This is a genomic window from Phycicoccus avicenniae (genome assembly GCF_050496545.1).
Classification (GTDB): Bacteria; Actinomycetota; Actinomycetes; order Actinomycetales; family Dermatophilaceae; genus Phycicoccus; species Phycicoccus avicenniae_A.
Window position 1 is genome coordinate 1 of the sequence record NZ_JBNVZV010000031.1, and the last position, 47,804, is coordinate 47,804.

Consider the following 47,804-nt stretch of genomic DNA (forward strand, 5'->3'; position numbering starts at 1 on the left):
ACTGCCGAGCGGCGACCGTCCTCGAGGGCCCCGTGCGCCGGGCGGTCTCGGCCCACAAGGACGGCGGGCGCACCGACCTGCGCGCCGAGCTCGCCGGACTCCTGGCGACCGTGCTCGTCGGTGTGCTGGCCGAGGACGCGGTGGTCCGCGCGGCCCTGGGAGCCGGTGCGCCCGTGCTGGCCGTCCCCGTCCCGCAGGCCGGTCGAGCCGGTGGACGCCGCGGCGAGGACCCGGTGGCCGCCCTGTCCGCGGCCGCCCTCGTCCTCCTCGACGACCCCCGGGTCCGGCTCCACCGCCCGCTGCGGCACGCCCGGCGGGTCACCGACCAGTCGCGGCTGGGCCGCAGCGCCCGCGCCGCCAACCTGCGCGGTGCGCTCACCGTCGCCCCGGGCGCCGGGACGCTGCTCGAGGGGGCCGTCTGCGTCGTCCTCGACGACGTGGTGACGACCGGGGCGACCCTGGCCGAGGCCGAGCGCGCCCTGCGGGCGGCGGGGGCGCGGCACGTCGTCGCCGCGGTCGTCGCGGCCACACCGTGACCCGGCTCCACGGACCTGACCTCCGGCTTCGTCCATCGGTGTTGTGGGGCCCCCCGGGGACGGCTAGCGTCTGTGCATGGACCCCATTCCTCGGGAGGTGGTGCCGCCCACGTCGATCCAGCGTTGAGCCCCCACACCACCGAGCACGAGGAGGACCACGTGGACATCGTCGTCACCGGACGGCACCTGACCGTCTCCGACCGATTCCGGGACCACATCGAGGAGAAGCTGGCCAAGATCACCCAGCTCGCCCCACGGACCCGGCGCGTCGAGGTCACGGTCAGTCACGAACCCAACCGCCGCCAGGCCAAGGCCTGCGACCGAGTGGAGGTCACCATCTACGCCAAGGGCCCGGTCGTCCGGGCCGAGGCGTGCGCGGATGACAAGTACGCCGCCCTCGACGTCGTCCTCGACAAGCTCATGGAACGGCTCAGGCGCCAGGGGGACCGGCGCCAGGTCCACCGGGGGAGACGCACCCCCGAGTCGGTCGCGATGGCGACCGCCCGCATCGAGGCGCCCGCCGACGGCGCTACCGACGAGGTCGACGTCGACGGCCGGCCCTTCGGCGACTCCCCGATCGAGGTGCGCGAGAAGGTGCACCGCTCCGAACCGATGACCCTCGCCGACGCGCTGCGCGAGATGGAGGCGGTCGGGCACGACTTCTACCTCTTCCACGACGTCGAGACCGACCGCGCGAGCGTCGTCTACCGACGCCGCGGATGGTCCTACGGCGTCCTCCACCTCGACCTCGACGGGTCGCTGTCCGAGGGCGGCGACGACGCCGTCTCCGTGGCGGCGTCCTGACCCGTCCAACCCTGCGTGTGCGGCGGGCACTCGAGGCCCGGACCTGACACGATGACCCCGTGGAGGACACGGTGAGCGACGACGCGGATGACGCCCCCCCGGGTGTCATCCGCGTCGTCATCGCCGACGACCACGCGCTCTACCGCCAGGGGATGGCCGTCGTCGTCGAGCTCGACGGCGCCGCCAAGGTCGTCGGGCAGGCGAGCAACGGTGCCGAGGCCGTCGAGCTCTGCGCCCGGATCCGTCCGGACGTGGTCCTCATGGACGTGCGGATGCCGGTGATCGGCGGGATCGAGGCCGCCGGCCTGCTGCACGCCGCCGACCCCGGCGCGCGCATCCTCATGCTGACGATGAGCGACGACGAGAGCGACCTCTTCGAGGCGATCAAGGCCGGCGCCAGCGGGTACCTCCTCAAGGACCTGCCGGGCGAGGAGGTCGCCGACGCGATCCGCCGGGTGCACGACGGCCAGGCCATCATCCCGCCGGGCATGGCCGCGACGCTGCTCCAGGAGTTCACCCGGCTCAGCCAGGACAGCGGCCCCGGCGACCCCGCCGCCAGCCACCTCACCGACCGCGAGGTCGAGGTGCTGCGGCTCGTGGCGCGCGGCCTGGTCAACCGCGAGATCGCCGAGGCGCTCGGCATCGCCGAGAACACCGTGAAGAACCACGTCCGGAGCATCCTCGAGAAGCTGCACCTGCACTCCCGGGTCGAGGCGGCCGTCTACGCCCACCGGCAGCGCCTCGTGCCGCCGGATGGCTGAGCCGGCCCCACTGCGGCTGACCCGGCCCGCGGCCCGGCGCATCGCCCTGGCCGCCCAGGGCTTCGCCCGCCCCCGCCCCCCGGTGCCCGGCACCCGCGACCTCCAGCGCGTCCTCGACGCCGTCGGCATCGTCCAGATCGACAGCGTCAACGTCGTCGTGCGCAGCCAGTACCTGCCGTTCTTCTCCCGGCTCGGGCCCTACGACCGCGCCCTGCTCGACCGGGCTCGCGACCGCGCGCCCCGCCGGGTCGTCGAGTACTGGGCGCACGAGGCCTCGCTCGTGCCGCCCTCGACCTGGCCGCTGCTCGACTTCCGGATGCGCCGCGCGCGCTCGGACGCCTGGGGCGGGATGCAGCGCGTGGCGCGCGAGCACCCCGGGCTCGTCGCGATGGTGCTCGCCGAGGTGGCCGCCGGTGGCCCGATGACCAGCCGCGAGGTCGAGGCGGCGCTGGCCCACGACCTGCCGCGCGAGCGCGAGCACTGGGGCTGGAACTGGTCCCTGGTCAAGAACGCGCTCGAGCACCTCTTCTGGAGCGGCGAGCTCTCCAGCGCCGGCCGGACGCAGCAGTTCGAGCGCCGGTACGCGCACCCCGCCCGGGTGCTGCCGCCGGCCCTGCGGGAGGCGGCCCTCGACCCCGCCGCCCGGCCAAGGGACGAGGAGGCGTTCCGCCGGCTCGTCGAGATCTCCGCACGGGCGCACGGCGTGGGCAGCGAGCAGTGCCTGCGCGACTACTTCCGCCTCAAGCCCGAGCAGGCCCGCCCGGCCATCGCCTCCCTCGTCGCCGACGGCACGCTGCTGTCGGCGACCATCGACGGCTGGCGCCGGCCGGTCTACCTGCACCGCGACGCCCGGCGGCCGCGGCGCGTCCACGCCCGGGCGCTGCTCTCGCCGTTCGACTCGCTCGTCTGGCAGCGCGACCGCACCCGCGCGCTCTTCGGCTTCGACTACCGCCTCGAGATCTACGTCCCCGAGGAGCTGCGGGTGCACGGCTACTACGTGCTGCCGTTCCTCCTCGGCGACGAGCTCGTGGCCCGGGTCGACCTCAAGAGCGACCGGGGGACGGGGGTGCTGCGGGTCCGCCGGTGCACGTGGGAGGCAGGGCGTGGCGGCCCCGAGGACGCGCGGGAGCTCGACGAGGAGCTGGGGCTGATGGCCACGTGGCTCGACCTGCCCGGCGGGGTCAGCGCCTGAGCAGCTCCCAGTGCAGCGAGGCGACGGGGCGGCCGCCGGGCAGCACGTCGGCCTCGGTCTCGCGGCCCCAGATGTCGAACCCGAGCGCGTCGAGGACCTTGTTGCTGCCGGCGTTGTCCTCGGCGGTCTGCGCGACGAGGCGGCGCAGCCCGAGGCCGCCGTCCTCGCGGGGTGCGAGCGCGTGCCGGGCGACCAGCCGGGCCGCGGCCGTCGCGACGCCCCGCCGTCGGGCGCTCGGCAGCACCTGGTAGCCGAGCTCGGCGGTGTCGTCGTCGAGGGTCCCCTCGGTGACGAAGACGAGGGCCTCGGCGAGGGCGCGGCCGGTGGTGGCGTCGGCCACGCACCAGCTGAGCGTGGTGCCGAGGGCCATCTTCTCGCGGCGGGTCAGCAGCCACTCTGGGAAGGTGTCGGGCTCGAGGACGCCGCGGGCCGGCATGTGGTGGGCCGGCTGGTCGCGCGGCTCGAGGGCGTCGACGTCCTCGTCGAGCCAGGGGCGCAGGACGATGCCGCCGGCCTCCTCCGAGCGCAGGACGAGCGGCTCGGGCCAGGGCGTGCGGGCCTCCGGCACGTCGTCGGCGCCGAGGCTGGCCTGCCACGCGTCGACCGGATCCTCGCCCTCGCTCGGGGCGAGCGACTGGGGCAGGGTGCCGTGGTGGGTGAACCCGCAGGCCCAGGCGACCCGCCAGGACGCGAAGTTGCCGCGCTCGGCGCGCCAGTGCACGCGGGTCCCGCCGGTGCCGAAGAACCACTGCGCCGCGAGCCGCAGCGCGCCGGCCATGAACCCCCGCCCACGGGCGTCGGGGTGCAGGCCGTACCCGACCTCGGCGACCCGCCCGCCGAGCGTCGGGCGCAGGTCGATCGTCCCGAGGTAGCGGCCGCGGTCGTCGGCGGCGTCCTCGAGGGCCCAGAGCCGGTTCCCCCCGAGGTCGTTCCAGCCGGCCTCGATGAGCGCGAGCCACTCGCGACCCTCGGCCTCGCCGTAGGGCCGGGGCACGGTGGTCCAGCGCAGGGACTCGGGGTCGCGGCTCTGCTCGACGATCCGCTCGAGGTCGTCGGGCCGGTGGGCGCGCAGGCGGACGTGCCCGTCGGAGAGCACGGGGACGGCCTCGGGCCAGGCGGCGTCGGTCATGGGCGACAGCCAACCACCGACGCCGGTCACGGGGAACTCGACGCCCCGCACGGCCCGTTGTCCCCTCGTGCGCCCCGCCAGGGCGAGCGCGCCGGCAGGCCTCGACTACCCTAGGCGGGTCCGGCGGTCCGTACCGCCGCCGTCGTCTGCCCCAAGGGAGTCCTGCTCGTGAAGATCGTCGAGAAGCTGCTGCGTGCCGGTGAGGGGCGCATCCTCAAGAAGCTCGACAGCATCGCGGCGCAGGTGGGGGCCATCGAGGAGGACTTCGAGAAGCTCACCGACGCCGAGCTGCGCGAGGAGACCGAGAAGTTCCGCGCCCGGCTCGCCGACGGCGAGACCCTCGACGACATCCTTCCCGAGGCCTTCGCCGCCGTCCGCGAGGCAAGCAAGCGCACCATCGGCAAGCGGCACTTCGACGTGCAGATCATGGGTGGGGCCGCGCTCCACCTCGGCAACGTCGCCGAGATGCGCACCGGTGAGGGCAAGACCCTCGTCGCGACCCTGCCCAGCTACCTCAACGCGCTGTCCGGCAAGGGCGTGCACGTCATCACCGTCAACGACTACCTCGCCGAGTACCAGTCCGAGCTGATGGGCCGCGTCCACCGCTTCCTCGGTCTCGAGACCGGCTGCATCCTCGCCTCGATGACGCCCGAGCAGCGGCGCGCCGAGTACGCCAAGGACATCACCTACGGCACGAACAACGAGTTCGGCTTCGACTACCTGCGCGACAACATGGCGTGGTCCACCGACGAGCTCGTCCAGCGCGGCCACAACTTCTGCATCGTCGACGAGGTCGACTCCATCCTCATCGACGAGGCCCGCACGCCGCTCATCATCTCCGGCCCGGCCGACGCGCCGACGAAGTGGTACACCGAGTTCGCCAAGATCGTCCAGCGCCTCGAGCGCGGCGAGCTCGAGTCCGGCCGCGGCGACTACGAGGTCGACGAGAAGAAGAAGACCGTCGGCGTCCTCGAGCGCGGCATCGACAAGGTCGAGGACCACCTCGGCATCGACAACCTCTACGAGTCGGCCAACACCCCGCTCATCGGCTACCTCAACAACGCGATCAAGGCCAAGGAGCTCTTCCAGCGCGACAAGGACTACGTCGTGATGAACGGCGAGGTCCTCATCGTCGACGAGCACACCGGGCGCATGCTCGCGGGCCGCCGCTACAACGAGGGCATGCACCAGGCCATCGAGGCCAAGGAGGGGGTGGAGATCAAGAACGAGAACCAGACCCTCGCGACCATCACCCTCCAGAACTACTTCCGCATGTACGACAAGCTCTCGGGCATGACCGGTACGGCGATGACCGAGGCCGCCGAGCTCAACTCGATCTACAAGCTCGGCGTCGTCCCGATCCCGACGAACCGCCCGATGGTGCGTGCCGACCAGGCCGACCTCGTCTACCGGACCGAGGAGAGCAAGTACAAGGCCGTCGTCGACGACATCGCCGAGAAGCACGAGGCCGGCCAGCCGGTCCTCGTCGGCACCGTGTCGGTCGAGAAGTCCGAGTACCTCTCCGAGCAGCTGCGCCGGCGGGGCATCCGCCACGAGGTGCTCAACGCCAAGCACCACGAGCGCGAGGCGAGCATCGTCGCCGACGCCGGCCGCAAGGCTGCCGTGACGGTCGCGACGAACATGGCCGGTCGAGGCACCGACATCATGCTCGGCGGAAACCCCGAGTTCCGCGCCGTCGCCGCCCTCAAGGACCGCGGGCTGGACCCCCACGAGACGCCGGAGGAGTACGAGGCGGCCTGGGACGCGGCGCTCGAGGCGGCCGAGGCCGAGGTCGCGACCGAGCACCAGGAGGTCACCGAGCTGGGCGGCCTGTACGTCCTCGGCACCGAGCGGCACGAGTCGCGGCGCATCGACAACCAGCTGCGCGGCCGCTCCGGCCGTCAGGGCGACCCGGGCGAGTCGCGGTTCTACCTCTCGCTCGAGGACCACCTGATGCGGCTGTTCAACGCCGGCCTCGTCGACCGCGTGATGACCACCGCCAAGCTCGAGGACGACCAGCCGATCGAGTCCAAGCTCGTGTCGCGCTCGATCCAGTCGGCGCAGGCCCAGGTCGAGGCGCAGAACTTCGAGATCCGCAAGAACGTCCTCAAGTACGACGACGTCCTGAACCGCCAGCGCACCGTCATCTACGACGAGCGCCGCCGCGTGCTCGAGGGCGAGGACCTCCACGAGCAGCTGCGCTTCTTCGTCAACGACGTCGTCGAGGGCTACATCGACGCCGAGACCGGCGAGGGCTTCGCCGAGGACTGGAACCTCGAGCGGCTCTGGGGCGCCCTGCGCGCGCTGTACCCGATCTCCATCACGCCCGAGCAGCTCGAGGAGGCCGCCGGGGGTCGCAACGCGCTGACCAACGAGCTGCTCAAGGAGGAGATCCTCTCCGACGCGCACCGCGCCTACGACGAGCGCGAGGAGGCCCTCGGCGAGGAGGTCATGCGCGAGGTCGAGCGTCGCGTGATGCTCTCGGTCCTGGACCGCAAGTGGCGCGAGCACCTCTACGAGATGGACTACCTCCAGGAGGGCATCGGCCTGCGGGCGATGGCCCAGCGCGACCCGCTCGTCGAGTACCAGCGCGAGGGCTTCCAGCTCTGGCAGGCGATGAACGAGTCGGTCAAGGAGGAGTCGGTCGGGCTGCTCTTCCACGTCGACGTCTCGGTCGACGAGCCGCAGGAGGCCCCGGCGGTGCAGCCGATGCACGTCTCGCAGATGCTCGGGTCGCTGAGCGGCGCGGCCGAGGGCTCGGGCGAGGAGGCGGCCGGCGACGTCGTCGTCGAGACCGCTCCGGAGGCCACGGCGGAGGAGTCCGCGGACGGTCACAAGCACGTCGAGGTGTCCGGGGTCGGCGTCGGCCGTCCGCGCACCGGTGCCCTGCACTACGCGGGCCCGACCGAGACCGGCGAGGTCGAGGTCCGCGACGAGCAGGGCAGCGCCACGACGGTGCTCACCGACGAGCAGCTCGCGAGCACCCCGAAGAACGCGCCCTGCCCGTGCGGGTCCGGCAAGAAGTTCAAGATGTGCCACGGCCGCCGCTGAGCGCTGCGGCGACCCCACCCGAGCCTCCTTCCGGAGGACGAGCCCCCTGCGGGCGGCTCGCGCACCGGAAGGAGGCTCGCGTGGTCTCCGGGACCCCCGGCCCGGTCAGCCGACCTGGAGCGCGCTGACCCGCCACTTGCCGTCCTGGCCGACGAGGCGCAGGGCGACGGCGCGCACGCGGGCCCCGTCCTGGACGACGACCGCGGCCTCGGCCACGCCGTCGACCGGCTCGCAGACCCGGACCCGTCGCACGAGGAGCGGGGCGCGCCGCGGCGCCCGCCCCTCGGCGGCCCGGCGCGCCACGAGCGTGCCGCGGCGGGCGATGACGGCGTAGACCTCCGGCGTCGTCCAGCGCACCACCTGGGGCGCGGGCCACGTCCCGGTCATCACCTCGAGCAGGGCCAGCGCCATCCGCCCTGCCCACTCCGACGGCTCCGGGAGGTCGGCCCGCGGGGTGCGCTGCGGGCCGAAGACCTGCTCGTCCGAGGCGCAGGAGAAGTCGACCGCGAGGGCGTCCTGCACGTACCCCGGCACCCGCGGCGCGTGCGGGTCGGCCGCCCGCGCCCGGCGGACCGCCTCGTGCAGCGGCAGGGCAGGTGGCAGGACGGCCGGTGGGGGAGCCACCTGCAGGCGCGGTCGGCTCACGACCCCACCACCACGGGGGCGTGGAGCACCTGGCCGGGCAGGAGGTGGTCGGGGTCGGGGCCGACCACGCCCCGGTTGGCCGCGTACCAGCGGGGCCACTCCGCGGCCACCTCGGCGTCGGTGGCACCGGGCCCGAGGTGCCGTGCGGCGATCGACCACAGCGAGTCGCCACGGTGCACCACCACCTCGTGGACGGCCGCCGGGGCCCGGCCGCGCCCGCTGACGACCGTGACGTCCGGCTGGGCCCGCACGGTGGGGGCGGTGGGTGTCCAGCCGGGGTCCGGTGCGGGACGCCAGGCGGGGTCGGGCAGCGGGTCCGCCGAGGTCGTCGGCGCCGGCGCGACCGCGCGCACCTGCGCGCTCGCCGTCCCGGCCACCAGGCCCGAGGCGCCGACCCCCAGCCCGAGGACGAGCGCCGCCACCCGACGGACCACCATCGGGGACAGCGCCTCCGCCACCCGGGAGGCGCCGCGGCCCACGGCGCCGGGCACCAGGCAGAGGGCCTCGAGGAGGACCGCGAGGAGCAGCCAGACCAGGACGAGCAGGCCGAGGGCGGCCAGGCACGCGAGCAGGGCATCGGCGGGCGGGACGGGAGCTCCCCGCCGGGCCCCGTCGGCCACGCCGGCGAGCACCGTCCCGAGCAGCACGGCCGCCCCGACCCCCGACGCGAGGACGACCGCGGCCATAGAGCATCGTTTGATGCTGTTTGCTGTCGTTTGCACGTTGTGGACGATAGACGGTGTTCCCGGGAGGGGCAAGAGGTGGTGCGTACCCTGTGGACCCATGAGGTGGGAGGGGCTGTTCGCGGACCTCGAGGGGCAGCTCGCGGCCGAGGAGCGCCGCGAGCTCGACAGCGAGGTGGCCGAGCGCACCCGTCGCGAGCGGGCGCTGGTCGACCTCACCGGGCGCCTCGCCGCCGCCGTCGGCACGTCCGTCACCCTCCGGCTGGAGGGCGGGCGGGTCGTCGCCGGCACCCTGACCGATGTCGGCGACGGCTGGTCCCTCGTCGCGGCACCGCCGCGCGAGGTGCTCGTCCCGCACGCCGCGCTCGTCGTCCTCGAGGGCCTGCCGGCCCGGGCCGACCCGGCCCGCACGGCCCGGCGCTTCGGTCTCGGTCACGCGCTGCGGGCGCTGGCCCGGGACCGGGCGACGGTCGCCGTCGACCTCGCGGGTGCGGCACCGGTCGTCGGCACCGTCGACGTCGTCGGCGCCGACCACCTCGTCCTCGCCGAGCACCCGGACGGCGAGCCGCGCCGCCGCGAGAACGTGCGCCGGCTGCTCACGGTCCCGTTCGGGGCGCTGCGAGCCGTCGAGTCCCGTCGCTGAGCGGGAAACCCGCTGTCCCCGAGGTCCTCCCGTCTGGCAGGGTGCAGCATGCTCACCCTCGAGGACGTCTTCCCGCCGTTCGCGCTGCGGATCGCGTGCGGCGACGTCGAGCTGCGGGTCCTGCGCGACGACGACCTCCCGGAGCTCGTGGAGCTGGCCCACGCGGGCATCCAGTCACCGGACCTTCCGATGCCGTTCCTGCGGGCGTGGCACGAGGAGCCCTGGGGGCCCGGAGAGCCGGACGGCTTCCCGACGACCTCCCTGCGCTGGTGGTGGACGCAGCGCGCGACCTTCGCGCCGGAGGAGTGGCGGCTCGCGCTGACCGTCCGCCGCGACGGGGTGCTCGCCGGCATGCAGGACCTCCACGCGCTGGACTTCGCGCGGTCGCGGACCGTGGACACCGGCTCCTGGCTCGGCCGGGCGCACCAGGGGAGGGGGACCGGCACCCTCGTCCGGCAGCTCGTCGTCGGCTTCGCCCTCGACGAGCTCGGCGCGCAGCGGTGCGAGTCGGGCTACGTCGTCGGCAACCACGCCTCGGCGGCAGTGAGCCGCAAGACCGGCTACACCGAGGAGGGCCGGCGGCGCATCGTCCAGCACCTGCGTGACGGGGAGCGCGAGGTGGACGAGCAGCGGGTGGCCGTGACGCCGGCGACGTTCGTCCGCCCGGCGGGGCCGGTGCGCGTCGAGGGAGCGGCGGCCCTGCGTCGCTTCCTCGCCATCGGGCACGCGACGCCGAGCGGCTGACCGGGCTCGGGAACGGCCGTCAGCCGAGGGGCGTGTCGCCCTCGTCGGGGTCGGTGCGGGTCGAGACGAGCTGGCGGGTCTCGGCGTACATCCGCTCGATGTAGCCCTCGAGCTCGCTGGTCTCGACGCGCCACTGCCCGCGCCCACCGACCTTGATGGCGGGCAGGTCACCGCTGCGGACCAGCGCGTAGGCCTGCGCGGCGGAGATGTCGAGGATCTCGGAGACCTCGGTCAGCGGGATGAAGCGTCGCGGCACCTCGCCAGTCTGCCACCCCGGGTGCGGGCCCCCGACCGCGTTGTCCACAGGCTGCCGTGTTCGTCCTGCGGGGGGTGCGCGTGTCGGGCAGGATCGCCGTCATGACCGATCTGCCGACCCCGACCGCCTCCCGGCTCCGGGCGCCGTCGTGGCGGGACTCGCGTCTCCTCGTGGGGGTCCTGCTCGTCCTCGTCTCGACCGTGCTCGGGGGGTTCGTGCTCGCCCGAGCCGACCGCCGGGTTCCGGTGTACGCCGCGTCCGGGACGCTCGCACCGGGGGAGCGGCTCACCGCCGACGACGTCACCGTCGTGCGCGTCCAGCTCGGCGACGAGACCGCGCGGTACCTCGCCGCCGACGGTCCGCTGCCCGCGGACGTCTACGCCCTGCGCGAGCTGCGCCCGGGCGAGCTCGTCCCCCGCTCGGGAGTCGGCTCGGCAGCGGACGTCGGCGTCCAGCAGGTCGCGCTCCAGGTCGACGCGACCTCCGCCGCCTCGCTGGTGCGTGGGTCCGTCGTCGACGTCTACGTGAACCGGCCGGCCGACGGCGGCTCGGTGGGCGTCGTCCGGTACCAGGGCCCCGAGCGCGTCCTCGAGGCGATCTCGGTCGTCGCGGTGGCCGAGGAGGACTCGGTGCTCGCCGGGGCCGAGCAGACCCGCGCCGTGCGGGTCATGGTCCCTCGTGACGCCGTGCGCGACCTCGTCGCGGACGTCGACGTCGGCGCGCGCATCACCCTCGTCCCCGTCCCCGGCGGCACTCCGTGACGACCGTCCTCACGGCGCTGACGCACCGCCACGAGGCCGCCTTCGTCGAGGTGCTCGGCGAGGCGCCGGGCATCACCCTCGTGCGGCGCTGCGCCGACCTCGCCGAGCTGCTGTCCACCGGGGCGGCGGGCGTGGCCCGGGTCGCGGTGGTCTCGCCCGACCTGCGCGGCCTCGACCGCGACGCGCTGCGGCACCTGGCCGGCCACGGCGTCCGCGTCGCGGGGCTGGTGACGCCCGAGGACGAGGAGGGCGAACGGCGGCTGCGCCAGCTCGGGGTGGCCACGGTCCTGCACCCCGGCGACGACGCCGGTGTCGTCGCCGCCGCCCTCGGCGCGCTCGCCGACGCCACCACCTCGCGCCCGGGCGGCCCCGCCGAGGAGGCCCCCGATGACCTCCCGGCCCCCGACCCACGCGTCCCGACCCGGGTCACCGTCGTCTGGGGACCGACCGGCGCCCCGGGCCGCAGCACCGTCGCGGTCACCCTGGCCGCCCGGCTCGCCGCCGCGGGCATCCGCACGCTGCTCGTCGACCTCGACACCTGGGGCGCCTCCGTCGCCCAGCTGCTGGGCCTGGTCGACGAGGCGCCCGGGGTCGCGGCCGCCGCGCGCGCCTCGGAGCAGGGGACCCTCGACGTGCCGGGGCTGGCCCGGCTCGCGCCCGAGGTGCTGCCCCGCCTGCGCGTCCTCACCGGCCTCCCGCGCGCCGACCGCTGGCGGAGCTGCGCGCCGGCGCCGTCGAGGACGTCCTGCGCCTGGCTCGTGGCGTCGTCGACCACGTCGTCGTCGACACCGGCTTCGCCCTCGAGGACGACGAGGAGCTGAGCTACGACACCGCCGCCCCGCGCCGCAACGCGGCCACGCTCACCGCCCTCGAGGTCGCCGACCACCTCGTCGTCGTCGGAGCCGCCGACCCCGTGGGCCTGCAGCGGCTCGTCCGGGGCGTCCAGGAGGTCGCCGTGCTGCCGGCGCCGCGACCGCTGGTGGTCGTCAACAAGGTCCGGGCCTCGGCGGCCGGCCCGCGGCCCGAGCGCACCATCCGCGACGTCCTCGGCCGCTTCGCCGGCCTCGAGGAGGTGCGGATGCTGCCCTGGGCCCCCGACGACTGCGACGAGGCCGTGCTCACCGGGCGCGCGCTCCCCGAGGTCCGTCCCCGGTCGCCGCTCGTCGCCGCGGTCGCCGGGGTGGCGGCCGTCCTCGACGAACGCTGCCCCGACACCTCCGGCACCGACCGGAGGAGCCGCCGGGCGCGCGTGCGGGTCTGACACGATGGTCCCGTGACAGACCGGTTGAGCGCCCTCGACACGTCCTTCCTCCGCCTCGAGGACGCGACGACGCCGATGCACGTCGGCTCGGTCATGGTCTTCGACGTCCCCGCCGGCGGCTTCGACTACTCCCGGCTGGTCGACCTCATCAGCGAGCGGATCGCGCACGTCCCGCGGTACCGGCAGCGCATCAAGACCGTCCCCGGTGGCCTGGGCAACCCGGTCTGGGTCGACGACGCCGCGTTCGACATCGGCTACCACGTGCGGCGCAGCGCCCTCCCGCGCCCCGGATCCGACGAGCAGCTCGAGGAGCTCGTGGCGCGCATCCAGCCCCGGCCCCTCGACCGCTCCCGGCCGCTCTGGGAGATCTACCTCGTGGAGGGGCTGGCCGAGGACCGCTTCGCGATCATCACCAAGAGCCACCACAGCCTCGTCGACGGCGTGAACGGCGTCGACATCGGCGGTGTCCTCGTCGACGGCAACGCCTCCGGCGCCGACGGCGTCCTGGCCACCTGGCGGCCCCGCCCGGAGCCGAGCTCGGCCGAGCTGCTCGTCGGGGCCCTCGCCGATGTCGTGCGCACCCCGAGCCAGCTCGTCGACACCGTCCGCAGCGGCGTCGACGACGTCGCCCGCACCGCCTCGAAGGTCGCCTCGGTCGCCGGCGACGTGCTCTCCACGCTGGCGCGCGTCTCGGCCCGCCCGGCGCCCGAGTCCCCGCTCAACGCGCCCGTCGGTCGGGCGCGGCGCTACGTGATGGTCGGCACCGACCTCGACGACTACCGCGCCGTCCGGACCCGCCTCGGCCGCGGGTCGTTCGCCGACGAGGTGACGATCAACGACGTCGTGCTCGCCACCATCGCCGGCGCGTTCCGGTCCTGGCTGCTCACCCGCGGCGAGCCGGTCTACCCCGGCACCACGGTGCGGGCGCTCGTCCCGGTGTCGGTGCGCTCGGCCGACGTCGGCGAGGACGCCCCACCCTCGGCCGAGGTCACCGCGTGCTTCGTCGATCTGCCTGTCGGAGAACCTAAGCCGTCGATGCGCCTGCACCAGATCGCCTTCTCGATGCGCCAGCAGACCGAGGGTGGCGGCCGCCGGGCGGTCTCCGCCGAGGCGCTCACGAGCGTCGGCGGCTTCGCCCCACCGACCCTGCACGCTCTCGGCGCCCGGCTCGGCGGGATGGTCTCTCGCCGGCTGCACAACGTCGTCGTCACGAACGTGCCCGGGCCCCAGACACCGCTGTTCGCCGACGGCGCGCAGATGGTGTCCACCTACCCCGTGACGCCGCTCGGGGCGGGGCAGGCGCTCGCCATCGGGCTCACGTCCTACGACGGCGGGGTCTACTTCGGCCTGTACGCCGACCGCGACGCCATCCCGGACGCCGACGTCCTCGGGCGCGGGCTGGTCGACGCGCTCCAGGAGCTCCTCGACGCCCCCCGGCCGCGCGGCCGCCGCCCGTGAGAACCGACCGAAGGACGCCCCGATGCCGCTGACCCGCGTCTACCTCCCGCTGACCCCCGACGACCTCGACGCGCTGGCCGCCGGCCGCGACCTCGGCCCGGCGCCGCTGGCCGCGCACGGCGTGACGCCCGCGCTCGGCCGGCCGGGGCTGACCACGGACGAGGAGGAGCTCGAGCACGAGGCGTGGGTCGCGGCCACCGAGGAGGCCTCGGCCCGGGCCGCGGGCGCCCGTCGGGTCGTCGCCTCCGCCGACGTCGACGCCGCCGTCGTCTCGGTGCCGGAGCGGCCCGACGTCCCCACCCGCGTCGAGCTCGGCGCCGGGGTGCCCCGCACACGGGTCGTCTCGTTCCACGTCGACGAGGAGGCCGGCGGCACCGGCACCGCGGACCTGCTCTGGTACGACGTCACCGAGCTCGACGACGTGCGCGCGCTCCTCGCGCCCTGAGCCCGGCACCGCGCTGACCGGCGCGAGTTGCGTCGGGGGAGCGCCGGAGGCGAGAGTGGGCGGGATTCCGTCGTCGTGACCCGAGCGAGGTGCCCTACCCCATGGACGCTGTGACCCACGTCCCCGCCCCCATCAACGAGACCGTCCTCGACTACGCCCCCGGGAGCCCCGAGCGCGCGTCCCTCGAGGTCGCGCTCGCCGAGCTCGGCTCGGTGCGCCACGAGCTGCCGCACACCATCGGTGGCAAGCGCGTCATGGGCGGGGGCAAGCGGTTCGAGGTGCGCCAGCCGCACGCGCACCGCAAGGTCCTCGGCGTCTCCAAGGGCGCGACCAAGGCCGATGCGACCGCCGCCGTCGAGGCCGCGCGCGCCGCCGCCCCCGGCTGGCGCGAGCTGTCCTTCGACGACCGCGCCGGCATCCTCCTCAAGGCCGCCGACCTCCTCGCCGGCCCGTGGCGCGCGAAGCTCAACGCCGCGACGATGCTCGGCCAGAGCAAGACCGCCTACCAGGCCGAGATCGACGCCGCCTGCGAGCTCATCGACTTCTGGCGCTTCAACGTCCACTTCGCCCGCCAGATCATGGAGGAGCAGCCGCCGGCCAACTCCCGCGGCGTCTGGAACCGCAGCGACCACCGCTCGCTCGAGGGCTTCGTCTACGCCGTCACGCCGTTCAACTTCACGGCCATCGCGGGCAACCTCCCGACCGCGCCGGCGCTCATGGGCAACACCGTCGTCTGGAAGCCCTCGCCGACCCAGCAGCTCGCTGCGCAGCTGACGATGGAGCTGCTCGAGGAGGCCGGCATGCCGCCCGGCGTCATCAACCTGGTGACCGGCGACGGCGTCGCGGTCTCCGACGTCGCGCTGTCCCACCCCGACTTCGCGGGCCTGCACTTCACCGGGTCCACCGCCACCTTCCAGCACCTGTGGCGGACCATCGGCGAGAACCTCACGGGCTACCGGCACTACCCGCGCATCGTCGGCGAGACCGGCGGCAAGGACTTCGTGCTCGCCCACCCCAGCGCCGACCCCGACGTCCTGCGCACCGCCCTGATCCGGGGCGCGTTCGAGTTCCAGGGCCAGAAGTGCTCGGCCGCGTCGCGCGCGTACGTGCCGCGCTCGGTCTGGAAGGTCATCAAGAAGGACCTCGTCGAGCTGACGAACGGCCTCTCGCAGGGTGACGTCACCGACCTGTCGAACTTCATGGGCGCCGTCATCGACGACCGCGCCTTCGCCAAGCACAAGGCCGCCATCGACCGGGCGCACGCCACGAGCCACCTCGACGTCGTGGCCGGCGGCACCTACGACGACTCGCAGGGCTGGTTCGTCCGGCCGACGATCGTCGAGTCGTCCGACCCGACCGACGAGATGTTCTCGACCGAGTACTTCGGCCCGGTCCTCGCCGTCCACGTCTTCCCGGACCGCCAGTACGACAAGGTCCTCGACCAGATGGAGTCGGTCGCGCCGTACGCGCTCACGGGCGCGGTCATCGCCCAGGACCGGGTGGCCGTCGCCGACGCGATGCAGCGGCTGCGCTTCGCCGCGGGCAACTTCTACGTCAACGACAAGCCGACCGGCGCGGTCGTCGGCCAGCAGCCGTTCGGCGGTGGCCGGGCCTCGGGCACCAACGACAAGGCGGGCTCGGCGGCCAACCTCATGCGGTGGACCTCGACGCGCTCCATCAAGGAGACGTTCGTGCCCCCGACCGACCACCGCTACCCGCACATGGGCTGACGGCGGCCGTCCCGAGCCAGGGCCGGCCCCCGGGGCACCCCCGTGGCGGGCGCCCCCGGTCAGCCGCCGAGGCGTCCGCGGAGCAGCTCGACCTCGACGCCGATCGCGGCGTTGATGGGCTCGGCCGCGGCCTTCTCGATCTTCCCGCCGACGAACGGCACGTTGGCCTTGAGCTCGGCGTCGAGCACCTCGGCCGAGCCGGCACCGTCCGGGACGATGCGCAGCGTGCCCTTGAGGGTCAGCGGCGCGCCCTTGACGTGGAGGTCGACGCTCGCCTCGCGGCTGCCGTCGGCGGCCGGTGCGCCCCACACGTAGTCCTCGACGACGGTCAGGGTCGCGCCCACGAAGGAGCGGGCGACGTCGGGGAGGCCGTCCGCGGGGAGCTCGCGGGAGGTGTGCACGCGGTCGCCGACGGCCCCCGGCGTGACCTCGGCCGTGTACGCCCCGCCCTCGGTCGTGGCGGCGCACTTCGCCTCCTGGAAGGCGGGGTCGGTGAGCACGGCGTAGACCTCTTCGGGGGTGGCCGGCAGCTGCTCTCGCCTCGTCAGTCGCACGCGGGTGCCTCTCTCGGGTCGGCGGTGGGTCCGGGCGATCCTCTCACCCGCGGCGCAGGTCGTGGGAGAGCGCGGCGAGGCGGTCGGAGGACTCGCGAAGCGCCCCGAGGACGAAGTCGCGGCGCCGGCGGTGCTGGGCGAGGACGAGGTCGAGCTCGGCCTGCAGGCCCGTGACCGCGGCGCCCTGACGGCGTTCGGTGACGGCGTCGGCCTCGCCGCGGACACCGTAGGCGGAGGCGACGTGCCCGTCGCGGATCTCGAGCCCGGCCGCCGCCGCCCGCTCCTCGAGGACCCGGGCGCGCGCGCCGAGGTCGGCGAGGTCGGTGGCCTGGTCCTGGAGCAGCGCGGCCACCTGCTCGAGCTCGTGCGACACGAGGGCGCCGGCGTCGGCGAGCGCGGCGCCCCGGCGCCGCATCGAGGCCGAGACACGCCCGGGCCACCCCTCGCCGAGGGCGGCCACCTCGGGGCCGAGCGCGCCCGCCTCCGCAGCGAGCCGGCGTCCGGCGGCACCGGTGGTGACGGCACAGGCCGAGAGCGACCCCGGGTCGCCGGGCACGAGCGTCATCGTCCGGCCCCCCGCGCGAGGGGGTCGTCGACGTCGGCGCGATGGGTGTGGGCGGCGGGCTCGTCCCGGACGAAGGGGGCGAGGACGGCGCGGAGCTCGTCGGCGGTCTCCCCGAGCGCCCGGAGGCCGTCGGCGACGTGGTCGAGCCAGTCGTCGAGCACCCGCTGGGCGGCCGGTTCGCCGGTGACGACGAGGCTGGCCAGGACGTCGTCCTCGGCGTCGGCGCTCAGCGCCCGCAGCGCCTCGAGCCGGCGGGCGGCGGCGCGGGCACGGAGCGGGTCGGGGCCGGGGGGCACCCCGCCACCGTAGCCGGGTCCGGGTCGCTCGCCGTGGGGTTGCCCACAGGCCCGCCGGCAAGGGTGACGAGCGGCTACCGGTCGTCGACGAGCCCCACGGCGCCCGACGCCGGTGGTCGAGGATCCGGTGAGGACCGGTAGTCGGTGACCCACAGTCCCGTGAGCACCTCGCGGTCACCGAGTCGGTGGAAGCCGAGGCGTTCGTAGAGCCGACGGGCAGGTGTGTTGTCCCTCCCGGTGGACACGTGGACCGGGGTCTCGCCCGTGCGCCGGAGGAGCTCCTCGACCAGGGCGCGGCCGACGCCCCGGCGGGCCCGGGCCGGATCGACGACGAGCCGGTCGATCGTCGCGGTGGTGTCGGTCCGCTCGTACCCGAGGGCCCCGGAGACGGTCGGCTCGTCGGCGAGCAGCCAGCGCAGCGGGCGGGCCTGCAGGGAGGTCAGGTCCTCGTGCAGTGCGGGGATCCGGTCGTCACCGACCAGCGCGGCCTCCACGGCGTACGCGGCGCGCTGGACGGCCAGCACGCGTCCGGCGTACCGCGAGGGCAACGCCTCGTGGTGGGAGACCATGCGCCGACCCTAGGTCCCGCTAGCGTCGGCGTCGTGACCTCCGACGCCCCCGACCTCGCCGACGAGGCCGTGCGCCTGGCCGCCGTGCTCGTCGGCACCGACTCGGTCAACCCCGGGCTCGTCCCGGGCGCTGCTGGGGAGGCGGAGGTCGTCGCCCTGCTGCGGGCCCGGCTCCACGCCTCGGGGTTCACCACGCACGTCCTCCTGCCGCCCGGCCGTCCCGACCGGCCGAGCCTGGTCGCCGTCGGCCCGGACGGCGGGCCGGGGCCGACCGTCGTCCTCACCGGGCACCTCGACACCGTCGGCGTCGAGGGCATGTCCGACCCCTTCTCGGCCCGGGTCGAGGGCGACCGGATGACCGGCCGCGGCGCGTGCGACATGAAGGGCGGCGTCGCGGGGATGGTCGTCGCCGCCGAAGAGCTCGTGCGCCGCGGGACGCCCGCGCGCGTGGTGCTCGCGCTCGTCGCGGACGAAGAGGACCTCAGCCTCGGCACCGAGACGGTCGTCGACGCCCTGCCCGGACTGGGGCTGAGTCCCGACGTCGCGCTGGTCGGCGAGCCGACCGGCCTGGCCCGCACCGCCTCGCTGCGCGGGTACGCGCTCGTCGAGGTGGGGCTGCGCGGCCGGGCGGCACACTCGTCCCAGCCGGCGGAGGGCGTCAACGCGGTGGCCCACCTCGGCCGCCTGCTGGCCGCGGTCGAGCAGCGAGGCCGGGAGCTGGCTGCCGGCGGTGGCTCCTTGATGGTCACCGTCGCCTCCGGGGGCGAGTCGCCGTTCGTCCTGGCGCAGCGAGCCCGGGCCGTCGTGGAGCGGCGGACCGTGCCGGGGGAGGACGCGGCCGGTGCGGTCGCCGAGGTGGAGGCGCTGCTCGAGGAGATGTGCGCCGCCGACCCCACAGTGGAGGCCATCGCCCGTCTCCTCGTGGCGCGGGAGGCGTGGCGCCTCGACGCCGCTGGCCCGGCGGCCGACCTCGCCGACGCCCTGGACGAAGCCCTCGGCGCCGCCGCACCCGCGGAGCCGCTCGAGGCCCCGTACTGGATGGAGGCCCCGCTGTGGCAGGCCGCCGGGGTGCCCGCGCTCGTCTGCGGGCCCGGGGGAGGTGGCCTGCACGCCGCCGAGGAGTGGCTCGACCTCACCCAGCTCCGGGCGTTCACGGCCGCGCTCGTCGCCGCCGTGGAGACCTGGGCGGCCGCGCATGCCGACTGACCCGCGCGGGCTGCGTTCGGACGCACCACTGCTCGATGCCTGGCTCCGGTTCCACGAGGAGGGGCCGACCCCCTTCACCATCCCCGGCCACAAGCACCGGCTCGACCTCGTCGGCGACGTCGTCGCCGGGGACGTCCCGCTCTACGCCGGGCTCGACACGATGCACCTCACGCGCGGCGTGCTCCTCGACGCCGAGGCGCGGGCCGCCCGCGCGTGGGGGGTCGACCTGTGCCGCTTCTCGGTCGGCGGCTCGACGCACGGCAACCAGGCGCTCGCGCTCGCCGTCGGCAGGCCGGGGCAGCGGGTCGTCGTCTCCCGCACCCTGCACCGCTCGATGCTCCTCGGCCTCGTGCTGGCCGGGCTCGAGCCGGTGTGGGTGCGCCCGCGCGTCGACCCGGCGCACGGCCTGCCCATCGGCGTCGCACCGCAGGACGTGGAGGACGCCCTGCGGCGTGCGCCCGACGCCGTGGCCGTCCTCGTCGGCGACCCGTCCTACGTCGGCACGCTCGGCGACGTCGCCGGGCTGGCCGCGGTCGCCCACGCCCACGACGTCCCGCTCGTCGTCGACGCCGCGTGGGGCGCCCACCTCGGCTTCCACCCGGCGCTCCCGCCGCACGCCCTGGCCGCCGGGGCCGACGCCGTCGTCACGAGCGCCCACAAGACGCTGCCCGCGGTCTCGCAGGCCGCGCTCGTCCTCGCCCGCTCGGAGCGCATCGACCCCGCGCGCCTCGACGCCGCCGTCGAGGCCACCGCCACGACCAGCCCGGCCGGCGCGATCCTCGCCAGCACCGACGCCGCCCGCGCCCTGCTGGAGCGGGACGGCGAGGCGCTGCTCGGCGGGGTCGTGGCCGCGGTGGCCGGGACCCGGGCGCGGCTGGCCCGCATCCCGGGGCTGCTGGTGCTCGACGGAGCAGGCGTCGACCCCACCCGGCTGGTCCTCGTCCTGCCCGGCACCGGTGCGGACGGCGGTGCGGTGGAGGCGGACCTGCTCGCGGCCGGGATGCCGGTCGAGATGGCCGACCGCGACACCGTGGTCGCGATGGGCACGCTCGCCGACACCGCCGAGGGGTTCGCCGCCCTCGCCGACGTCCTCGAGACCTCGATCGCCCGGCACCGGGGCCCGGCCCGCCCGCTCGCCCCGTCCGGTGTGTGGGCCGTCGACCCGGTCGTCGCGATGCCGCCGCGCGAGGCCTTCTTCGCCGAGCGCGAGCGGGTCGCCGCCACCGGTGCGGTGGGGCGGGTCTGTGCCGAGCTCGTGGCGCCCTACCCGCCGGGCATCCCGGTCCTCTCGCCGGGCGAGGTGGTGACGGCCGAGGCGCTGGCCGCCCTGGGCGCCGCGCGCGCCGCCGGGAGCCGCATCGCCTACGCCGCAGACCCGACGCTCGGCACGCTCGACGTCGTCGTCCGCTGACCGCTCCCCGCCGCGGGCCGTCCCGTGGGCGAGACAACCCCGGGGGTCCCCGCCGACCCCCACGCACCGCGGGTCGCTAGTCTCGGGCGAGGACACGAGGACGTCTCCCACCGCCACCGCGGTGACACCCGACGAAGGAGTGCGACCGCACCATGTCGACCGCCCCGGCAGCCACCCGCGAGGAGATCCTCGCCCCGATCGCGGCAGCGTACGAGCAGCTCGCGCCGGACGGCTGGGGGCGCGAGTTCGTCGAGCGGTACTACCGGTACACCCCCCTCGACGAGCTGACGTCGCGGGACGCCGAGACCTTCGCCGGTGTCGCCCACAGCCACCTCGAGCTCGCGCGGACCCGTCCGCCGGGCACCGCCAACGTGCGGATCTACAACCCGAGCACCGAGACCGACGGCTGGTCCAACCCGCGCACCATCATCCAGGTCGTCACCGACGACATGCCGTTCCTCGTCGACTCCGTCACCGGCGCCCTCGTGCAGGCCGGCATCGACATCCACCTGATCATCCACCCGCAGCTCGTCGTCGTCCGCGACGCGCTGGGGCAGCTGCAGTCGGTCGAGAACCGCGACATCACGAAGTCCTTCCGCAGCGGCGCGGTCGGCGAGCTCGCCGAGTCCTGGATGCTGCTCTCCATCGACCGCGAGGGCGACGAGGAGCGCCGGGCCGAGCTGGAGCGGACCGTCCGCGGGGTCCTCGAGGACGTCCGGCAGGCGGTCGAGGACTGGCCGAAGATGCGCAGCCGCTGCCTCGTGCTGGCCGCCGAGCTCGAGGGCGGCGCGCCGCCCCAGGCCCTCCCCGACGACGTGGCGCTGGCCACGCGCTTCCTGCGCTGGATGGCCGACAACCACTTCACCTTCCTCGGCTACCGCGAGTACACCCTCGACCGGACGCCTGCGGGAGAGGTGATCTCGCCGGTCACCGGGACCGGGCTGGGGCTGCTCCGGGCCGACCCGCCGCAGGGGGCCGACCCCGAGGTGCTCACCGAGGAGGCCTCGCGCATCGCGCACGCCGACGACCTGCTCGTCCTCACCAAGGCCAACTCGAAGTCCACCGTGCACCGTGTCGCCCACCTCGACTACGTCGGGGTCAAGGCCTACGACGCGAGCGGTGCGGTGGTGGGGGAGCGGCGCTTCCTCGGCCTCTACGCCTCGACCGCGTACACCGAGTCGGTCACCCGCGTGCCCCTGGTCGCCGAGAAGGTGCAGGCCGTCCTCGACCGCTCGGGCCTGGCTCCGGACAGCCACACCGGCAAGGACCTCCTCGGCGTCCTCGAGTCCTACCCGCGCGACGAGCTGTTCCAGGCGCCGGTCAGCCAGCTCTACGAGACCGCCCTCGCGGTCACCCAGCTCCAGGAGCGCCGGCGCACCAAGCTCTTCATCCGCGAGGACGACTTCGGCCGCTACGCCTCGTGCCTCGTCTTCATCCCGCGCGACCGGTACAACACCGCCGTGCGCACCCGGATGGCCGACATCCTCAAGGAGACCTTCGGCGGTGAGGAGGTCGAGTTCGCCGCCCGGGTCAGCGAGTCCGCCCTCGCCCGACTGCAGTTCGTCGTGCGCGTCGCCAAGGGCAACCACATCCGCACCCTCGACCGCGCCGAGCGCGACGCCCTCGAGCAGCGGCTCGTCGAGACCAGCCGCACCTGGTCGGACCGGCTCGGCGACGCCCTCGACCAGGCCCACGGCGAGGAGGACGGCGACCGGCTGATGGACCGCTTCGGGCGCGCCTTCCCGACGGCCTACGAGGAGTCCTTCACCGTCGTCCAGGGCGTGGCCGACATCAGCCACCTCGACCGGCTGGGGGCCGACCGCGGCACCAGCGTCGCGCTCTACCGCCCCCAGGGCGCCCCCGACGACATCCGCCGCTTCAAGCTCTTCCGCGCCGACCCGTTGTCGCTCACCGACATCCTGCCGATCTTCACGCACATGGGCGTCGAGGTCGTCGACGAGCAGCCGTTCGCCGTCGAGCGTGCCGACGGCACCGACCTGCACGTGTACGACTTCGGGCTGCGGGTCACCGACAGCGCGATCTGGGACGCCTGCCCGCACGACCGGCTGCGCGACCTGTTCGAGGGCGCCGTCGCGGCCGTCTGGGACGGGCGGGCCGAGAGCGACGGGTTCAACAAGCTCGTCCTCGGTGCGCACCTCACCTGGCGCCAGGTGGTCGTGCTCCGCACGGTCGCGAAGTACCTGCGCCAGACCCGCGCCACCTACTCGCAGGACTACCTCGAGGACGCCCTCGTCGCCCATCCCGAGATCGCGCGCGACCTCGTCGACGTGTGGGAGACCCGGTTCGACCCCACCGTGTTCACCGACGACACCGCCGGCCACGAGGCCCGCGCGACGGCCGAGGAGGAGGCCGCCCAGCGCGTCCTCGACGCCCTCGACGACGTCGCGAGCCTCGACCACGACCGGATCATCCGGGCCTTCCTCGGGGTGGTCCGGGCCGGTCTGAGGACGAACTTCTACCAGCCGGGCCGGGACGGCTCCGAGCACCACGCGTACGTCTCGCTCAAGCTCGACCCGCGCAAGGTCCCCGACCTGCCCGCTCCCAGACCGCAGTTCGAGATCTGGGTCTACAGCCCGCGCGTCGAGGGCGTGCACCTGCGCTTCGGCCCGGTCGCCCGCGGCGGCCTGCGCTGGAGCGACCGGCGCGAGGACTTCCGCACCGAGATCCTCGGCCTCGTCAAGGCGCAGATGGTCAAGAACGCCGTCATCGTGCCGACCGGCTCCAAGGGCGGGTTCTACGCCAAGCAGCTCCCCGACCCGGCCGCCGACCGCGAGGCGTGGCTGGAGGAGGGCAAGGCGGCGTACCGGATGTTCATCTCCGGCCTGCTCGACCTCACCGACAACCGCGTGTCCGGCACCGTCGTCCCGCCCGAGCACCTCGTGCGCCACGACGGCGACGACCCGTACCTCGTCGTCGCCGCCGACAAGGGCACGGCAACCTTCTCCGACATCGCCAACGGCGTGGCGCAGTCCTACGGCTTCTGGCTCGACGACGCCTTCGCCTCCGGCGGCTCGGCCGGCTACGACCACAAGGCGATGGGCATCACCGCCCGCGGCGCGTGGGAGTCGGTGAAGCGCCACTTCCGCGAGATGGGTGTCGACACCCAGTCGGAGGAGTTCACCGTCGTCGGCGTCGGCGACATGAGCGGCGACGTCTTCGGCAACGGGATGCTGCTCTCCGAGCACATCCGGCTCGTCGCGGCCTTCGACCACCGGCACGTGTTCGTCGACCCGTCGCCCGAGGCGGCGGCCTCCTTCGCCGAGCGTCGGCGGCTCTTCGACCTGTCCCGCTCGTCGTGGGACGACTACGACCGCTCGCTGGTCTCCGAGGGCGGCGGCATCTTCCCGCGCACCCTGAAGTCGGTCGACATCACCCCGCAGATGCGCGAGGCGCTCGGGATCGACGCCTCGGTCCGCTCGATGACGCCCGCCGAGCTCATCCACGCGATCCTGCTCGCGCCGGTCGACCTGCTGTGGAACGGCGGCATCGGCACCTACGTCAAGGCCTCCACCGAGGACCACCTCTCCATCGGCGACCGCGCCAACGACGGCATCCGCGTCGACGGGCAGGAGCTGCGCGTCAAGGTGGTCGGTGAGGGCGGCAACCTCGGTCTCTCGCAGCTGGGTCGGATCGAGGCCGCGTTCCACGGCGTGCGGGTCAACACCGACGCCATCGACAACTCCGCCGGGGTCGACACCTCCGACCACGAGGTCAACATCAAGATCCTTCTCGGCGAGGTCGTGCGCGACGGCGCGCTGACCATCGAGGAGCGCAACGAGCTGCTGGCCTCGATGACCGACGACGTCGCCGAGCACGTGCTGCGCGACAACTACGAGCAGAACGTCCTGCTCGGCAACGCGCGCGCCCAGGAGCACGCGATGGTCACCGTCCACGAGCGCTTCATGCACTGGCTCGAGGACCGCGGCCTGCTCGACCGCGGGCTCGAGTTCCTGCCCGCCGACGCCGAGCTCGAGAAGCGCGCGCACGACGGGCTGGGGCTGAAGAGCCCGGAGTTCTCCGTGCTCGTCGCCTACGCCAAGCTCGCGCTCAAGGAGGACATCCTGGGGAGCTCGATCCCCGACGACCCGTGGTTCGCCACCACGCTCGCCGAGTACTTCCCGCCGCCGATCCGCGAGCGGTACGCGGGCGAGCTCGAGGAGCACCCGCTGCGCCGCGAGATCATCACCAACTCGGTGGTCAACTCGATGGTCAACCGCGGCGGCATCACCTTCGCCTACCGCACCCAGGAGGAGGCGGGCGCGGGCCCCGAGCAGGTGACCCGGGCCTTCGTCGTCTGCCGTGAGGTGTTCGGGCTCGCCGACTTCGTGCGGCGCGTCGAGGAGCTCGACACCGTGGTCCCCACCGCGGCCCAGACGGCGCTCTACCTCGAGTTCCGCCGGCTGCTCGACCGCGCGGTGCGCTGGTTCCTCACGGCGCGGCCGGCCCAGCTGGACATCGCGTCCGAGATCGACCGCTTCTCGGAGGTCGTCCACACCCTGGCGCCGTCGGTGCCCGAGCTGCTGCGCGGCGAGGAGCGCCAGCGCCTGGACCGCCGGGCCGGTGAGCTCGAGAAGGCCGGTGTGCCCGCGGAGCTCGCGCTGCACGCGGCCTCGCTGCTCGACCAGTACTCGCTGCTCGACATCGTCGACATCGCCACCGACACCGGTCGCGAGCCCACCGACGTCGCGCCGCTGTACTACCTCGTCTCGGAGCGCTTCGGCATCGACACCATGCTCGGCAAGGTGACCCGCCTGCCGCGCGAGGACCGCTGGGACGCCCTGGCGCGGGGCGCGCTGCGCGACGACCTCTACGCGGTGCTCGAGTCGCTGACCCGCTCGGTCCTCGAGGCGGGCGGCGCGGCCGGCGTGGCGACGGACGACCCCGCGGCCCAGTACGAGGCGTGGCACGCGAGCAACCAGGACTCCGTCGAGCGGGCGACCGCGGCCCTGTCGGGCATCGACCGGCTGGACGCGCCGAACATCGCCGCCCTCTCGGTGGCGCTGCGGACGCTGCGATCCGTCATCCGGGTGGGCTCCTCGAGCTGAGCGCGCCGTGACCTAGGCTCGGCCGCGTGAGCACGCTGGCCGAGATGTTGCGGACGACGACCGACCTCGAGCCGGCCCAGTCCGAGTGGCTGCACCTGCTCGTCGGGGACTGGCAGCTCGTCGCCGACCTGTCCTTCGCCGACCTCGTGCTGTGGGTGCGCGGCGGGCCGGACGGGTGGCGGGCCGTGGCGCACGTGCGGCCGAACACCGGCCCGATGGTCTTCTACGACGACATCGTCGGGCGCTCCTCGAGCCGTGCCCGGGCCGACATGCTCGACGGTGCTGCGCGCCGGCGGCAGATGGTCGCCGCGCCGGTGCCGACGGTGCGCGAGGACATGTCCATCCGCGAGGACGCCGTGCCCGTGCTCTGCGGCGAGCGGGTCATCGCCGTGCTCACCCGGCACACGAACCTCACCGGCGGGCGCACCCCGAGCCGGCTGGAGCTGACCTACCGCGACCTCGCCGACTCGATCCTGCGGATGGTGGCGACCGGCGAGTTCCCTTCGCCCTCGGCGCCCACCGGGCTGCGCCGCGGCGCCCCGCGCGTCGGGGACGGCGTCATCCACCTCGACGGCGACGGCGTCGTCCGCTACGCGAGCCCCAACGCGGTCTCGGCGATCCACCGGCTGGGCCACGTCGGCGACGTGATGGGGGAGACCCTGGCCAAGGTGGTCGCCGACCTCGCCGCCGAGAGCGGCCGGGCGGTCGACGAGTCCTTGGCCGTCGTCGTCATGGGGCGCGCCTCGTGGCGCACGGAGGTCGAGACGGCGAACGCGACCGTGACGATGCGCGCCATCCCGCTGACCATCGCCGGGGTCCGTACCGGTGCGATGCTGCTGCTGCGCGACGTCTCCGAGCTGCGTCGGCGCGAGCAGGAGCTGCTCACCAAGGACGCCACGATCCGCGAGATCCACCACCGGGTGAAGAACAACCTGCAGACCGTGGCCGCCCTGCTGCGCCTGCAGTCGCGCCGCGCGCCCGAAGAGCACGCCAAGGCCGCGCTCGAGGAGGCCGTGCGCCGGGTGGCCACCATCGCCCTGGTCCACGAGACGCTGAGCAGCGGCTTCGACGAGACCGTCGCCTTCGACGAGATCGCGCTGCGGGGGCTGCGGGCCGTGGTCGAGGTGGCGCGCCAGGAGCACCACGTCGACTCCCGCTTCGAGGGGTCCTTCGGCCGGGTGCGGGCCGAGGACGCGACGGCGCTGGCCATGGTGATCTCCGAGCTCGTGCAGAACGCCGTCGAGCACGGCCTCGCCGACCGCGACGGCACGATCACCGTGGCCGTCGAGCGGCGGGCCGCCGAGGCGGGCGACGAGCTGCGCGTCACGGTGAGCGACGACGGCGCCGGGCTGCCCGCGGGGTTCCGGCCCGGGCTCGCCGGGCTGGGGACGCGGATCGTCACCTCGTTCGTCCAGGACCTGCGCGGACGCATCCGGTGGGAGAACAACGAGCCGAGCGGGACGCGCGTCGAGTTCGTCGCGACGCTGCGGCCGGTCTGAGCACGCGACGCGGCGCCCACCGGCCGGAGCCGGGGGCGCCGCGTGCGTACGTGTGGTGGTGTGCCTCGGGGAGGTGTCAGCCGGCGCGGCGGGCGCGGGCGTTGCGCCGCTTGAGCGCGCGGCGCTCGTCCTCGGACATGCCGCCCCAGACGCCGGCGTCCTGACCGGACTCGATGGCCCACTTCAGGCAGGTGTCGAGCACCTCGCACCGACGGCAGACAGCCTTGGCCTCCTCGATCTGAGCGATCGCCGGGCCGGTGTTCCCGATCGGGAAGAACAGCTCGGGGTCCTCGTCGAGGCAGGCAGCGCGGTCGCGCCAGTCCATGGAATGGGGCTCCTTGGTCGGGGATGTGCAGGGAAGTCGGTCGCGACACCGGCAGTCACGGTGGGATGCGGGGTCGGCGTTCGGTGGGATGCGCCGTTGCAGCCCGTGGACGTCCGTGAGCAGCACAGACGTCCGTAGCGTTACCCTACCGTGACGTGAGGAATCGCGGCTAGGGGGATACCCCGGTGGGTCCGGGTGTCGGTCGTCACGCCGGCTCAACGGGTGGACAGGGGTCACGTGTTCCCGAGGGGTGGGGTAGGACCACGCGAGGCCCGAGCGTAGCGCTCGAATAGGCTGCGGTGGTGCCTGCGAACCCGCCGTTCCACACCGCCCCGGAGGCGGGTTCCGGACCCCGTCGGACCGCCGCCGTCTTTTGTGCAGGTCAGGCGCTGGCGCTGCTCGGTTTCGCCGTCTTCTACGTCTACGAGCTCGTCGTCGGCGAGGGCAGCGACGCCGGCCGGGTGGTCATGTCGGCGGTGCTGATCGCGATCGGCGCGCTCGGGCTCGGGCTGCTCGCGCGCGGCTGGCTGGGGGAGGCGCGATGGCCGCGCACGCCGACCATCGTGTGGAACCTGCTCGTCCTGCCGGTCGGCATCAGCCTGCTGCAGGCAGGGCGCACCGGTCTCGGCTGGCTCGTGCTGGTCCTCGCCCTGCTGGCCCTCGGTGCGGCGTTCGTCGCCCGGGTCCCGGACGTGGAGTTCGACGACCCGGAGTGAGCACGGCCGTCGTCACCGGACGAGCGCGGCCGGCTCGTCGGTGAGGACCTGGAGGGTGACGCCCCGACCGTCGAGGACGAGCACCCCTCGGCCGGGCGCCCGGTGGCGGTCGTCGGCCGGGACCGAGGTGCGGGCCATCCCCAGCAGCGGGGCGTCGTCGGGCGCCGGACGGAGCATCAGGCCGCTGCGGTGCCGGGCGACCGTGACGTCCAGTCCCCGGAAGCGCGCCCCGAGCGCGGCCGGTGTCGTCACGACCACGAGCGCACCGCCGGCGTCGTCGAGCACGGACTCGAGCTCGTCGAGGACGGGTGCCACGGCGGTGTCGTCGAGCCGCGGCGCGTCGTCGACGAGGACGAGGAGGTCGGGGTCGGCGAGGCGGGCCGCGACGAGGCACTCCGCGTCGTCCGGCCCGAGCACCTCGACGCCGTCCGGCGCCGGCTCCGCGCGCCCACCCGGCCGGACGAGGACGACCCTGCGGCCGTCGGCGCGGGCGGAGCGGCTCAGCGCGGCCAGCGTGGTGCTCCGGCCCGAGCGGGACGGACCGAGCACGAGGAGGCGGCGGCCGTGGAGGTCCGGCCGCCACGACCAGGGCTCGGCCGACGGCGCCGACACCCCCACCAACCACCCGGGCGCCCCCTCGGCGGCCACGTCGCGGGTGACCCGCTCGGGCAGCGGTCGGTAGGTCCAGGGCCGCGGGCCGTGGGCCGCGCCCCGGGGTGGCGGGTCGTGGTTCGGCGGCAGGGCGACCTGCACCTCGCGCCCGTCGCTCCCGCGGGTCCCCCGGCCCGGCGGGCGCGGACCCGACGCGGCGGGCAGCCCCAGGAGGGTGAGGTCGACCGGGTCGGCCGGTCCGAGCAGCAGGACCTCCCCGCCGAGCCCGGACCACCGCGGCCGCAGCAGGTCGCGCCCGCCCGAGACCACGCACCGGACGCCGAGGCGGGCGCCCTCGCGCGCGAGCCGGAGCACGCGTTCGCTCGGGGAGGCCGGCGCCCGGGTGTCCTCGGCGTCGACCAGGCGGTCCCAGCCGTCGAGCACGAGCAGACGCAGCGCGGCGTCGTCCGGACCGGGCGGCTGCTCGAGGTGGTCGAGGACCGCCTCGACGGCCTGGGGGTCATCGAGCGCGGCGGCCGTCCCGACGTGCGGGAGGTGACCGAGCCCGAGCGCGCGCGGGTCCGAGGCCAGCACCTGCACGTGGAGTCGTCCCGGCGGGTGGCCGGCCGCCGCCGCCCCCACGAGGCGGGCGAGAGCGGTCGACCGGCCGCTGCGCGGCTGCCCCACCACCCGCCACAGGGACGCCTCCGGGGCCCAGCCCCACGGCACCTGCCGCTGACGGTCGGGCTCGTCGACGAGCGCCACGGCGGTGGGCGGGACGCCGGCGGCGGCGACGACCGCGGGCAGCGCCGGCAGCCACGGCCTGCGCGGAGGCGCGCCGCCGACGCCCGCGTGCGCTCGGCGGATCACGTCGACGACGCGAGCGACCTCGACGGAGCGGTCCTCGGCACGCGCCACCGGACCGACGTCGGTGAGCAGCCCGCTCGTGACGACGAGCGAAGGACCCTCTGCGGCGGCCGGCACGACGAGGGCGGCCTGGAAGGGGAGAGTGCTCCGGTCGCCACCGGAGGCGACGCCGCGTCCCGGCACGTCGGGAGGCAGCAGCGCGGCGGACTCGTCCTCGACCACGTGGACCGAGTCGGCCCGGTCCCGCACCCGGAAGGCCAGGCGGAGGTTGACGTTGGCCTGCACCTCGGCGGTGACCGTACCCGCCGGCCGCTGGGTGGCGAGCACGAGGTGGATGCCCAGCGACCGGCCCTGCGCCGCGAGCCGCACCAGGGCGCTGACGGCCTCGGGGCTGGCGTCGACGAGGGCGCGCAGCTCGTCGACGACGACGACCAGTCGGGGGAGCCGGTGCTCCGGCGCGGCGCGGCGCCGGTGGTCCTCGAGGTCCGCCGCCCCGGTGGCGGCGAGAACCCGCTCGCGGCGACGGAGCTCGGCCTCCAGCGACACGAGGACCCGCTTCACGAGGTGCTCGTCGAGGTCGGTCACCAGACCAACGACGTGCGGCAGGTCGGCGCACGACCCGAAGGCCGCGCCTCCCTTGAAGTCCACGAGCAGCAGCGAGAGGGCCTCCGGCGGCGAGTCGAGGCTCAGGGCGGTGACGAGGGTGCGGAGGAACTCGGACTTCCCGGACCCCGTCGTCCCGCCGACGAGCACGTGCGGGCCGTCCCGCCGCAGGTCGAGGGCGAGGGGTCCGTCGGCCGTCACACCGACGGTCGCGGTGGGTCCGGTCGAGCGGGACCATCGCGCCTGCACCCCCGCGGGCGTCAGCACCTCCGGGCCCAGGAGCTCTGGAAGGGTGAGCCCGGACGGCAGGCTCCGACCGCCGCGGGACCCCTCCCGCACCGGGGCCAGGGCCCGTCCCAGACGCTCGCGCCAGGCCGGCCCGACCCCGTCGGCCACGACCTCGCTCCCGTCGGTCGGCTCGTCGTGCGAGGCCGTCAGCTGCACGGCGCCGCCACCCACGACGAGGGCCCGGACAGGGCACGCGTCGGGCACCGTGAAGTCGTCGGGGGCGGCCACGAGCACGATCCCACCCTCGGACCGGACGGCCGCCACCGCCGAGGCGACGTCCGGTGCCGCGGCATCGGGGACGACGAGGAGCCGCCGTCCGCCGCCCGACCCGCGGTGGGGCAGGAGGTCGAGCCAGGACCAGTCCTCAGTGGCCGCCGTGTGCTCGAGCGCGAGGGCCGACGGCGGGTTGCGCACCACCAGCTGTCCGACGAGGCTCGCCAGCACCGCACCGGTCACGGCCCGGTCGCCGACGACGGCCAGCCCGCCGACGGCGTCGAGGTCGACGACGACCGGGGCGTGCCGGAGGCGGCAACCGTCCTCGTGGCCGTCCTCGTCGACCACCCGGGTCCGCGCCGTGGTGGTGCCGAGCCCGAGCCGCACGCCGAGGTCGCCGGGGCGCGCCCACAGCCCCGAGCCACGGTGGGTGGCGAGCGCCAGCACCCGGTGGGGGTCGGGATGGGCGAGGTGCCGCAGGCGCCGCTCGGCGTCGAGTGCCGCGGCCAGCCGCTCGTCGTGCTCCCGCAGGGCGACGCGGTGCTCGGCGAGCTCCCGGCGGTGGCGACGCCGGCCGCCGACGCGGTCACCCAGCCCGCTCGAGAGGACCATCACCGGCCCGAGCAGCGCGAACGCGAGCACCTGCGGCCCGAAGAACAGGGCGAGCACACCGACCACGGGGACCGGGACGAGGGCCGCGACCCAGGGGATGCGCCCGCGGCGCGGTGGCTCCGGGGCGCGGGGGGCCACGACCCGCCCGGCCGGGGGTTCCGGCGGCGGGGACGGTACGGGCTCGACGACCGCGGTCCCGTCCCCCGGGTGCGTCACCGGCATCCCGGGGGAGGCGCTCCGCCGCAACCGCAGGGTGGTCGACCCCAGCACGACGACCGACGCGGTGTCGACCGTCGCCTCGCCGCACACCGGCCGCCCGTCGACCTCGACGCCGTTGGTGGACCCGAGGTCGACGACGCGCACGCCGTCGGGCCCGACGTCGAAACGGCAGTGCTCGCGGCTGAGCGCGGGGTCGTCCAGCCGCAGCCCGACCGTGGGTGAACGCCCGACGACCAGGCCCGGTGGGGAGAGGGGCAGGCTGCGGCCGGCATCCGGTCCCGCCACGGCCGCGATCTCGAGGACGGACGGGGTCGCGTCCGCGGGAGGCGCCGACCGCGGGTCGCCGACGTCCACGGCGAGCGAGACGCCGTCGAGGAGCGGAGGGAGACCGACGACGGCCTCGTCGGGGAGCGACCGGCCTTGGACCGAGAGGTGCTCCACCGGCCGGCCGAGGTGGTCGGCGAGGGCGGCGCGCAGGGTCGACACGGGCTCCGGTCGGCGCGCGCGCACCACGACCTCGACGGGCTGCGGCCGTCGACGTGGGGTGTGCACCGTCATCCGGATCTCCATGGAGGGACCGTAGGTCGGGTGGCCGACAGCGCCGCGAAGTTATCCACAGGTCCGGGAGAGGGGGTGCGCGCATGCTCCGGATGGGGTTGTCTAGGGCCCAGCGCGCGGGGCCGAGGACGTCGCCCCGCCGGGAAGGGGGCTGTGGAGTGGACGCCGTGCGCACGCTCGAGGGGGAGGTCCGCGAGCTGATCCGCCGCTCGGGGCTGGACCCGGTGCGCGACGAGAACGCCGTGCGCCGACTGGTCCGCGACGCCGTGAGCGACTACGACGAGCGGTCGATGCACGGCGGGATGCCCGTCCTCCCGGACCTCGATTCGGCCTCGAAAGCGGTGTGGGACAGCGTCGTCGGCTACGGTCCGCTCCAGCAGTACTTCGACGACCCGCACGTCGAGGAGATCTGGGTCAACGAGCCCTCGCGGGTCTTCGTCGCCCGCGACGGCGTCGCCGAGCTCACGAACACGCTGCTCAACCACGAGCAGGTGCGCGACCTCGTCGAGCGGATGCTCAAGTCATCCGGGCGTCGGGTCGACCTCAGCTCACCGTTCGTCGACGCCGTCCTCCCCGACGGCAGCCGGCTGCACGTCGTCATCCCCGACATCACGCGCGAGCACTGGTTCGTCAACATCCGCAAGTTCGTCGTCAAGGCGGACTCGATGGACGACCTCGTCCGGCTCGGCACGCTCACCGCGCAGGCGGCGCGCTTCCTCGAGGCCTCGGTCGCCGCCGGGCTCAACATCCTCGTCGCGGGCGGGACGCAGGCGGGCAAGACGACGATGCTGAACTGCCTCGCCTCCGCCATCCCCGCGCGCGAGCGCGTCGTCACGTGCGAGGAGGTCTTCGAGTTGCGCATCCCGCACCGCGACGTCGCGGCGATGCAGTGCCGGCAGCCCTCCCTCGAGGGCACGGGTGAGATCCCGCTGCGGCGGCTCGTCAAGGAGGCGCTGCGGATGCGCCCCTCGCGCATCATCGTCGGCGAGGTGCGCCAGGCCGAGAGCCTCGACCTGCTCATCGCCCTCAACTCCGGCTTGCCGGGGATGTGCACCATCCACGCGAACAGCGCGCGCGAGGCCGTGACGAAGATGTGCACCCTGCCGCTGCTCGCGGGCGAGAACGTGTCGGCGCGCTTCGTCGTCCCCACCGTCGCCTCCTCCATCGACCTCGTCGTGCACGCCGCGCTCGAGCGCGACGGGCGTCGGACGGTCCGCGAGATCGCCGCGGTCCCGGGGCGCACCGAGGAGGACGTCGTCGAGATCGCCGACCTGTTCGTCCGGCGGGGCTCGGACCTCGTGCGGGCCGACGGGTTCCCGCCGCATGCCGACCGCTACGAGCGGGCCGGGTACGACGTCGCGGCCCTGCTGGCCAGGGGCGCGACGTGACCGGGGTGCTGCTCGGGCTCGTTCTGGGAGTCGGCCTGTTCCTCGTGTGGTGGAGCTTCTGGGTGCCGACCCCACGGGACACCGTGCGGCGCAGGCGGGTCGGGCCGCTGGCGGCGCTGCACGACGAGGTCGTGCAGGCCGGGTTCGCCGGGCTGTCCGTGCGCGGGCTGCTCGTCGCCTGCGCCATCGCCTTCGGCTTCGTGCTGGCCATCGTGCAGCTCACGGTCGGCGTCCTGCCCATCGCGGTGTGCTTCGCCACCATCGCCGGCGGCCTGCCCGTGGCCGTGGTCCGACGGCGGGCCCGTCGGCGGCGGGCGCGGTTGCGTGACCTCTGGCCCGAGGCCGTCGACAACATCACGTCGGCGGTGCGTGCGGGGCTGGCCCTGCCCGAGGCGCTGGGGCAGCTCGGGGAGCGGGGCCCCGAGGAGCTGCGTGAACCGTTCGCCCGGTTCGCCGACGACTACCGCCTGACCGGCCGGTTCTCGGACTGCCTCGACCGCCTCAAGGCGCGGCTGGCCGACCCGGTGGGGGACCGCCTCGTCGAGAGCCTGCGGATCGCCCGGGAGGTCGGGGGCAGCGACCTCGGCCGCCTCCTGCGCACGCTGTCGGGCTTCCTCCGGGAGGACGCGCGGACCCGTGCCGAGCTCGAGACCCGCCAGTCGTGGACGGTCAACGCCGCCCGGCTGGCCGTCGCCGCACCGTGGTTCGTGCTGGCGATGCTCTCGACGAACCCGGAGTCCGTCGCCGCCTACGCGACGGGGGTGGGAGCCGGCGTCCTCCTCGTGGGTGCCGCCGTCACCGCCGTGGCCTACGCCCTCATGGTGCGCATCGGCCGGCTGCCCGAGGACCAGCGGGTGCTCCGGTGAGCGGGCTCGTGCGTGACGGCGCGCTGCTGGGCCTGGTGGCGGGGGTGGGGCTGCTCCTCGTGTGGACCGGCCTCCCGCGCAACCGTCGCCACGGCCTCGCCGACCGGGTGCTCCCGTACCTTCGCGACACCCCGCGCCCCTCGCGCCTCCTCGATGACGGCGGCCCTCGCGGCATCCTCGGCACGGTCGCCGCCCCCCTGGTCCGCGAGCTGGCGCACGGCGTCGAGCGCGTGCTCGGCGGCTCCGCGTCGGTGCGGCAGCGGCAGCTGCGTGCAGGAGTGGCCCCCGACGTCGACCGCTTCCGGGCCGAGCAGGTGCTCTGGGGCATCGCGGGGGCCCTCGCCGGCGGCACGGCGGCCACCCTCATCGCCGTGTTCCGGGACGGATCGGTGGCGCCGGTGCTCCTCCTGACCGCCATCGGCTTCGGGGTGGGCGTCACCGGCGCCGACTACCTGCTCACCACCCGTGCCGTGCGCCGCGAACGCCGGATGCTCGCCGAGTTCCCCACCGTCGCAGAGCTGCTCGCGCTCGCCGTGGGTGCCGGGGAGGGAGCGGTCGGGGCCCTCGAGCGGGTCTGCCGTCTGTCCCACGGCGAGCTCTCCGACGAGCTGCGCCGATGCCTGGCCGACGCCCGAGCCGGCGCGAACCTCCCGACCGCGCTGCAGGGGCTGGCCGACCGCACCGGCCTCCCGAGCCTGCGCCGGTTCGTCGACGGTGTCGTCGTCGCGGTCCAGCGCGGCACGCCCCTCGCGGAAGTGCTCCGGGCCCAGGCGCAGGACGTCCGCGAGGAGGGGCGGCGCGCTCTGTTGGAGGCCGGCGGCCGCAAGGAGATCGCGATGATGGTCACTGTTGTCAACAGGTACCCTTTACAGCATGACCAGTCGTGCGGCGATATACGCCCGTCAGAGCCTCGACCGCTCCGGCGAGGGTACGGCTGTCTCCCGACAGCTCAGCGAGTGTCGCGAGCTGGCTGAGCGCAACGGGTGGGAGGTCGTCGAGGTCTACCAGGACAACGACCGCAGTGCGACGAGCGGCAAGGTCCGGCCCGAGTGGATGCGCCTGCTTGCGGACCTCAAGGCCGGCCGACATGACGTCCTGATCGCCTGGCACACAGACCGCCTCTACCGCCGTCTGCGTGACCTCGTCGACCTCGTCGAGATTGCGCAGGACCGCACACTCAAGATCGCCACGGTGCGCTCCTCTGATCTCGACCTTTCGACCCCGGCCGGCCGGATGATGGCGGGCCTGCTGGGCTCAGTCGCCTCATACGAGGGTGAGCAGAAGGCGGCAAGGCAGATCGCCGCTAACCGGCAGCGGGCACAGGCCGGGGTCGTGCTCTGGACGCGCCGGCCGTTCGGCTTCGACCGTGATGGGCGAGACGTCTACGTCGTGGAGATCGAGGCCGACGAACTCCGACAGGCGGCGAAGGCGGTCCTGGCGGGGGAGACGACCGCGAGCGTCGCGCGCGATATGAACGCTCGGAACGTCACGACCACCGTGGGCAAGCCGTGGTCTGTGACCTCCGTGCGGCGAGCCCTGCTCAACCCTCGTCTCGTCGGCCGCGTGGTTTACCGAGGGGAGGACTTCGGCGACGGGGGGCCGCAGATCCTCGACGCCGAGACCTTCGACCGTGTCGGCGCTCTACTGCGTGACCCGTCTCGGAAGATGGCGCCGCCGTCGACCGAGTTGAAGTGGCTCCTGTCCGGCCTCGTGCGCTGCGGCAACGACGATGAGCCGATGTGGGCGACGCCGTCTCCCTCGGGCCGCATGATCTACAGGTGCCGTCGCTGCTACATGGGGAGAGGGCTCGAGGACGTCGACGAGGTGGTCCTCGGGATCGTGTCCGAACGGCTCTCCCGTTCGGATGCAGCGTCCCTGTTCTCTCCTGACACCGACCTCGACGTTCTCCGCGAGCGCGCTGTCGAGATCCGCGAACGGCGAGACGGCTTGGCCGGCCTCCTCGCTGACGGGCTCCTCGGCGCTGAGGCCGTCAGGGCACAGGCGACGAAGCTCGCCGCTGAGCTCGATGACGTGGAGCGGGAGCTCGAGCACGCGGTTGCGGCGACACCGCTGGCACGGCTCGCCATCGCGGTCGACGTGCGAACGTCACTGATGGACCTCCCCGTCCGCACCCTGCGCACAGTCATCGACACGCTCGCCATCGTGCGAGTCCTCCCGGCAGGCAAGGGTGTGCGTTTCGACCCCGATCAGGTGCTGATCGAGTGGAGACAGGCATGAGGGACGAGTTGGATGTGTGGTTCACGACCCTGCTCGCAGAGCATGAGGATCGTGGACGTGCCCTTGACTCGGCGTACCAGAGTCTTGAGAATGCCGGCGTTCTCAATCGTGTTGTGGTGCACCGGTATATCTGTGCGCGGCGAGGCTGCAAGCTTGCGACGGTCATCCGAGTAGGCGGGCGGTTGATTGCCCGGACTGGGGGCTACAAACTGGCACCTGGCACGAATCTCTCCAGTTCCGTCGAAAGCGCTCGTCTCAAGAACACCCTTGATGGAGAGCGGCATTGGTTCGGTCGCACATTCGACGTGCTCGACCTCGTCGAGTGGGAGGGAGCGGCTGGACTCCCGATGAACTGCCGATGCCGGCTGCGCGTGGTGAGTGCGGTCGACATCGTCGAGGAGGTCGGCGACACGCAGCAGGGGCATCCGGGCGCGCCCTCCCTGATCTAGTCATACCCATGCCCTAGCATGGGCATAATTGCCCGCCTGCGAAGGCACTCGGAACCGTGCAGGGCGCCGAACCGAAAGGTTCGCCATGCCCTCCTCCGGGTCACCGTCCTCCTTGCGTTCTCTCCACGGTCGTGCTGCGGCACGCGCACGTTGGCGCACCCCCGACAAGGACGACGCCGCGCGTGAGTACGCCACCGCCAAACTCGAGGACTTCATCCAGCGCACGGTTGCCGCGGCGCCGCCGCTCACGGCGGAGCAGCGTGACCGGCTAGCGCTGCTCCTGCGAGGCGGCGCCGCATGAACGGACCCCCTCATGAGGAAAGCCGCCCGAAGGCGGCTCCCGAGTCGATGCGTGGCGGCTACGACATCTCCAGTGTGACACAGCCCGATGTTCTCGATCGGCTCGACACGGTCAGCTACGCCTACTCCTGCGGGTGGGAGGCCGGGCGCAGGTCGGGCTATATCGAGGGCCGGAAGGCAGAGCAGGCGGAAGCCGAGCGTGCCGAGGCGCTGCTGTGGCAGCAGGCCGTCCGGATCGTGCACAACATGGCCGGCACGCCCGATGCGCCCGCTGAGAGCCCCAGTCGTGCTGCAGAGCGTGAACGGCTCCTCCGAGGCCCAGTGCGCGAGGGGCGGCGGTCCGCATGACCATCTCCCGACCGGTCCGACGCATCGTCTTCGTCTACTCCCTGCCCGACTCGCCCAAGCCGCACCGCCTGCTGCGCGGCAACGTGAGGGACTGGCTGCGAGAAGAGGGCATCCCAGCAATGTGGACCAATCGTCTGCGCGGGTGGTTCATCCACGAGGACCGCGTCGCCGACATCGTCGCGCGAGCCGAGGCCGCCGGCATCGCCGTTCGCATGCGCGGCGTCTACGTTGTGGCCGAGCCTGACCCGACACCGCGCCAGACCCCAATCCGAGGACCCCAGACCATCGAGGTTCCGGTCGACGGGCAGCTCGCACTGCTCGAGGTCGGTGAGGCGTCATGAGCCGGGGCGAGAAGAAGATCGACTTTGGCGAGCGCTCATGGTCCGCTCACGCCCAGGACCACTGGAAGGAGATGGCGGGCAAGCCACGCTTCCCCGACTACCTGCGGGTCACGTTCGTCGCCTATGCACTCCACGCCGCGAACGGTCACGCGAACCTCGACCGCGGAGAGCTCGCCTATCACCTCGTGCGCGAGGACGGCAGCCTCCCCGAGCGCCGCGTCGTCTGGCGGGCCGTGCAGGAAGCGATGAAGCTCGGATTCCTTGCCGAGGGAAGCCAATTGCTCTGCCTCGTGGTCAGCAGCCACGACGTGCAGGGCGGCAAGGGGTCCGCCGACAGGCGATGCAAGCGCGACCACACGAAGCGCTCAGGAACGAACGTCCGCAACGACAGCGGACGTTTCGCCACGAACGTCCGCAACGACGCTAGACGTTCGCCGGAGAACGTCCGCAACAACTGCGGACGTTCCGTGCTCAGCCCCTCTTCTCTCTCTACTACCGCAACCACCGACAAGACCCAGCCCAGCAGCTTCGTCAACGAAGGCGGTGCGGCATGACGGTCGACGTCATCGGCTGGAGCCACGCCAGCGCCGTCGCACTCGTCAACGGCGTGCGAGTGCGCGTCCGACGCAAGGCACGAACCGTGATGTGGATCTGCGACCGCTGCGGACGCGCCTCTCACCCCCACTGCCCCCACACGGCCGCCCTAGCGGCCACCGAAGCCGACCCCGCCAAGAAGAGGAACCGCTCATGAGCACCACCCCCGCCGAGGACTTCGCCGCCTGGCTCGCACAGCAGACCCAACAGACGCCCGCGCCCGCAGAACCCACCGTCACCGACGACACCCCTGGCACCCCCAAGCCCGACCTGTCGCAGGGCGGCAAGGACGCCCCCCTGACCACCTCACCGGGCGACGCCTTCGCCCGGCTCATCAACGACGCCCTCTGAAGGAGAACCCCATGACCGACATGCAGCTTGCCATCGAAACCCGCCGCGCCGTCGACGCCCTCGCCGCCGTCAACGTCCGCGGCTACGACGTTCCGGACGCAGTCACCCAGGCGCACGCCTGCGAGCGTCAGCTCGAAGCCCTCGCACTCGAGCCCACCAAGATCGGGGCCATCTCCACCGACCCCGCCAAGCTCAAGGCGTCACTGACGAAGATGGCCGCCGACGCCCGCGCCCAGATGGACCTCCAGACCGCGATCGAAAAGGCCCGCGACGTCCTCGCCGGCCGAACCCTCGCCGCAACCCGTGCCGCCGTCCCCGGCTGGCTAAACGCGCTCCAGACCGACTTCGCCCACGCATGGAAGGACTTCCGCGGAGTCTGGCTCTCCGCTCCCTCCGAACTCAACGGGTTCAGCACCGATGAGCAGGCCGCCGAGCACGCCCAGCTCCTGCGCTCCATCGCCCAGCTCGACCAGATCCTGAGCATCCGCGTCGTCCTCGGCAACCTGCTGCACGAGCCTGACGCCGACAGCCGCAACGTCCTGCTCGCTGCTGCTCTCCCGACGGTGCCGGCTCGCACCGACTCCGTCGAGGCGCAGTGGACCCCGCTAGGACAGCTCATCGACTCCTGGCAGGGCGGTCACGTCCTCCTCACCACCGGCACCCGCCCTGCTGCGACCGGCGTTGAGAAGTGGGGCGCGCTCGCCTCCACCGACGGTCTGACCATCGGGCTGGCCGACGTCACCGGCCTCGAGCAGCGCACCCACGTCCGCGACGCCTGGAGTACCGCCATCAGCGCCGTGCGCCACCTTGGCGGCATGCCTGCCAGCCCGGACCACCTGTGGCGGGAGCTGATCGGATGACCGCCCCCGAGACCAGTGACGAGCAGGCGCCCGCCACCGGCTGGGACCCCTTCGAGGCCTACCGAGAACGCCGCCAGCACCCCACAGATGACGTTAGCCAGCGCCTGTTCGGCGCCAGCGCAGCCGCCCAGCACGATGACAAGGAGACAGACTCATGATCCCAAGCACGATCAACTACGCCACCGCCCTAGTGGACGGTCAGGACACCGGCCGCTACACCCTCCCTGAGCAGATCGTTCAGACGGTCCAGACCTACCGGCGAGCGACCGAGCTGCAGGCGCCCGAGGTCGCCGGCTTCACCCGCCAGGACGCCGCCGACGACGCCTTGGCCGCGCTCACCGCGGGCGGTCCCGTGGACCTCGCCGCCCTGGCGGCCAAGGTCCGCGCCGGCGCCACCCGACACGGCGACAGCACCGAGGCATCCGGCATCGCACTCGCCACCCTCGAGCTCTCAGCCGCCGAGGCCGTGCGTACGGCGGTCGAACTCGCGGACGGCGTTGTCACCGAGCATCTGCGGTCCGCGTTCGACGCCCTGCTCGAGGAAGTGCGGCAGGTCGCGGCCGACCTCGACGGCACATCCCTGGACCTGCACGGCCTGCTCAACGCACCGGCCAAGGTCCGCAAGGCCTATGAGCGGCTGGGAGAGCTCACGATGCGCCACGAGGCGCTATGGCACGCCCGCAAGATGTGCACGCGCCTGACCGGCGCCCGACCCACCCACGACCAGAGCGGCCTCTTCATTGAGTTCCGCGACCGCCTCGCGCTGCATCCCGACCTCGCGCCGACCACTCCCGTCCCCCAGCTCGCCGCTCCGAGCGACCCGAAGGCGCGGCTGCTGTGGCTGGTCACCGACGCCGCGCTCGGCACGCCGTGGCTACCGACAGTCGAAGAGGCCGACGCCCGATGGTGGGACCAGTACGGCCAGCGCATCCAAGAGCGCGCCATGCGTCAGGAACAGGCGCAAGCCACCTACGGGGCGGCCTGACATGACCCCCGGCTCGGGCGTGAACGTCACCCGCCGCAGTCGACGCGACGCGGGAACGATGGCGACGAGGGTCGAGAACGACCTCCATCCCCGCAGACCCGCCAGCGCCCGAGCCGGCTGCCCAACCACAGGGGTGGGGGGTGACCCCCTGACCGGCGGCGCACAGGACCGCCGGGGAGGTGTCTCGGAGGTGCGGAGGGTTCAGACATCTTGACGTCAAGAGAATCACTGAACCCTCACGCAGGTTTTCTCCCCTCCCCAGCGGTCCTGTTAGATGACGAGCCGAGTACTACCCCCCAGGGTGGGCTTCGAGACTCGACGGCCCCCGCACGTTGCTCAACTGTGAGGGCCATCTAGGCTCCCGCGCATGAACGGGGAGTGCTGGGTGGGACAGGTGCAGTGGGGCGACGTTGGAACGTGGTTCTCGGGGGCGTTCACTGCGGCGGCGGTTGTCGTGGCACTGCTGCAAGGCCGACGAGCACGGCAGACCGCACAGGAAGCTCACGGCATAGCGTTGCGCGCTCAGGAACGGGCTGACGAGGATGCCGCTGCTCGTGAGGAGATTCGGCAAGATGAACTAGCCAATCAGGCTCGGCTGGTTACGACGCGGGTCGGCGCTGGGCATCCGACGTCATGGGCCAGGGTGCTGAACGCGTCGGAGGAACCGATCTTCGCCCTGACGCTGGAATCTGCGTACCTGACGGGACCGCGTCAGCCTCACGACTACGAGTACAGGGTTCTCGGGCGCTACTCGGCTGCGACGCTAACCGCCGGCACCGAGTTCGAGTTTGAGGTTGAGTTCCGCGAACCTGGAGCGCAACGGCCCCTCATGGTTACCGACATGGACGTCAGCATCGACGTGTCTTTCGTCGACAAGCACGGGGTCAGGTGGCGGCGCTGGAACAACGTCCAGCCTCGACGCGATGCTGTGGCTCCTGCTGTTCACCGAGAGCCGCCGCCACCGAAGAACCGCTACTGATTGCCCACGGTGCGCGTGCGCCACGTGCCGGCTCAGCGACCAGCACCGAGCACCGCACGCCCGTCGCACACGTGTGACGGGCGTTGGTTGCTCTCGAGCCAGCGGTCGACTGTCGCTGGCAGCCATACGTGACGACCACGGGCAGTCACGAAGTCGGGCGCCGGCAGACGTCCGGAAATTCGCCACTGACGCCCTCCGCGTCGGCGATCTCCTTGACGATTGAGTCCGCGGCGTCGAGCTTCGACCCGACGCCTCTGACGCTCGCTCGCCACTTCGAGCGCGAGGTCTGTCGCAGCCGGGCGCTGCGTTGCTCGCGGAAACGACCCGTAGTCGCAGGTCGCCCGGTTACGGCGTCGACGTGCTTTCCCGACCGGGGCGCGATGAGCGCAGCAGACTCTCCAGCTCGACGCCGGGCCAGCCAGTCGAGTGCTGGATGTCCGTGGCACTCGTTTCACGCTAGTGGCTCGGGCGGGCCTCCGCTGCTCCTTGCCTTGCGAGACCTACCGAGCGCTCGACCCCGAGGTGCCCTTAACGGCACTCTCGAGGACGTTGCGCACGGTACGGCCTGCTCTACGTCCAGACGTAGAGCATCGCGGCCAACGTGGCCACGGCCAAGGTCCACGTTGGACGTGCGCTTCCTGTGATGACGCTCCCGCAAGGGTCCCCCATGACAGTCGTCGCTGCTAGCCTCCGGAGCATGGGGAGCGGGGATGACAAATCAGGATCCGGAGCGGCAACCGCGCCTAGCCCGGAGACCGCGGACTCGGATGATGGCTGGTTCGCCGATTTCTCACTCATTGGTAAGCGGTTTGATGCAAGGGGAATGCCGGCCGAGTCGGCCCTCGAGGTCTCTCATTATCGCGAGGCCCTTTTTGAGATCGCTCGAGAGATATACCTAAGCAGGCACGAGGACCGCCAGCGGGTGCCCCGCGGCTTTGACGATGCCTTCGACCTTCGTTTGGTACGTGTGGACGGGGGAAGCGCCACAGCACGGGTGTTTCTCAATCGAACTGGCGCTTATGCAAGCGCCGATTACGACGAGTGGTTTGACGTGTTCGACCTGGCGCGAGAGCGCCTCACCACAGTTTTTCAGCAGGTCGCCGTAAATAACGATTCGAGCGTGAGGGACCTGTCTCCACGTGAGCGCCGATCCGTAAGAAAGGTGGGTTCGACGCTCACTGGAAAGGAGCGCCTTCGCGTTGGCGATCCAGCCCAACATAGGGTTGCGCTTGTGGACGTGGAAGTCCACGCGACGCTGGCATCCATTGACGCTGCACTGAGCTCCGCCCCCGACACTGGGCCGGTGGCAGCGTCGGCGGAGGGGGTGATTGTTGAGTTCGACAGCCGGTATCAACGCTTTGAACTTCGCGACGCCGTATCCGATCGACGGATTGTTTGTCACTTCCCATCGTACGTGCCGGGGCTGGCCTCTCAAGTTCGGCAGAGTATGGCGGAGGATGGTGTCACGGCTCCGGACGTGCGGGTCTCGGGCGTGGCCACTCTGGACGAAAGGGGTTACTTCGATCGACTGCTGGATGTAGGATCGATCCAGGTCGTGCGCCCGTGGAAAGAGAAGCGATTGCGCCGCAGGTTCGAAGAAATTCACGGACTCGCTGCCGGCTGGCACGGGCCAGGGTCCGCCGCGCTCGCTGATGATGTTGCTACGGATCTACAGGAATTCTTGCCACTGGCTGTGGATGTGGACGTCCACTTGGCGCTTGCTTCTACGCATGAAGGTCACGCGTTCCTTGAGTGGAGGCGGGAGGGTGTGGTCTTCTCCGCAGAAATCGAGCCCGGCCACAAACTCTACCTTTGCGTTGATGACACAGTCTCGGGCGCATTGAGCGACTCTGAAGAAAGATGGCGAGCGAGCCGACTCCTTGACTTTGTGGAAAGGGGGGTGTTGCGTGACTGAGCCAGTTGCCGGCTCGAAGTTGCTGACGGATATCGACGAGGTTCTCCGACGGCAGGTTCATCCGACTCGAAAGGATGAGGTCGAAGGCATTCTTTTCACCGCCTTCCAACCCACAGGCGACGAGGGCTATCTCCTCTCGACCCTCAGGGGACATGTCTCCGCGCAGGAGTGCTGCGAACGCCATCAGGCGAATGGGCTACAGACCATGGGGTCCTATGGCGTGGCGGTGGGCGAGGCGGCCACCATCCCAATGTCCTGTTGGGATGACGGCGGACTCGATGGCGCCCCCGAGGATCATGCCTCGATCGACTTCCGTCCGCTCGAACGGAAGCAGCGTCAGCGAGCGGCTCGGATTCTGCGCGATGCCGCCCTGGCTCGCGGATGCCTTTACGCCGTCGATGAGCAGGGCGTCTAGAGGCTGTCGTAGTGCACTTTTGCAACGACGCTCCCTCTCAGCGAGAGGGAGCGTCGTACGGTTGAGCTCGCGTCAAACGGGGCTCAGTGCTGGCCCCTCAGCGCCTCGCGAGCAGCCTCGACGGCCCAGGACGCCTCGACCTCCGCTGCGGCGTCGAGGAGAGCCCGAGCGAGCGCCCTGGCCTGTGCTGGCGTGAGCTGGTCGACGTTCGCGCAGTCGATGGGGGCGTCGTGGCTCTCGCCGGTGTCTGCGCTGAACCCGATGCCCACCAGCCACTCGGGCCGCAGGCGGCTCGACGATGCCCCGCGACGGTCGGTAGCCATGTGGAGGTCGCCCTCGTCCTCGTTCTGGGGCCACTGGTGGTCGGTGCACCAGTCGGGGCACACCGGGTAGGCGCGGACTTGGGCCGTGGCGTTCACTTGGCCCCCTCCACCGCGTCGAGAGCCGCCAGGACCGCAACGGCGTACGCGCGGGCCTGCTCCAGGGTCAGCTCCCGATACTCCATCGGCGCGAACGTGATGCGCCCCAGCTCGGGGTCGTTGCTCTCGTCGATGTCGAAGTACCAGTTGTCCCCCTGCGCCTGGCGTCGGCAGTGCGGGCCGTCCATGACGTTGTCCTCGCTGTGCAGGGCGTAGCCCGCGTGATGGGCGTTGCACCAGGACGGGCAGTCGACGGGAGCCGGTAGGGACGCGTTGACGGCATCCAGCTCGTCCCGCAGCGCCTCCATCCGTCGGTGGTGGGAGTCAAGGAAGGACCGGTCCTCGACCGGGACGGCGGCGTACTCCGCGAGGAACGCGGCCGCGCGTCGCTGGATGTCCTCGACCTCGGACGGGACGGGCGCGGTCTGGGTGGTGGTGCTCATGCTGGTTCCTCTCTGAGGGCTGGTCATCGGCGCGGTTCGCCGCCGCTGTGCGCGGCGACGTGAGCCGTCATCGCGCAGTGTTCGCCGCACTGGCGGCAGGTGTGCGCCGGGACGTCTCCACGGGCCTCCACGGGCCCGCGAGACGGCGCCGGACAGTCGGTGCAGGTCACGACGCGGGTGTGCCGGTCGGGGCGATGGACCCGCCGGCCTTGAGCCCGTCGCGGAAGGCCACGCCGTAGATGCGGTCCGCTCGCACGAGGTTGACGCCGTGAGTCAGCAGGACTCCCCACCCGACGGCAGCCACGGCGGCGGCGGTGATCTGGACGAGGCTTCGGCTGGTTCGCATGGTGCTTCCTTCCTGAGTCGGTGACCCCTTGTCACCGAATAGGGAGAGGGTGGCACTTGTGGTCCCGGTCGTCTTCCTCATCCTCCCCGTCACCGTGCTCTTCGCCGTCTTCCCCGGCTTCGCCTTCTTCCGATTCACGCTCTGACCCGAGCCCCGAGAAAGGACCGACCATGACCCCCACAAGAGCAGCGGCCCGAGCCCACGTCGCCGTCTTCCACCTGCTCGGCCGCGCCGAACGTCGGGCCGCCACCCGCGACGAGCGGGGTGACGTCCCGGGGTGGGTGCTCATCACCCTGATGACCGCCGGCCTCGTCACGGTGCTCTGGGCGGTGGCCCGCGAGCAGCTGGTGTCGCTGTTCAAGAACGCCCTGTCCTCGGTGACCGGCTGAGCCACGGCCGTGCCCGTCGAGCCACGGAGCGAGCGGGGAGCCGCCGTCGCGGACTTCGCGATGGTGTCCGTGCTCGTCCTCGCCCTCGTGCTGGCCGTGATGCAGCTCGGCCTCGCGCTGCACGCGCGCAACACGTTGATCTCGTGCGCCTCCGAGGGCGCACGTGCCGGTGCACGGGCCGACGCGGTCCCGGGCCAGGCGGTGGCCCGTACCCAGGAGCTCGTCTCCGCCTCGCTCTCACCGCGGTACGCGCGCTCGGTCACCTCGCGCGAGGCCGTGGTCGACGGCGTGCGGGTCGTCGAGGTGAGGGTGGTCGCGCCCGTGCCGGTCCTCGGGCTGCTCGGGCCCGAGGGGAAGATCGACGTCGTGGGCCGGGCCTTCGAGGAGGACCAGTGAGGACGCCGCGGCGCGGCCGCCGGATCCCGTCGCGACGTGTGGCCCGCGAAGTCGTGGGGTCCCGACGGCGCGACGAGCGGGGGAGCGCCGTCGTCGAGTTCGTCACCCTGGCCGTGCTCCTCCTGATCCCGCTCGTCTACCTTGTCCTGCTCCTCGGCCGGGTCCAGGCCGGCGCCTACGCCGTGAGCCAGGCGTCCCGCGAGGCGGGCCGGGCCTACGTGACGGCCGACACCGGGGAGGATGCCGCCGCCCGAGCCCGCGCCGCGGCGCGGATCGCCTTCCTGGACCAGCACTTCGAGGACGTCGGCACCGTGTCCCTCGCCTGCGACGGCACGCCGTGCCTGCGGCCGGACGGCCGGGTCGAGACCACGGCGACGGTGCGCGTGCCCCTACCCCTCGTCCCGGCCTTCGTCCGCGACGCCGTCCCGATGAGCGTGCCCGTGTCGGCCTCCCACATCTCCACCGTCGACCGCTTCCGAGGCTTCCCGTGACCCCGCCGGGCAGCGTCCGTCGCGACGAGCGGGGCACCATCACCGTGTACGTGCTCGGGCTCGCGGTGGTCATGATGATGCTCATCGCCGGCACGGTGGCCGTCACCTCGGCGCACCTGGCTCGGATGCGCCTCCTCGACGTCGCGGACGGCGCGGCCCTCTCGGCGGCCAACGCGCTCGACGACTCCGCGTACCGTAGCGGGGTCGGTGCGTCCGTTCCCCTCAGTGACGCGTCCGTGCGGCAGCGGGCGGCGGCCTACGTCGGCGGGCACGAACGACCCACCGGGGTCGTGGGGTGGCGGCTCGGCACGGGCACTGGCAGCCCCGACGGTCGCACGGCGGTCGTCGACCTCACCGGAGAGGCCGAGCTGCCGATGGTCGGCGCAGCGCTGCGTGAGCTCGGGGTGCGCATCACCATCCACGTGACGTCCCGGGCCCGCTCCGACCTCGTCGTGCCCTGAGGCCGAGGACGTTCCCTGCGTGGCCCAGACCTCGGAGCAACGGTTTGCATGCTCCCGAATATGAGCCAAAAGGTTTGATGCGCAGGGGAATTGGGTTACCAAAACCCTTGTCGATCGTACGCTTGTTCGGTACGATGAGGTATGGACAGGGGGACGATCTCGAGCCGCATCGCGGCACTGCGTGAGGAGTGCGCGCGGCTGGGTCGTGAGCTGGTCGAGTCGGGTCACTTGCTGTCGTCCGAGGACGCGTTCGAGCTCGCCGGGGAGGCGCAGGGGTTGGCGAATGCGGCCGATGCTCTGGTGGCGGTGGCTGCTTCGTGGGGTGCGCGGTTCGAGACGCGGCTCTCGGGTGATGGCCCGGCCGAACGGGTGCACCCGGTGGGGTTCGTGGACCAGATGTCGGCGGTGATGTTCTGCCTCGAGGCCGGCCTGACCGAGGGCGTCGCGGGGCGGAAGGTGACGTTGGGTGCCGTGCTGGGACAGCGGTTCCCTCGCACCCGTGACCTGCTGGTCGAGGGGGCGGTGGGCACGATCGCGGCGCAGAAGGTGATCGACGCGTGCGCCGGTCTGGAT

50 protein-coding genes are annotated in these 47,804 nt (G+C 73.1%); 37 read left to right on the forward strand and 13 right to left on the reverse strand.

Going from position 1 to position 47,804, the window contains the following annotated elements; genetic code table 11:
• The 4 genes from ACQZ2A_RS19050 to ACQZ2A_RS19065 all read left to right on the forward strand — a co-directional run.
• Positions 1 to 536: ComF family protein (locus ACQZ2A_RS19050; RefSeq protein ID WP_430214191.1), on the forward strand; the 536-nt coding region annotated here is incomplete at its 5' end.
• Between the two features lie 159 nt (positions 537 to 695).
• Entirely contained in the window at positions 696 to 1,340 is a 645-nt protein-coding gene (gene hpf / locus ACQZ2A_RS19055) for a ribosome hibernation-promoting factor, HPF/YfiA family (RefSeq protein WP_430214272.1), read from the forward strand.
• A gap of 59 nt (positions 1,341 to 1,399) precedes the next feature.
• Positions 1,400 to 2,101 (forward strand): response regulator, encoded by a 702-nt coding sequence (locus ACQZ2A_RS19060; RefSeq protein WP_430214193.1) that lies wholly within the window; start codon positions 1,400 to 1,402, stop codon positions 2,099 to 2,101.
• Positions 2,094 to 3,293 carry a winged helix-turn-helix domain-containing protein gene (locus ACQZ2A_RS19065; protein ID WP_430214195.1) on the forward strand — a complete coding sequence of 400 codons (1,200 nt, stop codon included), beginning with the start codon at positions 2,094 to 2,096 and terminating at the stop codon, positions 3,291 to 3,293. The genes ACQZ2A_RS19060 and ACQZ2A_RS19065 overlap by 8 nt, the downstream gene beginning before the upstream one ends.
• On the opposite strand, the gene ACQZ2A_RS19070 is transcribed toward ACQZ2A_RS19065, so the two are convergent.
• Positions 3,283 to 4,422 (reverse strand): GNAT family N-acetyltransferase, encoded by a 1,140-nt coding sequence (locus ACQZ2A_RS19070; RefSeq protein WP_430214197.1) that lies wholly within the window; start codon positions 4,420 to 4,422, stop codon positions 3,283 to 3,285. The two genes, ACQZ2A_RS19065 and ACQZ2A_RS19070, sit on opposite strands and share 11 nt — an antisense overlap.
• 168 nt (positions 4,423 to 4,590) lie before the next feature.
• Between ACQZ2A_RS19070 and secA the strand changes: the two genes are divergently transcribed.
• A complete protein-coding gene (secA, locus tag ACQZ2A_RS19075; protein WP_430214199.1) occupies positions 4,591 to 7,473 on the forward strand; it encodes a preprotein translocase subunit SecA in 2,883 nt (960 codons plus the stop codon).
• Positions 7,474 to 7,578: 105 nt separating this feature from the next.
• Here secA and ACQZ2A_RS19080 read toward each other — a convergent pair whose 3' ends face one another.
• Entirely contained in the window at positions 7,579 to 8,118 is a 540-nt protein-coding gene (locus ACQZ2A_RS19080) for an Rv3235 family protein (RefSeq protein WP_430214200.1), read from the reverse strand.
• A complete protein-coding gene (locus tag ACQZ2A_RS19085; RefSeq protein WP_430214202.1) occupies positions 8,115 to 8,804 on the reverse strand; it encodes a LysM peptidoglycan-binding domain-containing protein in 690 nt (229 codons plus the stop codon). Before ACQZ2A_RS19085 ends, ACQZ2A_RS19080 begins: the two co-directional genes overlap by 4 nt.
• A 97-nt stretch (positions 8,805 to 8,901) precedes the next feature.
• Here ACQZ2A_RS19085 and ACQZ2A_RS19090 point away from each other — a divergent pair, with 97 nt between their 5' ends.
• Both ACQZ2A_RS19090 and ACQZ2A_RS19095 read left to right on the forward strand, forming a co-directional pair.
• Positions 8,902 to 9,444 (forward strand): hypothetical protein, encoded by a 543-nt coding sequence (locus tag ACQZ2A_RS19090; RefSeq protein ID WP_430214204.1) that lies wholly within the window; start codon positions 8,902 to 8,904, stop codon positions 9,442 to 9,444.
• Positions 9,445 to 9,492: 48 nt separating this feature from the next.
• Positions 9,493 to 10,188, forward strand: a complete 696-nt coding sequence (locus ACQZ2A_RS19095; RefSeq protein WP_430214205.1) for a GNAT family N-acetyltransferase — start codon at positions 9,493 to 9,495, stop codon at positions 10,186 to 10,188.
• 19 nt (positions 10,189 to 10,207) lie between these two features.
• Here ACQZ2A_RS19095 and ACQZ2A_RS19100 read toward each other — a convergent pair whose 3' ends face one another.
• Entirely contained in the window at positions 10,208 to 10,444 is a 237-nt protein-coding gene (locus ACQZ2A_RS19100) for a helix-turn-helix domain-containing protein (RefSeq protein ID WP_430214207.1), read from the reverse strand.
• Positions 10,445 to 10,545: 101 nt separating this feature from the next.
• On the opposite strand from ACQZ2A_RS19100, the gene ACQZ2A_RS19105 reads away from it, so the two are divergent.
• The 6 genes from ACQZ2A_RS19105 to pruA all read left to right on the forward strand — a co-directional run bounded on the left by ACQZ2A_RS19105 (position 10,546) and on the right by pruA (position 16,099).
• A complete protein-coding gene (locus ACQZ2A_RS19105) occupies positions 10,546 to 11,205 on the forward strand; it encodes an SAF domain-containing protein (protein ID WP_430214209.1) in 660 nt (219 codons plus the stop codon).
• Entirely contained in the window at positions 11,202 to 12,026 is an 825-nt protein-coding gene (locus tag ACQZ2A_RS19110) for a P-loop NTPase (protein WP_430214211.1), read from the forward strand. The genes ACQZ2A_RS19105 and ACQZ2A_RS19110 overlap by 4 nt, the downstream gene beginning before the upstream one ends.
• Positions 12,027 to 12,118: 92 nt before the next feature.
• Positions 12,119 to 12,466, forward strand: coding sequence for a hypothetical protein (locus ACQZ2A_RS19115; protein ID WP_430214212.1), 348 nt, complete (start codon positions 12,119 to 12,121; stop codon positions 12,464 to 12,466).
• A 12-nt stretch (positions 12,467 to 12,478) separates the two neighbouring features.
• Entirely contained in the window at positions 12,479 to 13,924 is a 1,446-nt protein-coding gene (locus tag ACQZ2A_RS19120) for a WS/DGAT/MGAT family O-acyltransferase (RefSeq protein WP_430214213.1), read from the forward strand.
• 22 nt (positions 13,925 to 13,946) lie between these two features.
• A complete protein-coding gene (locus tag ACQZ2A_RS19125; RefSeq protein ID WP_430214214.1) occupies positions 13,947 to 14,369 on the forward strand; it encodes a DUF6912 family protein in 423 nt (140 codons plus the stop codon).
• A gap of 101 nt (positions 14,370 to 14,470) precedes the next feature.
• Positions 14,471 to 16,099, forward strand: coding sequence for an L-glutamate gamma-semialdehyde dehydrogenase (gene pruA, locus ACQZ2A_RS19130; protein WP_430214215.1), 1,629 nt, complete (start codon positions 14,471 to 14,473; stop codon positions 16,097 to 16,099).
• A 59-nt stretch (positions 16,100 to 16,158) separates the two neighbouring features.
• Here the strand turns inward: pruA and ACQZ2A_RS19135 are convergent, their stop codons facing one another.
• The 4 genes from ACQZ2A_RS19135 to ACQZ2A_RS19150 all read right to left on the reverse strand — a co-directional run bounded on the left by ACQZ2A_RS19135 (position 16,159) and on the right by ACQZ2A_RS19150 (position 18,083).
• Complete coding sequence (locus ACQZ2A_RS19135; RefSeq protein WP_430214216.1) at positions 16,159 to 16,653, reverse strand: DUF2505 domain-containing protein; 495 nt, start codon at positions 16,651 to 16,653, stop codon at positions 16,159 to 16,161.
• Between the two features lie 43 nt (positions 16,654 to 16,696).
• Positions 16,697 to 17,218 carry a hypothetical protein gene (locus ACQZ2A_RS19140; RefSeq protein WP_430214217.1) on the reverse strand — a complete coding sequence of 174 codons (522 nt, stop codon included), beginning with the start codon at positions 17,216 to 17,218 and terminating at the stop codon, positions 16,697 to 16,699.
• A complete protein-coding gene (locus ACQZ2A_RS19145; RefSeq protein WP_430214219.1) occupies positions 17,215 to 17,514 on the reverse strand; it encodes a hypothetical protein in 300 nt (99 codons plus the stop codon). The genes ACQZ2A_RS19140 and ACQZ2A_RS19145 overlap by 4 nt, the downstream gene beginning before the upstream one ends.
• A 74-nt stretch (positions 17,515 to 17,588) precedes the next feature.
• Positions 17,589 to 18,083 (reverse strand): GNAT family N-acetyltransferase, encoded by a 495-nt coding sequence (locus ACQZ2A_RS19150; RefSeq protein WP_430214220.1) that lies wholly within the window; start codon positions 18,081 to 18,083, stop codon positions 17,589 to 17,591.
• A 33-nt stretch (positions 18,084 to 18,116) separates the two neighbouring features.
• Between ACQZ2A_RS19150 and ACQZ2A_RS19155 the strand changes: the two genes are divergently transcribed.
• The 4 genes from ACQZ2A_RS19155 (at position 18,117) to ACQZ2A_RS19170 (ending at position 27,265) form a co-directional block, all read left to right on the forward strand.
• Positions 18,117 to 19,289 carry a M20/M25/M40 family metallo-hydrolase gene (locus ACQZ2A_RS19155; protein WP_430214221.1) on the forward strand — a complete coding sequence of 391 codons (1,173 nt, stop codon included), beginning with the start codon at positions 18,117 to 18,119 and terminating at the stop codon, positions 19,287 to 19,289.
• On the forward strand, positions 19,279 to 20,700 hold the full coding sequence (locus tag ACQZ2A_RS19160) for an aminotransferase class I/II-fold pyridoxal phosphate-dependent enzyme (protein WP_430214223.1): 1,422 nt from the start codon (positions 19,279 to 19,281) through the stop codon (positions 20,698 to 20,700). The genes ACQZ2A_RS19155 and ACQZ2A_RS19160 overlap by 11 nt, the downstream gene beginning before the upstream one ends.
• A 152-nt stretch (positions 20,701 to 20,852) precedes the next feature.
• A complete protein-coding gene (locus ACQZ2A_RS19165; protein WP_430214225.1) occupies positions 20,853 to 25,766 on the forward strand; it encodes an NAD-glutamate dehydrogenase in 4,914 nt (1,637 codons plus the stop codon).
• 26 nt (positions 25,767 to 25,792) lie between these two features.
• Positions 25,793 to 27,265 (forward strand): sensor histidine kinase, encoded by a 1,473-nt coding sequence (locus ACQZ2A_RS19170; RefSeq protein WP_430214227.1) that lies wholly within the window; start codon positions 25,793 to 25,795, stop codon positions 27,263 to 27,265.
• A gap of 76 nt (positions 27,266 to 27,341) precedes the next feature.
• Here the strand turns inward: ACQZ2A_RS19170 and ACQZ2A_RS19175 are convergent, their stop codons facing one another.
• Positions 27,342 to 27,590, reverse strand: a complete 249-nt coding sequence (locus ACQZ2A_RS19175; RefSeq protein ID WP_030527568.1) for a WhiB family transcriptional regulator — start codon at positions 27,588 to 27,590, stop codon at positions 27,342 to 27,344.
• Positions 27,591 to 27,892: 302 nt separating this feature from the next.
• Between ACQZ2A_RS19175 and ACQZ2A_RS19180 the strand changes: the two genes are divergently transcribed.
• Positions 27,893 to 28,306, forward strand: coding sequence for a hypothetical protein (locus tag ACQZ2A_RS19180; RefSeq protein ID WP_430214230.1), 414 nt, complete (start codon positions 27,893 to 27,895; stop codon positions 28,304 to 28,306).
• A gap of 12 nt (positions 28,307 to 28,318) precedes the next feature.
• Here the strand turns inward: ACQZ2A_RS19180 and ACQZ2A_RS19185 are convergent, their stop codons facing one another.
• Positions 28,319 to 32,269 carry an FtsK/SpoIIIE domain-containing protein gene (locus ACQZ2A_RS19185; RefSeq protein WP_430214231.1) on the reverse strand — a complete coding sequence of 1,317 codons (3,951 nt, stop codon included), beginning with the start codon at positions 32,267 to 32,269 and terminating at the stop codon, positions 28,319 to 28,321.
• A gap of 146 nt (positions 32,270 to 32,415) precedes the next feature.
• Between ACQZ2A_RS19185 and ACQZ2A_RS19190 the strand changes: the two genes are divergently transcribed.
• The 14 genes from ACQZ2A_RS19190 (at position 32,416) to ACQZ2A_RS19255 (ending at position 44,286) form a co-directional block, all read left to right on the forward strand.
• Positions 32,416 to 33,645 carry a CpaF family protein gene (locus tag ACQZ2A_RS19190; RefSeq protein WP_430214233.1) on the forward strand — a complete coding sequence of 410 codons (1,230 nt, stop codon included), beginning with the start codon at positions 32,416 to 32,418 and terminating at the stop codon, positions 33,643 to 33,645.
• Entirely contained in the window at positions 33,642 to 34,511 is an 870-nt protein-coding gene (locus ACQZ2A_RS19195; protein WP_430214235.1) for a type II secretion system F family protein, read from the forward strand. Before ACQZ2A_RS19190 ends, ACQZ2A_RS19195 begins: the two co-directional genes overlap by 4 nt.
• Complete coding sequence (locus ACQZ2A_RS19200; RefSeq protein WP_430214237.1) at positions 34,508 to 35,485, forward strand: type II secretion system F family protein; 978 nt, start codon at positions 34,508 to 34,510, stop codon at positions 35,483 to 35,485. The genes ACQZ2A_RS19195 and ACQZ2A_RS19200 overlap by 4 nt, the downstream gene beginning before the upstream one ends.
• Positions 35,385 to 36,749, forward strand: a complete 1,365-nt coding sequence (locus ACQZ2A_RS19205) for a recombinase family protein (protein WP_430214239.1) — start codon at positions 35,385 to 35,387, stop codon at positions 36,747 to 36,749. The genes ACQZ2A_RS19200 and ACQZ2A_RS19205 overlap by 101 nt, the downstream gene beginning before the upstream one ends.
• Positions 36,746 to 37,198, forward strand: coding sequence for a hypothetical protein (locus ACQZ2A_RS19210; RefSeq protein WP_430214241.1), 453 nt, complete (start codon positions 36,746 to 36,748; stop codon positions 37,196 to 37,198). Before ACQZ2A_RS19205 ends, ACQZ2A_RS19210 begins: the two co-directional genes overlap by 4 nt.
• Before the next feature lie 297 nt (positions 37,199 to 37,495).
• Complete coding sequence (locus tag ACQZ2A_RS19215; RefSeq protein ID WP_430214242.1) at positions 37,496 to 37,846, forward strand: hypothetical protein; 351 nt, start codon at positions 37,496 to 37,498, stop codon at positions 37,844 to 37,846.
• Complete coding sequence (locus ACQZ2A_RS19220; protein ID WP_430214244.1) at positions 37,843 to 38,187, forward strand: hypothetical protein; 345 nt, start codon at positions 37,843 to 37,845, stop codon at positions 38,185 to 38,187. The genes ACQZ2A_RS19215 and ACQZ2A_RS19220 overlap by 4 nt, the downstream gene beginning before the upstream one ends.
• A complete protein-coding gene (locus tag ACQZ2A_RS19225; RefSeq protein ID WP_430214246.1) occupies positions 38,184 to 38,741 on the forward strand; it encodes a hypothetical protein in 558 nt (185 codons plus the stop codon). Before ACQZ2A_RS19220 ends, ACQZ2A_RS19225 begins: the two co-directional genes overlap by 4 nt.
• A gap of 193 nt (positions 38,742 to 38,934) precedes the next feature.
• Positions 38,935 to 39,132, forward strand: coding sequence for a hypothetical protein (locus tag ACQZ2A_RS19230; protein ID WP_430214248.1), 198 nt, complete (start codon positions 38,935 to 38,937; stop codon positions 39,130 to 39,132).
• 11 nt (positions 39,133 to 39,143) lie between these two features.
• Positions 39,144 to 39,992, forward strand: a complete 849-nt coding sequence (locus ACQZ2A_RS19235) for a hypothetical protein (RefSeq protein WP_430214249.1) — start codon at positions 39,144 to 39,146, stop codon at positions 39,990 to 39,992.
• A 154-nt stretch (positions 39,993 to 40,146) separates the two neighbouring features.
• A complete protein-coding gene (locus ACQZ2A_RS19240; RefSeq protein ID WP_430214250.1) occupies positions 40,147 to 40,977 on the forward strand; it encodes a hypothetical protein in 831 nt (276 codons plus the stop codon).
• Positions 40,978 to 41,344: 367 nt separating this feature from the next.
• Positions 41,345 to 41,956, forward strand: coding sequence for a hypothetical protein (locus ACQZ2A_RS19245; protein ID WP_430214252.1), 612 nt, complete (start codon positions 41,345 to 41,347; stop codon positions 41,954 to 41,956).
• 667 nt (positions 41,957 to 42,623) lie between these two features.
• Positions 42,624 to 43,871 (forward strand): hypothetical protein, encoded by a 1,248-nt coding sequence (locus ACQZ2A_RS19250; RefSeq protein ID WP_430214254.1) that lies wholly within the window; start codon positions 42,624 to 42,626, stop codon positions 43,869 to 43,871.
• A complete protein-coding gene (locus ACQZ2A_RS19255) occupies positions 43,864 to 44,286 on the forward strand; it encodes a hypothetical protein (protein WP_430214256.1) in 423 nt (140 codons plus the stop codon). Before ACQZ2A_RS19250 ends, ACQZ2A_RS19255 begins: the two co-directional genes overlap by 8 nt.
• Positions 44,287 to 44,369: 83 nt before the next feature.
• Here the strand turns inward: ACQZ2A_RS19255 and ACQZ2A_RS19260 are convergent, their stop codons facing one another.
• The 3 genes from ACQZ2A_RS19260 to ACQZ2A_RS19270 all read right to left on the reverse strand — a co-directional run bounded on the left by ACQZ2A_RS19260 (position 44,370) and on the right by ACQZ2A_RS19270 (position 45,494).
• A complete protein-coding gene (locus ACQZ2A_RS19260; RefSeq protein ID WP_430214258.1) occupies positions 44,370 to 44,705 on the reverse strand; it encodes a hypothetical protein in 336 nt (111 codons plus the stop codon).
• A complete protein-coding gene (locus ACQZ2A_RS19265; RefSeq protein WP_430214260.1) occupies positions 44,702 to 45,148 on the reverse strand; it encodes a hypothetical protein in 447 nt (148 codons plus the stop codon). Before ACQZ2A_RS19265 ends, ACQZ2A_RS19260 begins: the two co-directional genes overlap by 4 nt.
• Positions 45,149 to 45,314: 166 nt before the next feature.
• Positions 45,315 to 45,494, reverse strand: a complete 180-nt coding sequence (locus ACQZ2A_RS19270; RefSeq protein ID WP_430214262.1) for a hypothetical protein — start codon at positions 45,492 to 45,494, stop codon at positions 45,315 to 45,317.
• Positions 45,495 to 45,664: 170 nt separating this feature from the next.
• Between ACQZ2A_RS19270 and ACQZ2A_RS19275 the strand changes: the two genes are divergently transcribed.
• The 5 genes from ACQZ2A_RS19275 to ACQZ2A_RS19295 all read left to right on the forward strand — a co-directional run.
• Complete coding sequence (locus ACQZ2A_RS19275; protein ID WP_430214264.1) at positions 45,665 to 45,883, forward strand: hypothetical protein; 219 nt, start codon at positions 45,665 to 45,667, stop codon at positions 45,881 to 45,883.
• Between the two features lie 9 nt (positions 45,884 to 45,892).
• Complete coding sequence (locus tag ACQZ2A_RS19280) at positions 45,893 to 46,279, forward strand: TadE/TadG family type IV pilus assembly protein (RefSeq protein ID WP_430214265.1); 387 nt, start codon at positions 45,893 to 45,895, stop codon at positions 46,277 to 46,279.
• A 38-nt stretch (positions 46,280 to 46,317) separates the two neighbouring features.
• Entirely contained in the window at positions 46,318 to 46,770 is a 453-nt protein-coding gene (locus ACQZ2A_RS19285; protein ID WP_430214267.1) for a TadE/TadG family type IV pilus assembly protein, read from the forward strand.
• Positions 46,767 to 47,231, forward strand: coding sequence for a TadE/TadG family type IV pilus assembly protein (locus ACQZ2A_RS19290; protein WP_430214268.1), 465 nt, complete (start codon positions 46,767 to 46,769; stop codon positions 47,229 to 47,231). Before ACQZ2A_RS19285 ends, ACQZ2A_RS19290 begins: the two co-directional genes overlap by 4 nt.
• 141 nt (positions 47,232 to 47,372) lie before the next feature.
• A partial coding sequence (locus tag ACQZ2A_RS19295; protein ID WP_430214270.1) for a hypothetical protein occupies positions 47,373 to 47,804 on the forward strand: 432 nt, incomplete at its 3' end.

Excerpts from the sequence above, each read along its gene's own strand:
- ACQZ2A_RS19065 (WP_430214195.1), top strand. The coding sequence starts at position 2,094 with ATGGCTGAGCCGGCCCCACTGCGGCTGACCCGGCCCGCGGCCCGGCGC.
- ACQZ2A_RS19070 (WP_430214197.1), bottom strand. The coding sequence starts at position 4,422 with ATGACCGACGCCGCCTGGCCCGAGGCCGTCCCCGTGCTCTCCGACGGG.
- ACQZ2A_RS19085 (WP_430214202.1), bottom strand. The coding sequence starts at position 8,804 with ATGGCCGCGGTCGTCCTCGCGTCGGGGGTCGGGGCGGCCGTGCTGCTC.
- ACQZ2A_RS19090 (WP_430214204.1), top strand. The coding sequence starts at position 8,902 with ATGAGGTGGGAGGGGCTGTTCGCGGACCTCGAGGGGCAGCTCGCGGCC.
- ACQZ2A_RS19095 (WP_430214205.1), top strand. The coding sequence starts at position 9,493 with ATGCTCACCCTCGAGGACGTCTTCCCGCCGTTCGCGCTGCGGATCGCG.
- ACQZ2A_RS19105 (WP_430214209.1), top strand. The coding sequence starts at position 10,546 with ATGACCGATCTGCCGACCCCGACCGCCTCCCGGCTCCGGGCGCCGTCG.
- ACQZ2A_RS19125 (WP_430214214.1), top strand. The coding sequence starts at position 13,947 with ATGCCGCTGACCCGCGTCTACCTCCCGCTGACCCCCGACGACCTCGAC.
- pruA (WP_430214215.1), top strand. The coding sequence starts at position 14,471 with ATGGACGCTGTGACCCACGTCCCCGCCCCCATCAACGAGACCGTCCTC.
- ACQZ2A_RS19140 (WP_430214217.1), bottom strand. The coding sequence starts at position 17,218 with ATGACGCTCGTGCCCGGCGACCCGGGGTCGCTCTCGGCCTGTGCCGTC.
- ACQZ2A_RS19150 (WP_430214220.1), bottom strand. The coding sequence starts at position 18,083 with ATGGTCTCCCACCACGAGGCGTTGCCCTCGCGGTACGCCGGACGCGTG.
- ACQZ2A_RS19160 (WP_430214223.1), top strand. The coding sequence starts at position 19,279 with ATGCCGACTGACCCGCGCGGGCTGCGTTCGGACGCACCACTGCTCGAT.
- ACQZ2A_RS19165 (WP_430214225.1), top strand. The coding sequence starts at position 20,853 with ATGTCGACCGCCCCGGCAGCCACCCGCGAGGAGATCCTCGCCCCGATC.
- ACQZ2A_RS19175 (WP_030527568.1), bottom strand. The coding sequence starts at position 27,590 with ATGGACTGGCGCGACCGCGCTGCCTGCCTCGACGAGGACCCCGAGCTG.
- ACQZ2A_RS19185 (WP_430214231.1), bottom strand. The coding sequence starts at position 32,269 with ATGGAGATCCGGATGACGGTGCACACCCCACGTCGACGGCCGCAGCCC.
- ACQZ2A_RS19205 (WP_430214239.1), top strand. The coding sequence starts at position 35,385 with ATGACCAGTCGTGCGGCGATATACGCCCGTCAGAGCCTCGACCGCTCC.
- ACQZ2A_RS19210 (WP_430214241.1), top strand. The coding sequence starts at position 36,746 with ATGAGGGACGAGTTGGATGTGTGGTTCACGACCCTGCTCGCAGAGCAT.
- ACQZ2A_RS19215 (WP_430214242.1), top strand. The coding sequence starts at position 37,496 with ATGAACGGACCCCCTCATGAGGAAAGCCGCCCGAAGGCGGCTCCCGAG.
- ACQZ2A_RS19220 (WP_430214244.1), top strand. The coding sequence starts at position 37,843 with ATGACCATCTCCCGACCGGTCCGACGCATCGTCTTCGTCTACTCCCTG.
- ACQZ2A_RS19225 (WP_430214246.1), top strand. The coding sequence starts at position 38,184 with ATGAGCCGGGGCGAGAAGAAGATCGACTTTGGCGAGCGCTCATGGTCC.
- ACQZ2A_RS19230 (WP_430214248.1), top strand. The coding sequence starts at position 38,935 with ATGAGCACCACCCCCGCCGAGGACTTCGCCGCCTGGCTCGCACAGCAG.
- ACQZ2A_RS19235 (WP_430214249.1), top strand. The coding sequence starts at position 39,144 with ATGACCGACATGCAGCTTGCCATCGAAACCCGCCGCGCCGTCGACGCC.
- ACQZ2A_RS19240 (WP_430214250.1), top strand. The coding sequence starts at position 40,147 with ATGATCCCAAGCACGATCAACTACGCCACCGCCCTAGTGGACGGTCAG.
- ACQZ2A_RS19245 (WP_430214252.1), top strand. The coding sequence starts at position 41,345 with ATGAACGGGGAGTGCTGGGTGGGACAGGTGCAGTGGGGCGACGTTGGA.
- ACQZ2A_RS19250 (WP_430214254.1), top strand. The coding sequence starts at position 42,624 with ATGACAGTCGTCGCTGCTAGCCTCCGGAGCATGGGGAGCGGGGATGAC.
- ACQZ2A_RS19265 (WP_430214260.1), bottom strand. The coding sequence starts at position 45,148 with ATGAGCACCACCACCCAGACCGCGCCCGTCCCGTCCGAGGTCGAGGAC.
- ACQZ2A_RS19270 (WP_430214262.1), bottom strand. The coding sequence starts at position 45,494 with ATGCGAACCAGCCGAAGCCTCGTCCAGATCACCGCCGCCGCCGTGGCT.
- ACQZ2A_RS19275 (WP_430214264.1), top strand. The coding sequence starts at position 45,665 with ATGACCCCCACAAGAGCAGCGGCCCGAGCCCACGTCGCCGTCTTCCAC.